Consider the following 57,671-nt stretch of genomic DNA (forward strand, 5'->3'; position numbering starts at 1 on the left):
CCGCCCCTCGCACCGGAGCACGACGTCGCCGGGCTTCCCGGCGGGAGCGGGGTCGCCGGGATCCGGATCACCGCCCATGATCATGCGGGCCAGCGACTCCACGGTGGCGGCCTGCCGCCGGATCACGGGTTCTGTGACCCCGGAACGGAGCACGGTGATCTCGTCGGCGACGCGCACTACCTCCGCGGGCGTGTGGCTGATGAAGATGACGGTCTTGCCGCGGCCCTCGGCCTGCAGGATCCGGCCGATCACCTCGTCCTTGTCGAGCGAGTGCGCGCGGTAGACGATGTGCTCGATGTTGGCCTGCATCTGGCCCTCGTCGGGATCCGTCGCGCGGATGTGGATCGGCTTCGACATGAAGCGGCGCGCGAGGGTGACGATGGTGCCGGGCATGGTGGCCGAGAACAGCATGGTGTGCCGCGTCGCCGGGGTCTTGGCGAAGAGCTTCTCGATGTCGGCGAGGAAGCCGAGGTCGAGCATCTTGTCGGCCTCGTCGAGCACCATCTCGCGCACGTTGCCGAGGTTCAGCAGGCGCTGGCTCGCGAGATCGAGCAGACGGCCCGGGGTGCCGACGACGATCTGGGCGCCGGCCTTCAGCTGCTCGATCTGGCCCTCGTAGGCCTTGCCGCCGTAGATCGGGACGACCGTGGCCCCGCGGTTCTTCGCGGCCAGCTCGAGATCCTCGTAGACCTGCACGCACAGCTCGCGAGTCGGGACGACGATCAGGGCCTGCACGCCGGGCTCCGGGTAGGTGCCGATGCGCTGCAGCAGCGGGAGGCCGAAGCCGAAGGTCTTGCCGGTGCCGGTCTTGGCCTGGCCGATGATGTCCTGGCCCGAGATCGCGAGCGGGATGGTCTGCTCCTGGATGGGGAAGGCGTCGACGATGCCTTCCCCTGCGAGCGCGTCGACCATGTCCTGGTCGACGCCGAGTTCGGTGAAAGTGGTCACGTGCGTCCTGTCTCGTGGGATGTCGGCTCCGCGCTGATTCGACTCTTCCGAGCGGAGCACGCTGCCGCTCCGCGGCGGCAGCAGTCTGATTTGCGTACGGCGACCAGTCTATGCCGGGGCCGGGCTCCGACGCCGGTACACTGACGGGGTGTTCGAGTGGATCCGTAACCTGCGCAAGTCGTCTGCGCCCGCACGCAAGATGCGTACGCGGAGCGAATCCGACGAGGCGGTGCGCGTCGAGCTCGCCGAGTTCGCCCCCGGGATCCTGCCGTTCCTCGGCCTGACCGCGTACCTCCAGCTGGAGCTGTACGAGGCGGCGACGCGCGGTGTCTCGGGCGCTGCGACGCTCGAGGCGAAGGAGGTGCTCGCCCGGGTCGCGGGCCAGACCCTCGCCAAGCACCAGCGCTTCACCGATGAGATCCGGCGCCGCGGCAAGGAGGCGCACACCGCGATGCAGCCGTACAGCTCGGTGATCGACGCCTACATCGAGCGGATCGACGTCGCCGACTGGCATCAGCACGTGCTGTCGCTGTACCTCGTCGGCGGTCTGTTCGACGGATTCTTCGCGAGCCTCGCGCACGGGCTGACCGATCCCTATCGCGGCGAAGCCATCGAGATCCTGGAGGACGACCCGGGCCGGGTCGCCCTGCGCGAACTGCTGGCCGCCGAGATCGCCGCGGACCCGAAGCTCGCCAACCGGCTCGCGCTCTGGGGCCGCCGCCTCGTGGGCGACACGCTGCTGGTCTCCCGGGCGGTGCTCGGGCTGAGCGAGCACCGCGAGTTCATCGCGAGCGAGGTCGAGCCGGTGTTCACCGAGCTGATCGCCGATCACATTCGACGGATGGACCGGCTTGGGCTCACGGCCTGAGCGCACCGGGATCCCGCTCGTCGCGGCCGGCTCGCCGCACGAGGGGCAGCTGCGGTGCCGGTACTTCGTCGCGGGCGAATGCCGGTCCTGCGCGCTGATCGAGACCCCCTACGACACGCAGCTCGCCGACAAGCAGGCGCGCTGCGCCGAACTGCTGCCCGGCGTGCCGCATGACGCCTGGCTGCCCGCGTTCACCGCGGGCGATCGCGGCTTCCGCAATCGGGCGAAGCTCGTGGTCGGCGGACGGCGCGGCCGGGTCACGCTCGGGATCCTCGGGCCCGACGGGCGCGGCGTCGACCTGCGCGAGTGCGCGATCCAGTCGCCCGGCATCGCCGCGGTGATCCCGCGGCTCGCCTCCCTGCTCGACGGGACCGGGCTGCCGCCCTACTCGGTACCCGAGCGGCGGGGCGAACTCAAGTTCGTGCACGTGACCGAGGCGCCGTCCGGCGAACTGATGCTCCGCTTCGTGGTGCGCAGCGAGCGCGCGCTGCGTACGCTGCGCGACGCCCGTGACGCGATCCGCGCCGCCGTGCCGAACGCCGCGGTCATCTCGGTCAACCTGCTGCCCGAGCACAAGGCGGTGCTCGAGGGCGAGCACGAGGAGCTGCTGCTGGGATCCTCGCTGCGCATGGGGCTCGGCCCGATCGATCTGCACCTGCTGCCGCAGAGCTTCTTCCAGACCAACACCGCCGTGGCGCGCGAGCTCTACGCCCAGGTCGCCGACTGGGTCGCCGAGGCCCGGCCCCGGTCGCTCTGGGACCTCTACTGCGGGGTCGGCGGGTTCGCGCTGCACTGCGCCGAGGCCGAAGCCGCCGAGGGCGCACCCGCGGCGCGCGAGGTCGTCGGGGTCGAGCTGACCGAGGCGGCCGTGCGCTCCGCCCGCAGGAGCGCACGCGATGCGGGACTGCACGCGCGGTTCATCGCCGCGGATGCCACGGCGTTCGCGCTCGACGGCGGGGTCCCCGCCGGCTCCGAGCCGATGCCGGAGCTCGTCGTCGTGAACCCGCCCCGGCGCGGCATCGGGCCGGAGCTCTCCGACTGGCTCGAGCGCTCCGGCATCGCGAACGTCGTCTACTCGAGCTGCAACCCCGAGTCGCTGGCGCGCGACCTGGAGGCCATGCCGTCCTACGCGGTGCGCGAGGGCCGCCTGTTCGACATGTTCCCGCACACGAAGCACCTCGAGGTCGCCGTCCGCCTCGGGCGACGCTGACCGCCTCAGCGCAGGGCGAGCGGAGCACCGAACGCGGGTGAGCCCCAGCGGCCCGGGCGGCGCAGCACCGCGGAGACCAGATCGATGCCCGCGTCGCCGACCTCCGCCACGCACACGAGCAGCGACAGGGTGGGGTAACCGTGCGGGCGATTGTCGCGGATGATCGCCCGATCGTCCGTCGGCCCCAGCTCGGCGCTGCGGGCGAGCAGCGAGATCCAGCGCTCCCGCCACTCGGGGAACGGCTCGGATCCGGACCCGGAACCCTGCTCGCGCAGCGCGGAGAACTCCGGCAGCCAGTGGGCGATCCGCGCGGTCGCGCGGTCGTCCACGCCGTCGTGGGCGAGCATGTGGACCCCGGGGGAGAGCCGCGCCCGTCGGAGATCGGACCCGCCCCACTCGGTCACGCGCGCGCCGGCGGTCGACACCTCGACGAGGCTGAACGCAGCGGTCCCCGGCGGGTCGGCGGGCTCGATCCCCGCGACCGCATCGAGCACGATGCCGCCGCGGGAAGCGAGCGGCGCCGCTCCGCGCGGACGCACCGTCTCACCGCGGTTGAGGATCACCGCGAGCCGCGCCGCACCGTCGCCCGGTCCGGCGCTCGGCCCCACGGCCGCGAGCCACGCGCCGTTCGCGCGTCGATCCCGCACGCCGACGACGCCGGGCCGCTCCTCCGGCCACCACTCGCCGGGAGGATCCCACGCGCGCTCCGGATCCTCGTCGCGCACGGCCAGCAGACGGATCGGCGCGTCCGCGCGCGTCGGGACATCGAGGATCACCGTGCACATGGCGACGGAGTCTAGCGCGGGATGGAATGATGGCACTCATGAACATCGTTCTCGGAGTCACCGGCGGGATCGCGGCGTACAAGGCGGTCCTGCTCGCGAGGCTGCTCGTCGAGGCGGGCCACGAACTGCACGTCGTCCCCACCGAGGCCGCGCTCCGCTTCATCGGCCGGCCCACGTGGGAGGCCATCAGCCGCCACCCGGTGACCACCTCCGTGCACGAGGACGTCCCCGAGGTGCGTCACGTGGCGCTGGGCCAGCGGGCGGACCTCGTCATCGTCGCCCCCGCCACCGCGAACACCCTCGCGCGCATGACCGCGGGGCTCGCCGACGACCTGCTCGGCACCACCCTGCTCGCCACCCGCGCGCCCGTGCTCGTGGCACCCGCCATGCACACCGAGATGTGGGAGCACCCGGCCACGCAGGACAACATCGCGATCCTGCGCTCCCGGGGCGTGCACTTCGCCGGGCCCGAGCGCGGCCGGCTCACGGGCGACGACAGCGGGGTCGGACGCATGAGCGAGCCCGAGACGATCCTCGCCCAGGCGCTCGCCCTGCTGGAGGGCGCGCCCGCAGGAGCGCCCGCACCGCACGCCGAGGCGCCGGAGCCCGAGCGCAGCCCCGCACCGCCCGCGACCGTCGCGGCGACCGCGGTACCGAGCCCGGCCGAAACGGAACCCGAACCCGAACCCGAACCGCTGCAGGCGACGCCGTCCCGTCACGACCTCGACGACGTCCGCGTCCTCGTCACCGCCGGCGGAACCCGGGAACCCATCGACCCGGTCCGATTCATCGGCAACCGATCCAGCGGCAAGCAGGGCGTCGCGCTCGCCGCCGCGGCCGCGGACCGCGGCGCTAAGGTCGTGCTGCTCGCGGCGAACGTCGAGGCCGCGGTGCTGGCCGACGTCTCGGAGCGCGACGACGTCCGAGTGGTGCCGGTCGGCACCGCGGCCGAGCTCGAGGCCGCGGCCCAGGGCGCGGCCCCGGGCGCCGACGCGGTGATCATGGCCGCGGCCGTCGCCGACTACCGGGTCGCGGAGGTCTCGGACTCCAAGCTGCGCAAGGAGGACTCGGACGCCCCGCCCGTCCTCGAACTCGTCGAGAACCCCGACATCCTCGTCGGACTCGTGCGCGCCCGGCACGACGGCCAGGTGATCGTCGGCTTCGCCGCCGAGACCGCCGAGGACGCCGACGAACTGCTGGAGCGCGGGCGCCGCAAGCTGGCGCGCAAGGGCGTCGACCTGCTCGCCGTCAATGCGGTCGGCTGGGTGCAGGGATTCGAGTCGGCCGAGAACGCCGTGCAGGTGCTCGACGCGGACGGCCGGATGGTGCGCGAGATCGGCGGGAGCAAGCGCGAGGTCGCCGAGGCGATCCTCGACACGGTCGTGGACGAACTGGCGGCCGCGCGCCGGGAGTGAATCCCATGCGCGCGGCCGCCGGTCGATCGCGCTCGTGAGCGCCGGGTCAGGGGGTCAGCTGACGAAGCCGACCTTGCGCCCGGTGTCGCCGCCGATCTCGACGTAGGCGATCGCCGCCGCGGGCACCAGGTACTGGCGGGACTTCGCGTCGGTGAAGCTGACGACGGACTTGCCGCCCTCGAGCGCGGCCTCGACGGCGGCGTGCAGATCGGCCGCCGACGCGTCGGTCTCGAAGCTGATCTCGCGCGGGGACTGGATGATGCCGATGCGAACTTCCACGGGGGCCTCCTGAGTGAGTGGTCTGATGGCTCCGGACCGAGCGACGCGCCGACCGGGCCGCCGGTGCTCGGGCACCGGATCTGATCCGAGTCTATGGCGCGCCGCCGGGCCGGGACCCGGTTGGATGCCGCCGTTCGCTGTCGGCGCAGGACCCCGCGGACGCCGCTCACCGGGGTTCGAGCCGCAGCGTGTCGCGCGTCGTCGCCGACACCGCCGCGGCGCTGAACGCCCAGGGGCGCGAGCGGACCGCGGCCCAGTCCCCGGTCTGATCGGTGTAGTGCGGATGGAAGGCGTGCCCGCTGGCGCCCGTCAGGTGGATCCACTGCGACGCATCCCAATCGGACACGTCGACGACCATGCGCATCGAAGGCACCGTCGACGTCTCGTAGCCCTCGTCGAGCCCCCAGCCGGTCGCGTTCACGACCCCGGACCCGCCGCCGACCGGGAACGGCCCGCGGTTGAACAGCGCCTCGATGGGTGCGATACCGCTCTTGCCGAAGGTCCCGCTGCGCAGGGTCAGCGCGTGCAGCTCGCCCCAGTTCCAGTGCGACGCGTCCGAGCCCTGCGCCCGCACCAGCTCGGCGTACGCCTCGTTCGCAGCGCGCTCCAGCAGCGCCTCGCGCGAGGTGATCCCGGCCTTCGCGTTCCGCCACCACCGGGATCCCGGATCCCGCAGCTGCTCGGCGAAGAACACGGCGAATCGCGACTGATCGTCCCGGGGGATCGCGGTGGACCCGCCGCCCACCATCAGCGCCGTCACCCGGTTCCAGAGCACGTTCGCGAACGCGGCGACGGGGGAATCCGCGCGGTTCTGCTCGTCCCAATCGCGGAGCCCGTCGAGCGCGGCCTGCACCTTCGGATCCTCCACCGAGATCCCCGCGTAGGCGCGCCGCAGCGAGGCGGCGGCGGGCATCCGGTCGTCGGCCTGGATCTCCCGCAGATCGTCGGCGGTGATCGGCCCCTCCGCGATCTTCCGGTCGAGCAGGGCCGTGATCCGCGCCGCGCGGTACCCGTAGTCCCAATCCCTGCTGAGGAAGTAGGGGTACGAGTCGGGGACGATCGCGTTGTTCGCCGTCACGATGTACCCGGCGGGCGGGTTGTAGCTCCGCGGCAGCTCCTCGAACGGGATGAAGCCGGTCCAGTCGTACGCGCTGTCCCAGCCGGGCTGCGGGAGCCAGCCGTCCCCGGCCCCGCGGATCGGCAGCCGGCCCGGCGCCTGATACCCGATGTTGCCGTCCACATCCGCGTAGATCAGGTTCTGCGCGGGCACATCGAACTTCTCGGCCGCCGCACGGAAGTCGTCGTAGTCCTCCGCCCGATCGAGCCGGAAGATCGCCTCCGCGGTCGTCCCCGGATCGAGCGCCGTCCACCGCAGGCTCACGGCGTACTCGCCGGAGAGCCGATCCGTCCCGGCGCCCGGCGCCTCCGCCCGCTCCGTCGATCCGGTGCCCCGCCCGATCCGCGGCGTTCCCGCGATCGCGGTGAAGTCATCGGTCAGACCCGATACGACGGGGCCGTGCCCCGTCGCACGCACCTCGAACTCGACGTCCGGACCGCCCGCGACCTTCAGCGTCTCCCGCCGCGTCTCGAGCGGGTGCAGCTTCCCGTCCTTCCAGTACCGATCGCCGTCGATGCGCTCCACGTACAGGTCGGCGACATCGGTCGTGAGATTGGTGAAACCCCACGCGACGCGCTCGTTGTGCCCGATCACGATCCCCGGCAGCCCCGAGAAACTGAACCCGGCGACCGCGAACGGGCAGTCCGGACCCACCGTCGAGCAGCGCAACTGCATCTGGGTCCAGACCGACGGCAGTGCCGCGCCCAGGTGCGGATCGTTCGCGAGCAGCGGTTCGCCGGTCGCCGTGTGCGCGCCCGACACCACCCAGGAGTTCGAGCCGATGCCCTCGCCCTGGGCGCCGATCAGCGCATCCACCGTCGCGATCGCCCGCGCGGTGTCCTCCGACAGGCCCGCGGTACCGATCGGTCCGGTGGCGGACGCGGGGGACCCGGCGGATGTGGGGGACCCGGCGGATGCGGGGGACCCGGCGTTCGCGGGGGACCCGGCGTTCGCGGGCGATGATCCGCTTCCGGTCCTGTTCTCGATTCCGCTCCCGTTCCCGACGATCGTCGGGTGCTCCGAGAACGGGTACGGCGGGTAGAGCTCGGCCAGGCTCTCGGGATCGAGCGTCCGCGCGAGCAGCGCGCGCGTCGACTCCTCGTCCACGTTGGTGCGCAGATCCCACGCCATCGCCTTGAACCAGGCGACCGAATCGGCCGGGGTCCACTTCTCGGGTGCGTAGCCGGGGCTCTGGAGGTCGAGCACCGCGTACTCCAGCGACAGGTCCGCACCGGATCGCTGCGCGAGGTAGGCGTTGACGCCGTCCGCGTAGGCCTCGTAGTAGGCGCGGACCTCCTTCGGCAGGTCGCGGACCTCCTGCTCGGCGATGCGGTGCCAACCGAGCGTGCGGAGGAACCTGTCGGTCCCGACCTGAGATTCGCCGAACAGCTCCGCGAGTCGGCCGCTGGTCAGGTGGCGGCGGAAATCCATCTCCCAGAACCGATCCTGCGCGTGCACGAAACCCTGCGCGAAGAACAGGTCGTGGCCGGTGTCCGCGGTGATCGTGGGGATCCCGCTCGCGTCCCGCTGCACCGTGACCGCGCGGTCGAGCCCCTCGGCGGGCAGCGTCCCGGTGGTCTGAGGGAAGGACCGGGCGACGGTCCAAGCGCCGAGGCCCGCCGCGACGAGCGCGATCACGACGAGGGCCGCGAGCACCCATCCGAGCGCCCGGAGCGCGCGGCGGGGCCTGCGACGCGCCCGACGCTCGGTGCGCGGTGCCGGTGCTGCTGCGGCGTGCGTCATTGCGAAGACCTCCGGTGGTTCGAGGGATCCGGTCCCCGTAGTCTGCCACGGGCTGGAACTCTGTCGGCCGCCGACTCGTGCTCGGAGCGTCGATGTCGGGGGCGCTCACTAGGCTTGCCGCATGCCCTCCTTCGACCCATCCCAGTCGCGCGTGCTCGCGCTCGACCGGGCTCGGCACGCACGCATCCTCGGGGCTCCGGGCAGCGGTAAGACCTCGGTGCTGATCGAGGTCGCGGTGGGCGAGATCCGCGCCGCGACCGACGCCGCCGATCGGGCGGGCGAGGGCGGATTCTCCCTCGACCGGGAACTGCTGGTGCTCACCGCCGACCGGCGCGCGGCGGGGCGGCTCCGCTCGGGCATCGAGGACCGCCTGGGCCGACCGATCGAGTCGACCCCCGCGCGCACCTTCACGGCCTTCGCCTTCGGACTGCTCGCCAAAGACGCAGCGTCCCGGGGCGCGCCGGCGCCCCGCCTGCTGACCGGAACGGCGCACGACGAGGCGATCTCCGCGACCATCGAAGACCCCGCGATCTCGGCGTCTGCCGAGGTGCGCGAGCTCATCGGCGTCGATGCGGTGCAGAGCCCGGCGTTCCGCGCGGAACTGCGTGAGCTGGCGCGCATCGTCGACGACTTCGGCTGGGACTCGGAGGCGCTGTCGCAGCGCATCGTCGACGCCGCGCGCGCGAGTGCCGGCGAACGGGTCTCGCGGGCGCCGGATGCGGCGCTCGCGTCCCGGTGGATCGCGGCGCTTCGCCTGCTCGTTCCGGTCGAACGGCGGCTCGCCGTCGAGCACCCCGGGGAGCGCTCCGCGAGCGGTCTGCTCTCGGCGGCCGCCCGCGCGGTGCGCGAGTCCGGCGTCGAGTTCCGGGCGCCCAAGATCGTGCTCGTCGACGACGCTCAAGACCTCGGCGAGGGGCAGCTGGCGCTGCTCGCAGCGCTGGCCGACCGCGGCGCGCGCATCTGGGTCTTCGGCGACCCCGACATCGCGACGGCCGCGTTCCACGGCGAGAGCACCGAGGTGCTCAGCGATCTCGCCGGGGCGCTCCGACGCGCGGGCGCCCGCGCCGAAGCCGCCCCCGAACCGCAGACGGTCGTGCTCGAGCTCGTGCACCGCCAGACGGCGCCGCTCCGCGCGTTCGTCGCGGGCCTCAGCGGGCGCATCGGCGCGGCCGGCGTCGGAGCGCAGCGTGCCGCGATCGCGGCTACCGATACCGCCGCATCGGACGGCGCCGAGGCGGGCGACGGCCGGATCGCCTTCGCTCGGGCTTCGACCACGGCCGAGCAGATCGGCGCGGTCGCGCACCGGCTCAGGCGCCGCAGACTCGGACTCGACGGCATCGCCGCGGTGCCCTGGGACCGCATGGCGGTGCTCTGCCGCAGCCGCGGCGAGGCGACCCGGGCGGCCCGGGCGCTCGCCGGACTCCAGGTCCCCACCGATGTCGGCGCGGGCGGCATCGTCCCGGGGGAGCACCGCATCGTGCGGGAGCTGCTCCGCCTCCTGCAGCATGCGCTCGGCATCTCGGATCTCCGACCGGCCGAGATCCTCGACATCGCCGGAGGCACCATCGGCGGGCTCGACCCGGTGGCTCTGCGCCGACTGCGCGCGGGCCTCTCGCTGCACGAGCGCCGTCGGGCGCGTGCCGACGACCGGCCGCCCGAAGCGATCGAGGGACTCGTCGCCGAGGCCTTCGCGTTCCCCGGCGATCAGCCGCTCATCGACAGCCGCGGCGGGCGCGTGCTGCGGCGCATCGGTCTCATCGCGGCCGCGGGGCGGGGGGTCGCCGAATCCGGCGGCACCGCACGCGAGACGCTGTGGGCGATCTGGGAGCGCACTCGGCTCTCCGAACGCTGGCAGGAGGACGCGCTGACCGGTCGCGGCATCGTCGCCGATGAGGCGAACCGATCGCTCGACGCCGTGCTGGGGCTCTTCTTCAGCCTGCAGCGCCACGAGGAGCAGGCGAGCAGCCAGCCCGTGGCCGAGCTCATCGAGGCGCTGCTCGACCGGGCGGTTCCCGAGGACTCGCTCGCTCGGCGCAGCGAACGCAGCACGGTCACCGTCACCACCCCGCAGGGCGCCGTCGGCCGCGAGTTCGACGTCGTCTGCGTGCTCGGTCCGCAGGACGGCGCCTGGCCGAATCTGCGCAGCCGGGGCGCGATGCTGGGCACCGCGGCGCTCGAACGCTGGTTGCGCGGGGGGCCCGCGGAACCTCCGTCACGGCGGGAAACCCTGCACGACGAGCTCCGACTGTTCCTGCAGGCCTGCTCCCGCGCTCGCACCGAGCTGCTCGTGCTCGGCGTCTCCGACGACGAGCAGCATCCGAGCCCCTTCTTCGGGTTCGGGGCCGCGCACGAGGTGCCGACCCCGCCGAGCTCCCGGCTCACGCTGCGCGGCTCCGTCGCGCAGATGCGGCGTCGTCTCGAGGACGATCCCGCGGACGCGGTGGCGCTCGCGTCCCTCGCCGCTCTGGCCGACGCCGAGGTCCCGGGCGCTCGCCCCGACGACTGGTACGGCGTGCTCCCGCCGAGCACGGACGCGCCGCTCGTCGATCTCGGCGGAGACCCCGACGCGGTCGTGCGGGTCAGCCCCTCGCAGCTCGAGCAGTCCGAGCAGTGCCCGCTCGACTGGGTGGTGTCGCGGCTCGCGGGCCCCGACGGCGGCGCGAGTTCCGGGCTCGGCACTCTGCTCCACCACGCGATGGAGACCGCCGAGACTCCCGACGTGGATGCGCTGATGGACGCGGTGCTCGCCGAGTGGGACCGGCTGCCGTTCGAGTCGCAATGGCAGTCCGAGCAGGGACGGCGCACGGCCCGGGCCATGGCGACCGGGCTCGCCGACTACCTGGCGCAGTTCACCCGCTCCGATCGCGAACTGATCGACAGCGAGGCCCGCTTCGAGGCGCGCATCGACCGCGCGCTGCTGGTCGGCTCGGCCGACCGGATCGAGCAGACCACCCGAACCGACGGCGGGGTCGAATGGTCCGTCGTCGACCTCAAGACGGGCCGATTCCGCCCGAGCGCCGCCGACCTCGCCGAGCACGCGCAGCTGCAGGCCTATCAGCTGGGAGTCATCATGGGCGCGTTCGCGCACGAGACCGACGCCGTACCCGCGGGTCTGCCCGGCAACGGAGGTGCACGGCTCCTGTTCGTGCACCCGAAGGCCGTGCGCGCCGGAACGACTTTCACCGAGGCCGGGCAGGAGCCGCTCGACGCGGACGCCCAGCGCGCGTTCCGCGAACGCGTTCGCGCAGCGGCAGGGGTCATGGCGGGCGACCGTTTCACCGCGCGGGTCGAGCATCACTGCAGCGATCCGCACCGTCCCGGATCCTGCGCGATCCACATTGTTCCGGCGGTGAGCCACTCGTGAGCCCGCAGCCGCACACGCATCCCGAGGGAGGCGAACCGGTCGTCCCCGTGTTCGCCCCCCTCCGCATCGCCGAACTCCTCGCCGGCCCCGACGGGCAGGTCCTCGCGCCGACCGCGGAGCAGCGCGGCGTGATCGAGCACCCGCTCGCGGGCAGCGCGCTCGTCATCGCCGGCGCGGGCAGCGGCAAGACCGAGACCATGGCGAACCGCGTGGTGTGGCTCGTCGCGAACGGCGTCGTCGCACCCGAGCAGATCCTCGGCCTCACCTTCACCCGCAAGGCCGCCGGCGAACTCGGCGAGCGCATCTCCCGCCGTCTCGCCGGATTCTCCGCTGCCCTCGACGACGCGGAGGAGCGCGGCCTGCTCGCGCCGCCCGAGTCCGCGCGTGCGGCCGCGCTCCGCGAACAGCTGTCCGACGGCTTGGACCTGCCCAGCGTGAGCACCTACCACTCCTTCGCGGCATCGGTGGTGCAGGAGTTCGGCGCCTCGGCGGGACTGGCATCGGACGCCGCGCTGATCGACGAGGCCTCGGCCTGGCGGATCGCCCGCGAGGTCGTGCTCGCGAGCGACGATCCCGACCTGCTCGACGACGATCGCTCGGTCGCGCAGCTCGTCTCGCAGGTGCTGCGCATGGATCACGAGGTCGCCGACCACCTGACCTCGCTCGAACGAGTGGACCTGGTGATCGACGAGTTCGCTCGGGTCGTCGAACTGCCCTACTCCGAGAAAGAGGTCGGCAAGCCGCCGAGCGGCAAGGTCTACGCGCCGGTGCGCGACGCCGTCGCCGATGTGCGTTCGACGGCGCTGATCACCCGCCTGGCGCGCGCCTACGCCGAAGAGAAACGCAGGCGCGGCCTCATGGAGTTCTCCGATCAGCTCGCACTGGCGGTACGGATCCTCGACGCCGCACCGGACGCGGTGACGGCCCTGCGCCGTCGGAGCCGCGCCGTGCTGCTCGACGAAGTGCAGGACACCTCGGTCGGACAGACCCGATTGCTGTCCCGGATCTTCGCGGGACTCCCGGTCATGGCCGTCGGCGACCCGCACCAGTCGATCTACGGCTGGCGCGGGGCCTCCGCCGAGGGCCTCGAATCCTTCCACCGCGATTTCCGCGGAGCGGGCCCCGAGCGCGCCGCGACCCTCACCCTGTCGACCAGCTGGCGCAACCCGGAGCTGGTGCTCCGCGCCGCCAACGTGCTCGCCGGCCCCCTGCGGTCGGAGGCCGCGATCGATGTCCCCGAGCTCGCGCCGAGGCCCGGCGCGCAGGAGGGGACTCTGGAGGTCGCCTACCCCGAGACGCTGCACGAGGAGCAGGCGGCGCTCGCCGATTGGATGCGGGATGCGCGGTCGGCGCACCGCGAGGCGACGGGCGAGTGGCCCACCGCAGCGATCGTCTGCCGCAACCGGCGGGTCATGCCCGCCCTCGCGAGCGCGCTCTCGGATCGCGGCGTGCCGAACCGCATCGTCGGCGTCGGCGGCCTGCTGACCACACCCGAGGTGACCGACCTCGTCTCCACGCTGCGCTGCCTCTGGTTCGCCGACGCGGGGAGCGAGCTGGTCCGCCTGCTCGGCGGCCCGCGATTCCGCGTGGGCGTGGCGGACCTCGGCGGGCTCGTCCGGGCCGCGCGCTGGTTCGCGGAGCGCGACGTGGCGCATCAGCGCATCGACGACGCCGACCGCAGCACGGGCGGCGTGCTGCCCGACCCCGATCAGGCGTTCACGACCATCGACGCGGTCGACGAGATCGCGGGGCTCGCCTCGCTCGACCACACCGCGCTGAAGGACATCAGTCCGACCGGACGGCAGCGGATCCGCGAGGCAGGCATCATGCTGCGGCAGCTGCGCCAGCTCGTCGGAGGCGCGATCCCCGAGCTGCTCCGCGCGGTCGAGCAGGCCCTGCGGCTCGACATCGAACTCGATGCCCACGCCGCCCGCGGTCACGACGGGGCCGCCTCCGCCCGCGCCAACCTCGACGCGTTCGCCGACGCGGTCGACGCCTTCCTCGCGGTCGATCGGGACGGCACGCTCCCCAGCCTGCTCGCCTGGCTCGAACTCGCGACCGAGGACGACGCGGCGGCGGAGCACGTTCCCGAGCCCGAACCGGGAACGGTGCAGCTCATCACCGTGCACGGGTCGAAGGGGCTCGAGTGGGACCTGGTGGCGATTCCCCGACTCGTGGACCAGGAGTTCCCGGGACGCGGACGCGACTCCAAGGGGTGGCTTCGCCCGGGCCAGCTGCCCGACGAGCTCCGCGGCGATGCGGCGGCGCGACCCGATCTCGCCTGGCGGATCGCGTCGACGCAGCAGGACGTGCGCGATGGGATCACCGGCTACCGGGAGGCACTGGCCGAGCGCTTCGCGGCCGAGGAGCGTCGCCTGGCGTACGTGGCCGTCACGCGCGCCGCGAAGCGCCTCTTCCTGAGTGGCTCGTTCTGGGGCGGGCAGACCCGCGCGCGCGGGGCGTCCACGTATCTGATCGAACTCGCCGATGCCGGGCTCATCCCCGCGATCGCCGCCGAGAGCGCCCACGAGAGCGATCCGAGCGCGTCCGAAGAGACGGTCCTCGAGTGGCCACTCGACCCGCTGGGCGCCCGCGCCGACGCGGTGCGTCGGGCGGCTAGGGCCGTCGAGGCACGCCTCTCCGAGGGCGGCGCGTCGGAGGGTGGCGGTGCGCCGGTCGACCCGATCGTCGAGCTCCTCCTCGCCGAACGCGAGCGGGCGCGCTCCGCGCTCAGCGCTCGGGCCGCCGGCACCGACGCGGCCGCTGGGACCGACTCGGCCGCCGGCACCGACGCGGCCGCCGATGCGGACGACCGCAGCGGGGACGACGCGGAGTTCGGCGCAGGTGTCGGCGCAGGCCGCGCCGCGACGGTCGAGCGGATCACCGCGTCGACGTTCCACGAGTTCGTCGACGAGCCGGAAGCCGCCGAGCGCGCGCGCCTCCGTCCGGTTCCGCAGCGCCCCTACCGGCGCACGCGCGTCGGCAACCGGTTCCACGAGTGGGTCGAGCGCCGCAGCTCCACGGCCGTGGGCACGCGGCTCACGCTGCCCGGCTTCGGCGACGGCGCGTTCGTCGTCGAGCCCGGGGAATCCGGGGTCATCGATGCCACGGGCTTCGAAGAGTCTGGCGAATTCTCCGACTCGTTCGGCGCGCCGGAGCTGCCCGACGCTGAGGTCGCGTTCGGCGCGTCCGGTGTGATCGGCGAGCCCGTCGAGTCCGCGGTCGTGCCCGTCGACGGGCACGACGATGAGGAGCGCGCGCTGCAGCAGCTCATCGCGAACTTCGAGCGTTCGGAGTGGGCCGAGTTGCAGCCCATCGCGGTCGAGCAGGAGATCTCCCTGCCGTTCGCGGGCAACCGGCTGGTCTGCAAGCTCGACGCCGTGTTCCGTCACGGGGACCGGGTCGAGATCGTCGACTGGAAGACGGGTCGGGCGCCGAGGGACGACGCGGAGCGGGAGACCCGGTTCTACCAGTTGGCGCTGTATCGGCACGCGTGGGCGAGCTGGACGGGCACTCCGCTCGACCGGATCGATGCCACTCTCTACTACGTCGCGGACGACGTGATCCTCCGCGACGAGCACCCGCTCGGTCTCGACGAACTGGAGCGGCGCTGGTTCACGGCTCGCCGCAGCCTCGAGGCGCGCCTGGACTGAGATCTGCGGCGCGAGATCGCCGGATTCTTGCGGCGGGGAAGGACCCGGCACCCGGCGGAGGTTCGCCTGGGCGGGTCACGCCGGGTCCGGTTCGGTCGAGTCGGGCCCCGCCCGGTCGGGCCCCGCCGAGTCAGGCGTCGGTCAGCGTTTGCGGGGCTCGTCGCCGAGGGGCTCGATGACGTCGGTGACCTGCTCGGAGGCGCCCTCGTCGGATGCTGCGGCCTCGCGGTCGGCGGCTTCCGACGGGTCGGCCGTTTCCGATGGGTCGGCGTGGTCGTGCTCGGACGGGTCCTGCGCGTCGGTGTGCGACTCGTCGGGGGTTTCGGTCGATGCTCCGGGTTCGGGATCGTTCGCGGTGCCGGGTTCGGTCGGGCGCTCGTCGAGCGGCTCGATGAAGTCGGTGTCGGCGTGGAACATGCGGTCTTCGTCGAGCGCTTCGAACGCGGCGGTTTCGGAGAGCCCGTCGGGTGCTTCGGGGGTCTCTTCGAGGAGCTGTGCGACTTCGGCGGTGCCGAGTCCGGTGCGGATGGGTACGGGGGAGGTCAGTTTGGTGAGTCGGTCGACCATTCGGTCGAGCATGGCGACGGCATCGCTGACGATCTCCTGGTCGTGCGCTTCGACTCCGTGCATGAGCCATTCGGCGACTTCGAGTTCTCGGTAGAGCTTGGCGCGTGCGCGGATCCAGCCGACGTGGCCGGTGTCGCTGATCGCGGCGTATCTGGCGAGGACGGATTCGAAGACTTCGTCGCCGGCGGCGAGGAGCCAGGCGAGGTCCGCGGCGGGGTCGCCGACGGCGAATTCGGACCAGTCGAGTACGCCGGTGATCCGGTCGTCAGCGACGAGGATCGCTTCCGCGGTGAAGGCGCCGTGCACCGGCGCGGGAGCGAAGTCCCAGAGCGCGGTGGATTCGAGTGCTTCCATCCACCGGTGGTGCACGGTCTCGGGCAGGAGGCGGGTGCGCTGGGCGCGGTCCACGAGCCGGGCGACTTGGGCGCGGACTTCGACGGCGTCCCGGACGGGGAGGCCGCCCTGCTGCACCAGTGCGGTCGGGAGCGCGTGGATCGCTGCGATGGTTTCTGCGATGGACTGCAGGAGGAGCGCGTCCGATTCGAGGTCCTCGACGTCGATGCGGGCTCCGTCGAGCAGCGTGGTGACGACCGCGCGGGAGTCTCCGGCACGGGTCAGGCCGAGCGTCTCGGGCACGGCGAAAGGCAGCGCGGCCCGCGCGCCTTCGGCGAGTGCGGCGAGGCTGAGCAGCTCGGCGGACTGGGCGACTTCTGCTGCGGGGGTGCGCGGCACGCGGACGAGCAGGTCGCGGCCGTCGCCGACGATTCTGGCCGACACGAACTCCCCGCTGCGATCCTCGTTCATGTCCAGTGCCGAGACGGTGAGTCCGGGCACCGCGGAGGTCGCGAGCGCGGCTAGGGTGAATGGGGAGCTGGCCATGCACTCAGCGTAGGCAGGCGGCGCATTTCGTGCCGTACGCCACGCGCATCTGCGGGGAGCTCACGGGGAAGAAAGGACGATCGGATGACCGCGACTCCGTTGCCGCCGCTCTCGAGCGGGACGCTCGACCGGGATGCTGCGACCCGCACCGATTCCGGGCTGCTCGCCGCGGCTTGGTCCGACCCCGCGGCGCGCCTGCTCGTGCTGCGCGGTTCCCGAGTGCCCGTGCTCGATGCTGCGGCGGACGGCGGCGCCCGGCTCGCGCTTTCGCCCGTCCGGGGCGCGTTCGGAGACGAGCACGCGTATCTGGGCCGCATCGATGGTGCACCGGTGTTCGTCGAGTTCGGCGCCGCCGATGACGGCGACACGCAGAGGGTCGGCGCCTCCGTCTCGTGGGTGAACCCGCTCGAACTGGAGGGCCTGCGCAGCGACTGCGAGCGAGAGCTCATGACCGCCGGCCTCGCTCTCGCGGCATGGCATCGATCGGCGGGCTTCTCGCCCGCGGACGGCCGGCCGACGCACCCGAGCTGGGGCGGATGGTCTCGAACCGATCCCGACGGAGCGCTGCTGTTCCCGCGCACCGATCCCGCCGTGATCGTGCTCGTCGAGCACGAAGGACGTGCCCTGCTCGGCTCGAACGCGCTGTGGGAGACCGGCAGGTTCTCCCTGCTCGCCGGCTTCGTCGATGCCGGCGAGTCCGCTGAGCAGGCCGTGGTGCGCGAAATCCGTGAGGAGGCCGGCGTTCCGGTCGATCGGATCCGATACATCGCCTCGCAACCGTGGCCGTTCCCGCGCTCGCTGATGCTCGGTTTCCACGCGAGCCTGCAGTCCGGCTTCGATCCGGAAGCCCTGGCTCCCGATCCCGAAGAGATCTCCGAGCTGCGCTGGTTCACGCGCGATGAACTGCGGACCCCTCCTCCCGGCGTCCGCCTTCCCGGCCCGCTCTCGATCGCCCGGTGGCTGATCGACCGCTGGGTGGACGAGGCATGATCCGAGAGGATCCGCTGGCCGGGCTCGATCCCGAGCAGCGCGAGGTCGCGGAGTGCCTCAGGGGACCCGTCGCCGTGCGCGCTGGAGCCGGCACCGGGAAGACCCGGACCATCACCCACCGGATCGCTCACGGAGTCCAGTCCGGTGCCTATGCGCCGGACCGGGTACTCGCCGTGACCTTCACGCGGAAGGCCGCGGGGGAGCTGCAGTCCCGGCTCAGAGCGCTCGGCGCCGAGGGCGTTCGAGCGCAGACCTTCCACGGGGCCGCGCTCGCCCAGCTGGGGCACTTCTGGCCGCAGCTCGTCGGAGGGACGGCGCCCCAGGTGCTGCCGGGCAAGGTCGCCGCGGTCTCGCAGGCGGTCGAGGCGATGGGTCTCCGTCTGCCGTCCGAGGCGCTGCGCGACATCGCGTCCGAGATCGAGTGGCGCAAAGTCTCGATGCTGAGTCTCGAACGATACGCCGCCAGGATCGACGAGCGCCCCGTGCCGCAGGGGCTCAGCGCGGAGCAGCTGATTCAGGTGCACGAGTCCTACACGGAACTGCTGGAGGCCCGGCGCCAGATCGACTTCGAGGATGTGCTTCTGCTGCTCACCGGCATGCTCGAGACCGAGCCGCGCGCCGCGGTGCACGTGCGCGAACGGTACCGCTTCTTCACCGTCGACGAGTATCAGGACGTTTCGCCGCTGCAGCACGCGCTGCTCAGGGTCTGGCTCGGAGATCGGAACGACGTCTGCGTGGTCGGTGACGCGAGCCAGACCATCTACGGCTTCGCCGGGGCGTCGAGCACGCCGCTGCTGCGCTTCGGCGCCGAGTATCCGGGGGCCCGCGAGTTCCGTCTCGAACGCAACTACCGTTCGACCCCGCCGATCGTGCAGACGGCGAACCGCCTGATGCGGGATCGACCCGGGGCGCTCACGCTGCGCGCGATGCGACCGGAGTCCGAGGGCGACGAACTGCCCCGCGTCGAGTGGTTCGCGTCCGAGCATGACGAGGCGGCTGCCGTCGCGGCTTCGATCAGAGCGAGCATCGAGGCGGGCACCCCGGCGTCCGAGATCGCGGTGCTCTCTCGCACGAACGCGCAGTCGGCCCGCGTGGAGACGGAGCTGGCGCACCAGGGCGTGGGCAGTCGCGTGCACGGCGGACAGCGCTTCTTCGACCGCGCGGACGTGCGTCAGGCGGTACTGCTCATGCGGGGTCAGGCGAAGGTCGCCGATCCGCGCCCGCTGTTCCAGGTGGTCAGCGATGTGCTGCGCTCGTGCGGATGGACCTCGCAGGAACCGGAGGGCGCGGCCCAGCGCGAACGCTGGGAGGCGCTCGGCGCGATTCTCTCCCTCGTCGACGAGATGCCGGCGGGAACCACCATGGACGCGTTCAGCGAAGAGCTGCTGGCCCGGCAGAAGGCTCATCATGAGCCCACCCTCGAAGCGGTGACCCTCAGCGCGATCCACGCCGCGAAGGGTCTCGAGTGGTCCCTGGTCCATGTGGTCGGTCTGAGCGAGGGGCTGCTGCCGATCGCCCACGCCGTAGACGAGGAGGACATCGATGAGGAGCGGCGTCTCTGCTACGTCGCCTTCACCCGAGCGCGGGACGAGCTCCGCCTGTCGGGTTCCGCCGCGGGCGCCAGAGCAGCGCGGATGCCGTCCCGGTTCCTTGCCGAAGCCGGCATCACGCTGACCGAGCACTGAGGTCCGTTCCGGTCGCGGCGAATCCGCGGCGCTGAGCGTTCCTTCGGGGCGTGTCCACGACGGTCTCGCTCAGCTCGCGGGATTCGAAGGAATGGCAGTCGCACGACGGGTGCGGGCGAGCCGGCCTCGGAGACGGGATCTCGAGAACCGCGCCGCGTCGGCAGGACAGGCGGAGTCCCTGAGCGCCTCCCGAGACCGGGGAGACCTCCCGTCGCGCGTCCGCGATGGCCCGGATCACCAGAGCGGCTGCGAGCTCGCTCGTCTCAGCCGTCTCGCTCGCCGGGACGGTCTCCCGAAGCTGGATCGCGAGGTCGACCTGATCCGGATCCCGATCCCGATCGTGCAGCGCGAGGCAGGTGATGCAGGGGGAGCCGTTCCCAGCGATCACCGGGCTGATCTCGACGCTCCGGTCTGAGAAGCGCACCGCCAGGTGCGGGATGCCCGTGGCGAGTGCGTGCTGCGAACCGGTGACCGGCCACCCGAAGCGCGAGAGGAAGACGACGAGGTCGGCCGGGGCCGCCGGCCCCCGTGCCGAGCGCTGCGGAAGCACGCGGCATCCGGACCGTTCCAGCATCGACCGGAGCGCTGCCGCGGGAAGGCCGTCGCCGATGAGCCTGACGCGCCTGGCGTTGAGCGGCATCTCTGACGGAGGCGGCACGGCGGAACCCGGACGCATTCGAGGCGCGGCAGGTACCAGGGCCTCTTCGAGCTCGGAGAGCAGCGCGGGGATCTGCTGCGTCGGAACCCCGCACCGCCGCGCCACCTGAGCGAGCCGGGAGCGGGGGACGGGCGCGCGGAGCGCGGCGATGAACCGCTCCACCCCGGCACCGAGGCCGTCGATGCGCGCGACCGGAGTGTCGAAACCTAGGCGGAGCGCTCCGCGGCGGTCGAAGCCGAGCGGCAGATCGGGGTCGAGCCGCACGTCTTCCGCGGGCTCGGTGTCGGGCGGGGAGGGGAGGTCGTACGCGGTGGAATGCATGCGGACCAGTGTGCGATCCGGGAGCGCGTGTCGCCCCGCTATCCACAGGAGCGTGAGCGCGGACGGTCGATCGCCGCTGAGCCCGACCGGTGTGCGGGGCGAAGTCCGACGGCTTCGGCCCCGCCGCACCGGCCACGGGGTTCAGACGGCAGGGGGCCGGGGCTCCTCATCGGGGTTCGCATCACCGTCGGAATCGTTCGCGGGAGACGCGGGGCCGTCGAGCCCCTCGAGTCCGCCCGCCAGCAGCTTCTGCAGTTCGCGATCGAACTCGTCGGCCTCCGGTTCCGGATCCCCGGCCAGACCGATGCGCTCGAGCAGGCGGGCCGGATGGTCGAGCTCCTCCGCGGTCGGCAGCAGGTCGGGGTGCGCCCAGAGCCCGTCGCGCGCGGAGATCCCACCGCGTTCGGCGACGAGACGCCATACGGCCGCGGCCTCGCGCATGCGTCGAGGACGCAGTTCGAGTCCGACCAGCGTTCCGAACGCGTGCTCCGCCGGGCCTCCGGTCGCCCTCCGGCGTCGGACCATCTCGGCGATGGCGTCGGCGCCGGGCAGGCGGGACACGGCATCGGCGGTGACCGCGTCCACCCATCCTTCGATGAGGGCGAGCGTGTTCTCGAGGCGCGCGTGCGCGGCCTCCTGCTCGGCGGTCTTCGGCGGGATGAGCGCGCCGCCGGCGAGCATCTCCTGGACCTGCTCGGGACGCTCGATGTCGAGCTCCGAGGCCAGCTCCTCGATGCGGTCGGTATCGATCCGGATCCCTCGCGCGTAGTCCGTGATGGCGCTCAGCAGGTGCTGCCGCAGCCAGCGCGCGTGGCGGAACAGCCGCGCGTGCGCGAGTTCGCGCACCGCGAGATAGAGCGTGACCGCCTCCGCATCCTGGTCGAGTCCTTCGGCGAACGCCGCGACCCCGCTGGGAAGGAGGGCACCGCCCTCTCGTCCGGGGCCGGTGAGGAGCGGGATGCCGATGTCGCCGCCCGCGCTGATCTCGCGCGAGAGCTTGCCCACGACGGTTCCGAGTTGCGTGGCGAACAGCGCGCCTCCGACGCTGCGCAGCATGGGTCCTGCGCCGGCGAGCGACTCGCCGAGCTCCTCGGGGAGCTGGGAGGTGAGCGCCTCCATGAGCGCCCGGGTGATGGATTCCGCGACCGGCTCAGCGAATCCCACCCAGGTATCGATGGTGGCCTGGACCCACTCGATACGGGTGATCGCCCGCGGAGCGTCCGGAGCCGCACCCACCTCGGTCACCTCGTCGAGCCAGAGTCCGGCGACGGGGAATGCGCGCTCCACCTGCGCGCGATCGCCCCCTTCGCCGCCCTCCGCGGCGACATCGATCGCGGTGCGGCGCGTGACGGACCAGTCGATCCCGTCGGAGGGCTGTCGCATCGCGTTCTGCAGCGTGTTCATGAGCCCCTGCAGGGCCTGCTGGTCGATGGGAAGCCCCGCCGCCGAAGCGAAGGCGGAAGGATCGATCCCGCCCGCGGGACCGTTCCCCGAGAGGAACTCGCGCAGCATGCGCTGCAGATCGTTCTGATCGTCAGGGGTGTTCTGCTCGTCTTCGGGCCCGCGGCCCTCGCCATCGTGCGAATCGGTGCTCATGTGCCGACCTCCTGGTGTTACCACAACGGTAGGGCAAGGCCCCCGGGATCGTCCGGGGAATCCGCGGTTTTCCCCGGGATTCCTTTGCGCCCACCGCGAACGTCCCCGGGCGGGCGGACCGTCATCCGTCGACGCTCAGTCCGCGCATGGGCTCGACGGGCTACTCTGGCGCAGTGCCCGCAGAAACCCCGTCCCACGCCGCAGAGCGAGCAGGCGCTCGCACCGGATCGCTCGCGTTCCATGACACCGATCTGCGCGGCCCCGAAGGCGGACGCCGTGGGCGCGCGCTCTTTTACGCGGTCGCGGTTGCGGTGATCCTCGTCCTCCTCGCCTCGGTGATCCCGTCGCCCTATGCGATCGAGCGTCCGGGGCCCGTCGTCGACACGCTCGGTACTGTCGAAGGCGGCGGAAAGGGCACGCCGCTGATCACGATCTCGGGGGAGAAGACCTACCCGACCTCCGGGACGCTCAACCTGTTGACGGTGACCCTGGTCGGCACGCCGCAGAAGCCGAACTCCTGGCTCTCCCTGCTGCCGGCGCTGCTCGACCCGAATCAGGAGCTGGTGCCACTGGAGCAGATCTACCCGAAGGGCACCACCGCGGAACAGCGGGACGAGGCCAACGCCGCCCTCATGACCTCATCGCAGGATCTCGCCACGGTGGCGGCGCTGAACGCCCTCGGCCGGAAGGTACCCGTCGAACTCGTGGTCGGTCGAGTCGTCGACGGCGGGCCGTCCGTGGGGATTCTCAAGGACGGCGATGTGATCCGCTCGATCGACGGGCGACCGGTGACGAGCCTCACCGAGCTCCGGGACGGACTGCAGCGGGCCGACGGCGAGGTCGAGCTCGTGATCGATCGGGACGGGACATCGCAGACGGTGCGCGTGACGCCGCGGGCGACGGACTCGGGATCCTCGCCGCAGCTCGGGATCCTGGCGGGATCCCGATTCGACATCCCGGTGAAGGTCCGGGTCGAGGTCGAGGGGATCGGCGGGCCGAGCGCCGGAACGATCTTCGCTCTCGCGGTCTACGACAAGCTGACGCCCGGCGACCTGACCGGAGGGCTGCGGGTGAGCGGCACGGGGACCATCGACGAGTCGGGCGCGGTCGGCGCGATCGGAGGGCTGCCGCAGAAGCTCGCGGGCGCGGAGCGCGCGGGGACCGACCTCTTCTTCTTCCCGGTGGCGAACTGCGCCGATCTGCCGAGCTCGCTCCCGAAGGGCCTGCGGGTGGTTCCGGTCTCGACCTTCTCGGAGGCGCTCGAGGCCGTGCAGGACGCCGCCGCGGGCAAGCCGACCCCGACCGTATCGGAGCGCTGCGCGGTATCCGGAGGCTGAGTGTCAGGGGCGACCGGTAGGCTGTCCGGAATTCAAGCATCTGCCCGATTTCGACCGGAAGATCACACGTGACCGATCAGACAGCCCCGAACACGACCGGGCGCCGCCGTATTTCTCCGATCGCGATCACCATCGCGCTCGTCGTCATCCTCATCCTGGCGTTCCTCGCAGTCGCCTCCGTCACCACCGAGGTGCTCTGGTACCAGCAGCTCGGTTTCCTCTCGGTGTTCACTACTCAGTGGATCGCCACCGCCGCGATGTTCCTCGTCGGGTTCCTCGGCATGGCCGTCCCGGTGTTCTTCGCGATCGACATCGCTTACCGGAAGCGCCCGGTCTACGCGCGCCTCACCGCGCAGCTCGACCGCTATCAGGAACTCGTCGAGCCCCTGCGCCGGGTGATCAAGTGGGTGCTTCCGGCAGTCATCGGCCTCTTCGCCGGTGCCACCGCCGCAGCATCGTGGGAGCGCGTCCTGCTCTGGCTGAACTCATCATCGGTGGGCACCAAGGATCCCGAGTTCGGGATCGACATCTCCTTCTTCATGTTCGATCTGCCGGTCTGGCAGGGAGTCGTCGGTTTCGCCTCGGCGGTCGTGCTGATCTGCCTCATCGCGGGTGCGGTCACGAGCTACCTCTACGGCGGCATCGCGTTCTCCGGGCGCGACACCCGTATCTCGAAGGCCACCCGCGTGCAGTCCGCGATCCTGGCGGGTCTGTACCTCCTGCTCCAGGGCCTCAGCCTCTGGCTCGACCAGTACCGCACGCTGACCGACGACAGCGGCCGATTCACGGGCGCGACTTACTCAGGTGTGTTCGCGGTCATCCCGGGCAAGCAGATCCTCGCCGGCATCGCGATCATCATCGCGATCCTCTTCCTCATCACCGCGTTCACCGGTCGCTGGCGTCTGCCCGTGATCGGCACCGCGCTGTTCGTCGTCACCGCTCTGGTGGTCGGCGTCGGCTACCCCTGGGGCGTGCAGACGCTGCAGGTCAAGCCCGACGAGAAGCGTCTGGAGGCCGAGTACCTCGGCCGGAACATCGAAGCGACCCGTGCCGCCTACGGCATCGACAAGGTGCAGACCGAGTACTACGACGCGAAGACCACCGCCGAAGCCGGCGCGCTCCGCAACGACGCCGTCGCGACCTCGAACATCCGCATCATCGATCCGGCCATCGTGTCGCCGACCTTCGCGCAGCTCGAGCAGAGCAAGCAGTACTACAAGTTCCCGAACCCGCTGAGCGTCGACCGATACACGATCGACGGCAAGGTGGAGGACACGGTCTCGGCCGTGCGCGACATCGACGTGTCGGATCAGCAGGGCTGGTACAACCAACGCCTCGTGTACACCCACGGCTACGGCCTCGTCGCGGCCTACGGCAACCAGCGCTCCCCGAGCGGTGAGCCGGTGTTCCTCGAGAGCGGCATCCCCACCAGCGGCAAGCTCGGCACCTTCGAGCCCCGCGTGTACTTCGGGCAGAACTCGCCGACCTACTCGATCGTCGGCGGCAAGCACGACAAGCCGATCGAGGTCGACTACCCGGCTGACGCCGAGAGCAACGCCGAGTCGGCCGAGAGCGGCAAGACCGGTGATCCGAAGGCGGCCGACGCGAAGGAGCAGAAGGGCGGCCAGAACCTGACGACCTTCTCGGGCGATGGCGGCCCGAAGCTCGACGGACTCTTCACGCGGCTCATCTACGCGCTGAAGTTCCAGGACATGGAGATCCTGCTCTCCGGCTCCGTGGTCGATGGGTCGCAGATCATGTACGACCGCAACCCCGTGACCCGAGTCCAGAAGGTCGCGCCCTATCTGACCCTGGACACCGCGCCCTATGCGTCCGTAGTGGACGGACGCGTCGTCTGGATCGTCGACGGGTACACGACCTCGGCGGACTACCCGTACTCGCAGATGTCCGACATGACCAACCTCAAGTCCGACGTCCACTCGCAGAACGCGAATGAGGTAGGAAAGCGGATCAACTACATCCGCAACTCGGTCAAGGCGACGGTCGACGCCTACGACGGCTCGGTCAAGCTCTACGCGTGGGACGACAAGGATCCCGTGCTGCAGGCATGGGGCAAGGTCTACCCGGGTACCCTCACCAGTGTGTCGAAGATGAGCGGCGACCTGCTCAGCCACGTGCGCTACCCGAGCGACATGTTCAAGGTGCAGCGCGAGATGCTCGCGACGTACCACGTGACCGACCCCGGCGCGTTCTACTCGGCGGAGGACGCCTGGCGTACCCCCGACGACCCGGTGGCAAAGACGGCTCAGCAGCAGCGCACCGCGACGACCGCGACCTCGGGCGCGGCCGCGGCGGTGCCCGAGACCGATTCGGTGACGAGGCAGCCTCCGTACTACCTCACGCTGTCCGCGGGCGCGAAGGCGGCACCGACATACTCGATCTACTCGACGTACATTCCGAAGTCGCGCAAGGAGAACTCGCGAGAGATCCTCACCGGATACCTCGCGGCCGACGCCAACGCGGGATCGACCTCGGGCAAGATCGCCGAGGGGTACGGAACGCTCAAGCTGCTCACGCTGCCCAAGGGCGACACCATCCCCGGGCCCGGCCAGGTGCAGAACAGCTTCACCACCAACTCCGGGGTGTCGAGTCAGCTCAACCTGCTGCGGCAGGGCGAGAGCCAGGTCCTGAGCGGCAACCTGCTGACGTTGCCGATGGGCGGGGGACTCCTCTACGTGCAGCCGGTCTATGTGAAGGCCTCGTCGGGAACGAGCTTCCCGACGCTGCAGAAGGTCCTGGTCTCCTTCGGCGACCGTATCGCCTTCGAGGACACGCTCGATGCCGCGCTCGACAGCCTCTTCGGCGGCAACTCGGGCGCGAGCGCAGGCGACGGCGATACCCCCGTGGACAACGGGGGTGGGAGCTCGTCCGGCGGTTCCTCGGGCGGAACCGATTCGGGCGGGTCCGGTTCGACCGGCGGGAGCGACTCCGCTCTGCAGTCCGCGCTGGCGCAGATGAAGCAGGCGATCGCGGACCGCGATGCAGCGATGAAGGCCGGTGACTGGACGGCCTACGGCAAGGCCGACGCGCAGCTCAAGGCGGCGCTCGAGGCTGCGTTGAAAGCAGAACCCAAGAAGTAGTTCTGCTGCGCTGACAGGCGAAGAGCGGTCGGCCCCGGTTCTCCGGGGCCGACCGCTCTTCGCATGTGCGGCGCTGTCTCAGGACGGCTCGGTCCTGCACACTGATCCCGCACACCGTGCGTAAACGCACAGCCCGATCGCTGCTGAGGCGGCGAGCCGCGGGTGCGCTCTTCAGCGACCCGCTCGTGCCGCGTTCAGCGAACCGTGTGCGCGGCTGCGTGAGTAGGAGGGCTCGTCCGGGGGAGAACGCAGATTGCGCGACGTGATCCGACGTGCGAGAAGAAGCTCAGGAAAAGGCGGAAGGCCCTGATCTGGTGTAAACACCTGATCAGGGCCTTCCTCATGGTTGCGGGGGCAGGATTTGAACCTACGACCTCCGGGTTATGAGCCCGGCGAGCTACCGAACTGCTCCACCCCGCGGCACAAGAATTAACTTTAACCCCGGACTGCACGAAGGGCAAGTCGGGGCACGAAAAGTCGCATCCCGGGCGTGTCGGAGCTGGTGTGGATAGCGCCCTCGCGGAGCGGATCGTTGCGCATCCTGGTCGCCCGGCGGATCCTCCGCCGCGAAAGGAGACCCATGCAATTGCCTCCCCGAATACGCGCGGTGCCGCCACCGAGCATCTGTGCTCCCGTTCTCGGCCGGATTCTTCCGGGAAAGGCCGCCACCGTGCTGGCGGTGGGGACGCTCGTGCTCGCGCTGCTCCTGACGCTCCTGACGATCGACCGAGCTCCCGCGGCGAGGGCGGCGGAAACCGCCGATGTCGTGTCCATCGCGGGTTGGGAGCTCGGAAACTTCCGGTCGTCGAACGGCGAGATCGTGTACTGCTTGGAGCCCGGGGGCAGGATGCCGGCCGGGGCTCAACGAGAACCGGCGATCGTCACCGAGCTTCCTGGCTTCTGGACGACTTCGTTCGATCCGACCGGGTGGTCCGGCGCGGTGTCGAGCGCTGCCGCCGGAGGAGAGGTCATCCGCCGGATGAACTACCTGCTGTCGGTGCACGGAGGGACCCGGGAGCCTCGTGCCGCTGCCGCTGTGCAGCTCGCGGTGTGGTTGGTCCGACCGGACCCGGGAACCGACGCTTGGATGCAGCACCACATCTCCTGGGCCGAAGCGCACGGTGCGGCGGATATCGTCCAACGAGCTCGTGCGCTGGCGAGCGAGGCCGTCGCCAATGCGGTTCCGGTGCGAGTCGAGGCACCTGGCGCCCTGACTCTTCGCGCGGACGACGGATTCCGCAGCGGCGAGCTCGCGTATCCGAGCGGGACCACCTCGGTCACCATTGCCGGCGCCCGATTCGGCGACGGCTCGACGACGAAGGCGATTGCCGGTGGTGCTGCCGGTACGGTCGCCTGGCGAGTGGACCTGCATGCCGAGGAGTGGGAGCGCAAGCGGGTCGTCACCGCAGAGGGCACGTGGACGCGATCGAGCAGGCAGTGGCCGGATTCGCTGCGCCTGCACCCGCCGACGGTCGATGCTCAGCAGCGGCTCGGCGCCGGGATCGGGCCCGGTGAAGCCCGAACCGACGGGCGCTTCGAGCCGGCGTCGCTGGAGCACGATGAACGCTTCGAACCGGTGCTGACGACACGTGTGCAGCAGATCGACCTGACCCGGGACCGGGATCGCTTCGCGGACACCGTGACGCTCGGGGTCGCCGAAGGGAGCAATCCCTGGCCCTGGCGCATGCGGAAGGGGGAGATCGAGCACGCTCCGATTCGTGCGGAGGGCACGGTCTACGGGCCCTTCGCGCAGGCCCCCGCCGAAACGGAACGGGTTCCCGATGGCGCGCCCGTCGCGGCGCGAGCGGAACTGCTCGCCTCGCGAGGCCCGGGGGAGTACGAGGCCTCTGCGGACTCCGCGCCCGACGAGTCCGGCTACTACGTCTGGGTCTGGCGAATTCGAGGGGAGCGGCAGCCGGAGAACGTCAGGGCGGTGGGGCTGATCGACCCCGACTACCGGTTCCAGGATCGGTTCGGAATGCCCGAAGAACAGCATCGCGTGGCCACGGCCCTGCGCTGGGGGACCCGGATCTCGGCGGACGGGCTGAGCTGGGACCGGCGAACGTTCAGCGATCGGGTAACCGTCGAGCTGCAGCACGGTGTCTGGTTGCGGGACGATGCCGGACAGCGGATTCCCGCGAGGATCCGCCTGACCGCGTACGGGAGCGAGCAGCGCCCAGAGCGGCGGGCGGAGCCGCCGACGGCCGCCCCGGAACTCGCCACTGCCCTCGTCGAGGTCGGCGGGCCGGGCACGGTCGAGAGCGGACCCATGGAACTCCCGCACGGGACCCGCGGCTGGGTGACCGTGCAGGCGTGCCTGCGGCAGGAGGATCAGGACCCTCGCGCGGTCGGCGCGTTCGAAGACTGGTGCGACGACTACGGGGTCCCCGACGAGACCGCGGAGATCGCACTCCCGAGCATCCGCACCGAGGCGCAGGCGCGAGCGCTCGTCGGCGACGGAATCCGGGATCGGGCGATCGTCGAAGGGACCGTGCCGGCGGGGACCGAGATCGACTTCACGTTCTACCTGGAACCGAAGGCAGGCGAACCGAAGTTCGATGAGAGCTGGCGACCGAAGCGCGATGCGAACGGGACGCTCCTGCGCTGGACTGCCTCCGAACTCGAAACGCTGAGCGCCGAGGCGCGCTGCCTCGCCCAGCCGGTCGGCCGTACTGCCGCGATCTCGATCTCCGAAGCCGGACGGTTCGACTCTCCGGAGCTCAGCGCCCGCAGCGCTGGCACGGGGTACTGGGTCGAGACGGCCACTGCTCCCGGCGATGAACCGGGCGCCCCGCGCGTCGAACTGCACCGCGGCGAATGCGGATTGGAAGCCGAACGGACGATCATCGGGACGGAAGCCGAGGAGCCGCCGGCGGTCGTCCAACCGGATGCGCTGCCGCGTACGGGCGCCGCTCCCAGTTGGACCGCTGCCGGTGCCGGATCCGCGCTCATCCTGGGAGCGGCGACCCTGATCCTGCGATCCGTGCGCCGGCGCGGCGGTGTTCGGCGGAGGAGCGATGCGCGTCCGACAGCGCCCTGAGTGGCTCCGGAGTCGAGCCCCGCGGGCCGGAATCGGTCCGGATCCCGAGACCCGATGAGCGAGGCCAGCGAGGCCAGTGCGGACGGGCGCCGGTGCGAGCGGAAGCTCCGCCCGGCGCCCGTCAGGGCCGGATTTCCGGTCCTGGAATCCGGTCCTGGAATCCGGCCCGAGCCCGGTGCCGAGCCGTTCGGGGCGGTTATGGAGCATGCACAAGTCAATTTCATAGGATTGGTGGGCAGTCTGGGTGCATCGAGAAGGGAACCCCCAAATGAGTACGACTCCTGAACACGAGCCCGCACAGACTCCGTCCGGGCAAACACCGCAGGGCAGCGTGCCGCAGGTGCCCGCACCGGGCGCACCGAACGAGGCGACGGCAGCGCAGCCGACCGCACCCGAGCAGCAGGCGCAGCCCGTCGAGCAGGTGCCCGCGGCCGAGCCGCAGCAGGCGCTCCCGCAGGCCACCCAGCCGACCGTGCAGCTCCCCGAGACCCTGCCTCAGCAGCCCGTCGCCCAGCACTACGGCGTCCCCGCGGCGCAGACGTACCCGCAGGGTGCGCCGGCCGCCGCTCCGTACCCGGGCGCAGCCGGCGCGTACGCCGCGCAGCCCGAAGGGCAGCACGAGTTCGCTCAGCAGCCCGGCGCAGCCTTCGGCCAGGCGCCCGAGTACGCATCCGGGCAGCATGCCGCGCCTCAGGCCGTCGCCGCTCCCCAGCAGGGCCGCGGACGCAGCGGTGCACTGCTCGCCGGGCTCGCGATTGGAGCGCTCGTGGGCGGTCTCGTCGGCGGCGGAGCCGCAGCGGTCGTGGCAGCGAATTCGAACGACTCGGCCAGCACGAGCAGCCACGGTGGAACCCTCACCCTCAAGAATGGGAGCACCGCGACCAACGTCTCCGGCGTCGCCGCGGTGGCGACCCCGAGCGTCGTGACGCTGGAAGTCTCCGGCAGTTCCTCGCAGGGATCCGGTTCCGGTGTCGTCTACCGCGCCGACGGCTACATCATCACGAACGCGCACGTCGTCACGCTCGACGGCGCGGCCGGCAAGAACCCCACGATCCGCGTCATGACCAGCGATGGTCGGATCCTCGCGGGCAAGACCGTCGGCGTCGATCCCTACGCGGACCTCGCGGTCGTGAAGGTCGAAGCCACCGACCTGACCCCGATCAAGGTGGCCGACTCCGACAAGCTCAACGTCGGCGACATGACGGTCGCGATCGGCGCCCCGCTGAACCTCGCGAGCACCGTGACCAGCGGCGTGATCAGCGCGCTCAACCGAGGCATCTCCGTCGGCAGCCCGCTCATCCCCGACAACACGCAGTCCCCGGATCAGGGCGGCGGATCCGATAGCAACGGCGGATCCGGCAGCAACGGCGGATCGAACGACGGGAACGGTTTCCCCTGGGACTTCCGATTCCAGGATCCGGGCCAGGGCGGCAGCAACGGCGGGTCCGGCAGCAACGGCGGATCGAACGGCGGGCAGCAGAGCCAGCAGCAGTCCTCCGGCGGGACGGTGACCCTCCCGGTCATCCAGACCGACGCCTCGATCAACCCCGGCAACTCCGGCGGCGCGCTCCTGAACGGAGACGGACAGCTGATCGGCATCAACGTGGCCATCGCCTCGAACGGCAGCGACCAGCAGACCGCCGGCAGCGTGGGCCTCGGCTTCGCCATCCCGTCGAACCTGGTCACCCGCGTCGCCGACGCGCTCATCGACGGCAAGCAGCCGAGCCACGGCCTGCTCGGAGCGTCGGTGTCCGACCCCTCTGGCGACGCGAGCCACGCCGGCGGGCTGGTCCGCTCCGTCGAAAGCGGCAGCGCGGCCGACAAGGCCGGCCTCAAGGCCGGGGACATCATCACCTCCGTCGGCGGCGTCCCCGCCTCGTCCGGAACCTCCGTGTCCGGCCTGATCCGCATGCACGAGGGCGGAAGCAAGGTCAAGCTCGAGTACATCCGCAACGGGAAGACCGAGGAGACCACCGCGACGCTCGGCACGCTCAAGTACTGAGCCCGCCACCGTGCACGCGGAACCCGACTCGAACGAGGGGGCGGTCGCACCGAGCGACCGCCCCTTCGGTGTGCACCGGGCGCACGGAAGGATCGCGGGTGCAGCGGACGGCTAGAGTGGAGCAGATGAGCAGCGGTGGATTCGGCTTCGCGAGGGGCAACCTCGAGAAGATGCTCGCGATACCCAAGTACGCGAGCTCGCTCCTGCTCTCCTGGTTCATCCCGCGCATCGCCTCCCTCTGGGTGTTCGGCAGCGGTATCGGCGTCGGCGAGGGCGCACTCGCGCTCGCCCGCGAACTCCGACGCACCGACCCGACCGCGCGGATCGTCTGGCTCGTCGCCGACGACACCGAAGCCGCGCTCGCCGAAGCCGAGGGCTTCCAGCCCGTGCCTCGACGAGGACGCCGGGGATTCTGGGCCACGCTCCGTGCCGGCCGCATCGTCGTGACCCACGGGCTCGGCGACGCCAACCGATTCGGCGTGTTCGGTGGACGCATCATCCAGCTCTGGCACGGCGCCCCGCTGAAGCGACTCCACCTCGACTCGCCGGTGACGACCAGGATCGGAGGACCCGCGCCGGTCCGGATCCTGCTCCGCCGCATGTACGAGGCGGGAGCGAAACAGGTGGCGATCTACGTCGCGGGCTCGATCGAATCCGCCGAACGGCTCCGCTCGGCGTTCCGCGTCGATCCCGGCCGCGTGCAGGTGCTCGGCGATCCCCGGGACGACGCGCTCGCCGAGCAGCGCAGGAACCCCGCGGCAGCGGCCGACGCACGAGCACGGGTGCTCGCCCTGCTGCGGGACGTGCGCGCAGAGAACGACGCCGACGGCGCTGTCGACGCCGACCTCTCCGGCCAGTTGGTGCTCTACGCGCCGACCTGGCGGGACGGCGAACCGGATCCCGCGATCCCCGACGATTCGGAACTCGCCGCGATCCGGCAGACGCTCGAACGTCTCGGCGCGCGCCTCGTGATCCGCTCACACCCCCTCGGCGCCGGTGCCTACGCCGATGCGCTGGGCGGGCGGATACACGAGCTCGGAGCGGATCGCGTCCGCGACATCACGCCGCTCCTCGGCGCCTTCGACGCGGTCATCACCGACTACTCCTCGATCGCGATCGACTTCTCGTTGCTCTCGCGCCCCATCGTCTGGTTCGCGCCGGACCTGGAGGCGTACGCCGCGACCCGCGGACTCTACGAGCCGCTCGAGGTCACCTCGAGCGGCCGCGTCGAACGGAGCTGGAGCGAGGCGCTCGAGCGGCTCGCCGAAGTGCTTCCCGAGAACGCCCCGGCGCGGCGCGGCGCGGTCGCCGCGAGCCGCGCGCTCGCCGAACGATTCCACGCGCACCCCGAGGGCGGCGCGGCAGCGCGGGTGCTCGCCGCCGCACTCCGGCTCTCGGCGAGCGACGCCGAGCGGATCCCCGACGGCGCGGTGTTCTTCGAGAGCTTCTACGGCCGTCAGGTCACCTGCAATCCGCTCGCTCTGGACCGCGAGATCGCGATCCGCTTCCCGGAGGCGCCGCGCTACTGGAGCGTCACGAGCGAACGGCAGGCGGTCCCCGCGGGAGCGACGCCGCTCCTCGTCGGATCCGCCGACTGGTTCGCCGCCCGCCGTCGCTCGCGCCTGCTCGTGGTCAACGACTGGCTGCGCTTCCGGTTCCGGCGCGGACGCCATCAGACCGTGCTCCAGACCTGGCACGGCACCATGCTGAAGCATCTCGCGCTCGGGCGCCCGAACGTCTCCCTCCGTACCCGCATCGCGATCCGGCGCGAAAGCCGCCGGTGGAGCATGATGCTGTCGCAGAACCCGCACTCGACCGAGCAGTTCCGCGAAAGCTACGCCTTCCGCGGCGAGATCCTCGAATCGGGCTATCCGCGCGACGACCGGCTCGCCGCGTCCGTCGCGGGTGGCGCGAGGATCCCGGTGGCGGTGGATCGGGCCCGCCGCGAGCTCGGCATCGACGCGGGCGTACGCGTGCTGGTCTACGCGCCGACCTGGCGCGACTCGGGCTCCGCGCTCGTCGACGAGCTGGACGTGCGCGCGCTGGCCGACGACCTCGGCACGGGGTGGATCGTGGCCGCCCGGGGGCACACCCGGACGCACGGCTTCGGCCGCTACGGGGTCGAGCATCCCCGCGTGCTCGACGTCTCGCGGCACCCCGACGTCAACGATGTGCTGCTGGCCGCCGACCTGCTGGTCACCGACTACTCGTCGCTCATGTTCGACGCGGCCGTCGCACGGGTTCCGATGGCGTTCTTCGTGCCGGACCTCGCGTCCTACCGGGACCGGGAGCGCGGCTTCACCTTCGACTTCGAGGCGCAGGCCCCGGGGCCGCTGCTCACGCGGAGGGACGAGGTCGCAGAATGCGCCCGCGAGATCGAGGCCGAAGGCCCCGACACCGACTGGGTGCGGGGCGTGGACGAACGCTACGAGAACTGGTGCGCGACCTTCGTACCGCACGACGACGGAGCGGCGGCGGCGCGGGTCGTCGACGCCCTCGTCCAGCGGGCTGCGCTGGGCTGATCCGGCCGGACACGTCGGCGGAACGACCCGCCGCGGCTATTCGGTGCGCGACCGGTCAACCGTTCGGCCGCCGCCGAACAGGATCCCCTTGAGGAACCCGGCACCCCAGCTGAAGTGCATCGTCACCAGGGTGCGGAACGAGAGCATGCGATCGCGGATCCCGCGCTGCTCGGGCATGCGCGCGATGCCGAGCAGCACTCCCGCGAGGTAGCCCAGGGTGCCGAGGTGCAGCGCCGACCAGAGCGACCACCAGGGGAGCACCCCGCAGCACTGGAGCACGAGGACGGCGAGATCCACCGTCACTCCCAGCACCAGGGCCCCGGGAACGAAGAAGCGCCACGGGTTGGCCCTGCCGTACCTGCGGACGAGCACCGCGCGCCAGGCGCCGGTCGCGAAGAACTGCCGCGCGAGCGCGTCGAAGCTCGCTCGCGGCCAGTAGGTCACCTGCAGGCGCGGATCGAACCAGATGCGACCGCCGGTCCGGCGGATCCGCAGGTTCAGCTCCCAGTCCTCGCCGCGGCGGATCCCCGGATCGAAGCCTCCCGCTCGTTCGATGGCGTCGCGCCGGAACACGCCGAGGTAGGCGGACTCGGCGGGTCCGGGCACCCCGTCGCCGTGGTAGGCGCCTCCGCCGAGACCGAATGGGCTGTTGTAGCCGCGGGCGATCGCGCTCTGCACCGCGCCGCGGCCGGCTGCGCGCATGATGCCGCCGACGTTGTCGGCGTCCTGCTCGCGGAGGGACTCGATGCCCCGTGCGGCGTAGTCGGGCGTGAGCTCGGAGTGCGCGTCCACGCGGATCACGACCGGATGGCGGCTCGCAGCGATGGCGAGGTTCAGCGCGACGGGGATGTCCCGATCGGGGTTGTCGACGAGCCGCACGCGAGGATCCTCGGCCGCGAGTCGACGGGCGATCTCCGTCGTCCCGTCCGTCGACGGGCCCAGAGCGAGGATGATCTCCTTCTCGCCCGGATACTCCTGCGCCAGCACGGTGCGCACCGCGGGCTCGAGGTACTCGGCCTCGTTGAGCACGGGCATGATGAAGCTCACCGCGGGCAGGGCGGGAAGCTCGAGTCGGGGAGAAGTCACCCGTCGATCCTCGCACGCGCCGTGCGCGCTTCGCTGGTGGATCGCTCGTCGCCTCCGCTCGGAATCATGCCGGATGATCCTCGTTGTAGCGCTTCAGGACCTCGTCGATCGGGCCGTCGAGCCGGAGCGCGCCGCGGTCGAGATAGAGCCCGCGCGAGCAGAAGCGGCGCAGATCCCGTTCGCTGTGCGAGACGAGGAAGAGCGTCTTCCCCTCGGCGAGCAGCGCGTCGATGCGTCGGTAGCACTTCTCGCGGAATGCGCGGTCGCCGACGGCGAGCACCTCGTCGACGAGCAGCACTGGTTCGTCGAGCTGCGAGATGAGCGAGAACGCAACGCGCACCTGCATGCCGCTGGACAGATGCTTGTAGGGCGTATCGAGCACGTCCGCGGCGCCGGCGAAATCGATGATGTCGTCGAAGCGGTCCGCGATCTCGCTGCGGCTGAGCCCGTGCAGGCCGGCGGTCAGGTGCAGGTTGTCGCGGACGGTGAGGTCCCCGACGAACCCTCCGGTGATCTCGATGAGGGGTGCGACTCCGCCGTTCACGGTGACGCGTCCCTCGTCGGGCAGGAGAACGCCCGCGACGAGCTTGAGCAGGGTCGATTTCCCCTGGCCGTTGCGGCCGACGACGCCGATCGCCTCGCCCGCGCGCACGGTGAAGGAGACATCGCGCAGCGCCCAGAACTCGCTCGGGGCGCTCCGGCGGGAACCGCCGGAGAGGAGGTCCTTGAAGCTGCGCCGGGCACCGCGATTGCGTCGGAAGCGGACGCCGAGATTCGACGCGACGATGATGGGGGAGTCCGTGGCGGTCACGTCAGAGCTCCTTCAGGACGCCGCCGATGGTGCGGCGGAAGACGAGGATTCCGGCGATCAGGGCGACCGCGGTGAGGGCGACGGAGACTCCGACGAGCGCCCAATCGAGCTGGTCGGGGAAGAATCCGGCGCGGAACAGGGAGAAGATTCCCGAGAGCGGGTTGATCCAGGCGAGGGGGCTTACCGCCTCGGGGAGATCGCTCGCGCCGTAGATGATCGGGGACGCGTAGAAGAGGAGCCTCAGGACCAGCTTGGTCGCGCGCTCGAGGTCGCGGAAGAAGACGGTCAGCGGCGCGATGAGCAGTCCGAGTCCGAGGATCAGCGCTCCGAGCAGCAGCAGACCGACCGGGAAGAGGACGATCTGCCACCCCACGTGCGCCCCCGAGAACACCGCGAACACGATCAATACGGGCAGGCTGAGCAGGAACTCGACGCCCTTGGAGCAGACGATGCGCCCCACCCAGATCCATCGCGGGAGCGCCACCGAACGGACGAGCTTGATGTCGCGCAGGAACGCCCGGGTGGAATCCGAGATGGCCCCGTTGAACCAGACCCACGGGAGCATGGCGCACAGGAGGAAGACGATGTAGGGATCCTCGCCGAGACCCCGCTTGAGCATCTGGGTGAAGATGAACCAGTAGATGAGGCTCATGAGCAGGGGATCGAGGATCGACCACAGGTAGCCGAGCAGCGAGGTCGCGTAGCGGACCTTCAGGTCGCGCTGCGTGAGTAGGCGAAGGGATCGCCAGGCGACGGCGCGTGGTTTCGGTGGATTCGCTGCGGAGGGCACACGAACATTCTGCCGGGTGATGGCGCGAACCGGGGACTCGGCTGTGAGCCGGAGCATGACGAGGTTTGGTAGGTTAGGCAGGTGCCGTCGAACTCCCCGTCCTCCATGCCAGAAGCGCCGGTCGAGGCTGCCCGCGTCGACACCGGCTCCGCCCAGGCCGCAGCCGCAGATCCATCGGTGAACGATGCCGCTCCGCGCACCGGTCGCATCCAGGTCCCGGTCCCGTCGATCGTCCGCGCTCGCGAGCGCGGACGTCTGGCCGCGCAGAACCCGGTGGTTCTCCGAACCGAGGTGCTGACCAAGAACTACGGGCAGGTCGCCGCGGCGAGCGACGTCTCGATCCAGGTGCACGCGGGATCCTTCACCGGCATCGTCGGCCCCAACGGCGCGGGCAAGACGACCACGCTCTCGATGATCAGCGGACTGAACCGTCCGACGTCCGGTCGCATCACGGTGCACGACATCGACGTCTGGGCCGACGGTCCCGCCGCGAAGCGCCTGATCGGCACCCTGCCGGATCGACTGCGTCTGTTCGACCGCCTGACCGGGGCGCAGCTGCTCTACTACATCGGCATCCTCAACGGCGTCCGCGAGGACGCGGTCGCCACGCGCGCCGCCGAACTGGCCGAGGCCTTCGGACTGGGGTCGGCTATGGACCGGCTCGTCTCCGACTACTCGGCGGGCATGCAGAAGAAGATCGGTCTCGCCTGCGCGATGATCCACGCTCCCGAGGTGCTGGTGCTCGACGAGCCGTTCGAGGCGATCGACCCGGTCTCCGCCTCGAACGTGACCGACATCCTCGAGAAGTTCGTGGCCGGTGGCGGCAGTGTCATCATGTCGAGCCACAGCCTCGACCTGATCCAGCGCGTCTGCGACCACGTCTCGGTCATCGTCGACGGCAGCGTGATCGCTCAGGGTACGGTCGACGCGGTCCGCGACGGCATGAGTCTCGAAGAGCGATTCGCGCACCTCACCGGCGAATCCGGCGCAGAGAAGGGACTGCAGTGGCTGCACGGCTCCTCCGACTCCGTCTGACGCTGCTCGGGTCCGCGTTCCGCGGGTCCGCGGCCCAGGGATTCCGGGCGGTGCTGGTCGGTCTGCTCGCCGTCGCGGTCGCCGTCGCGCTCGCCTGGCTGCCGACGCTGATCCTGCCCGAGGCGGCCGCACGCGCCGACCTGGACGTATTCATCGGCTCGGCGCTGCTCGGTGCGGCGCTGCTCGTTCCGTTCTTCGCGAACCGCGGGCACCTCGAGCCGCGGCAGTTCGCCTCGGTTCCGGCGCGTCCGGGGTCCATCGCGTCCGCGCTGCTGTTCAGCACCGTGCTGACCTGGCCCGCGATCCTGCTCCTGGTCTGGCTCGTGGCGCTCGCCGTCCTGCGACCGGAGTGGCAGCAGCCGGTCTGGGCCCTGGCGCTCGGGCTGGTGCTCGCGTACCTGTTCGCGGTCACCGCGACCCGGGTCTCCTCTGCGCTCTCGAAGCTCTGGTTCGGACACGACCGCGGCGGTGTGCTGCGGGTCGTCGGAACGGTCCTGCTGATCGCGCTGCTCCCGCTCGCGTTCTTCGGCATCACCGCGATCTCGGGTGCGCCGGAAGGCAGCACCACCGCAGCCGCACGGGCGCTCGGCTGGTCGCCGTTCGGCGCGGCGTTCGCGGGCGCGCAGCAGGCCGCGAACGGGGACCTCGGTGCCGCGCTCCTGCACTTCGGCGTCCTCATCGCCGCAGTGATCCTGCTGCTCGCGATCTGGTTCCCGATCGTGCGCGCATCCCTCCAGTCGGTCGAACGACCGGCCGACCCGGCGATCGCGCGGCGCGGCCTGGGCTGGTTCGAGCGCTTCTCGGCCAAGCCCGCTTCCGTCATCGCCGCGCGCGTGCTCACCTACTGGAGCCGCGACCCCCGCTACCGGGTGGGGCTCTCCGCGATCCCCTTCGTCCCGATCCTGATGATCCTCGCGTTCTGGGTCGCGGGTGCGGATCTGCGCACGCTGGCGGCGGTTCCGCTGCCCGTGATCCTCCTGCTGCTGGCGTGGTCCCTGCACAACGACGTCGCCATGGATTCGACCGCGATCTGGAGCCATGTCGCCAGCGGTATCGCCGGCCGCGACGATCGCCGCGGACGTCTCGCTCCCGTGCTGCTGATCGGCCTGCCGGTCGCGCTGATCGGCTCGACCGTGACCGTTACGGTCATGGGAGAGTGGCGGGTGCTCCCCGCGGTGATCGGCATGAACCTCGCCGTGCTGTTCGTCACCTGCGGCGTCTCGAGCGTGTTCTCCGTGCTCATCCCGTATCCGACCACGCGCCCGGGCGACAGCCCGTTCGCTCAGCCCCAGTGGTCCGGCTCGGGTTCCGGGCTGTCCCAGACGCTGTCGATGATCGCCGCGCTCGTGTTCTCGGTGCCGGCGGTGTGGATCGCGGTCATCGCCCTGGTCGACGTGACTCCCGCGTGGAACCTCGGCGCTCTGGCCTTCGGCGTCGTCTACGGCGCTGCGGTCCTCGGGCTCGGGATCCTGCTCGGCGGGAAGATCTTCGACCGCCGCGGCCCCGAGCTCATCGCCGCGACGCAGGTCTTCGACTGAGCACGACGGCGGTGCGGAACTCGCAGCGGCGTTTCGGCGTCGCCGCGTAGAATCGTCGCATGGGTATCTTCACGCGCGGCGACTCCTCTCCGGCCGGTGGCACCGATGTGCTGGACCGCGAGCTCGAGGAGCTGCTGAACCAGGACCAGGTCGAGGACGGCGATCACGAGCGCTTCTCGCATTACGTTCCGAAGGACAAGATCCTCGAGTCCGCGATGACCGGTAAGCCGGTGCGCGCGCTCTGCGGGAAGAAGTGGACGCCGTCGCGCGATCCCGAGAAGTTCCCGGTGTGCCCGGACTGCAAGCGCGTGTACGAGCGTATGCGCAAGGACTGATCGGAGAGCGCGGGGTCTTCTCGGATCCGCGGGGCTTCCGGTCTCCGACGCACGAGGGCCGTTCATCCGGATCGGATGAACGGCCCTTCGTACGTTTTCTCGTGCGTTCGCGCGGTGCGTCCGGCTCAGCGGTATTCGGTCGCGATCGCGGGGTCTCCGCGGGTGAGGCGCATCGCGATCGGGGGCAGTTCGGCGACGCAGCGGGTGTGACGCTCGCGTGCCGCAGCGATCCCGTCGGAGCCGGTGAAACCGTCCTGCACGGTCCCGTCGATGACGAGGGGGACCAGCACTTCGCGGTTCGGCGAGGTGAGGTCGGCGCCTTCGGGCTCGCCCCCGGGGCCGTCTCCGAGAAGGATCAGTTCGGTCCGGGCGCGACCGCTCGCGTCGAACACCCGGCGGACGCTCTTGCGCCCGCCGACGGAGGCCTTGTCGGTGGACTTCTTCGCGACGGAGACCCAGCCGCCCGCGTCGTCGGTGCGTGCCACGAGCTTGTAGACCATGCCGAGCGTCGGGGTTCCCGATCCGACGACGACGGAGGTGCCGACTCCGAAGCTGTCGACGGGGGAGAACGCGAGCGAGGCGACGGTGTATTCGTCGAGGTCGTTGGTGACCGTGATCTTCGTCCGGGTCGCGCCGAGGCTGTCGAGCAGGTCGCGGACCTGCGCGACGACCACGGGGAGGTCGCCGGAGTCGATGCGGACGGCGCCGAGGTCGGTTCCGGCGACCTCGATCGCGGTGCGCACGCCCTGCTCGATGTCGTAGGTGTCGACGAGGAGGGTGGTGCCGGTGCCGAGCGCGGCGATCTGGGCCTCGAACGCGGCCTGTTCGCTGTCGTGGAGCAGGGTGAAGGCGTGCGCCGCGGTGCCCATGGTGGGGATCCCGTAGCTGCGTCCCGCCTCCAGGTTCGAGGTGGCTGTGAACCCGGCGATGTAGGCGGCGCGCGCTGCGGCGACGGCGCTGCGCTCGCTCGTGCGGCGCGACCCCATCTCGGCGAGGGGCTTGCCGTTCGCGGCGTGGCTCATGCGGGATGCCGCGGTCGCGACGGCGGAGTCGGCGTTCAGGATGCTGAGCGCGAGCGTCTCGAGCAGGACTCCCTCGGCGAAGGTGGACTCGACGATGAGGATGGGGGAGCCCGGGAAGAAGACTTCGCCCTCGGGGTATCCCCAGATGTTGCCGGTGAATCGGTAGTCGGCCAGCCAATCGAGGGTTTCGGGTCGGAGGAAGTCCTCCTCGCGGAGCCAGTCGAGCTCGGCGTCGGTGAATCGGAACTGCTCGATCGCTTCGAGGAGGCGGCCGGTGCCTGCGACCACGCCGTATCGTCGACCGCCCGAGAGCCTGCGGGCGAAGAGTTCGAACATGCTCCGCCGATGCGCGGTGCCCGATGCGAGGGCCGCGTCGACCATGGTGAGTTCGTAGCGATCGGTGAGGAGAGCCGTTGAAGGAGTCACGTCGCCAGCATATCGCCGGGGCTGCCGCGTCATCGGAAGTCCCGTGACGACACCGCCTGCGGGGCCGGGAGCGGTTCGAACTCGGCGGCGACGACGTTCACGACGCCCTCGGGCGAGCGTTCGAGCGCTCCGGAGACGATGAGGGCGGGTGAGGCGCGCGCGATGGTCCGGAACCGCTGCCAGACGTCCGCCCACGTGATGATGTTGACGGTGCCGGATTCGTCCTCGAGGGTGAGGAAGACCACGCCGCCGCCGGTCGGCGGCTGCTGCCGATGCGTGACGATACCGGCGACCGTGATGAACCTGCCGGGCGGGAGCTGCTTGACCCGGTCGGAGCGGACGACGCCGCGCCGGTCGAGGCGATCGCGGAGCAGTGCGAGCGGGTGCCGGGATTCGCCGATCACGCCGGTGGTCCAGAGGTCGAGCGCGGTCTGTTCTTCCGGTGTGAGGAGCGGGAGGAGCGGCGGCTGCACGTGCACGGCGACCCCGGGCAGGTAGCGATCCCGGTTGTCCGCGGCGGGGCCGGCGCTCCAGAGCGCTTCCCTGCGGTCCACGCCGAGGCCGGCGCAGGCCCCGGCGGAGGCCAGGGCCTCGAGCTGCCTGCGATCGAGGTCGGCACGCCGGGCGAGATCCGCGAGATCGAGGAACGGGCCTGCCGTGCGCGCGGCTGCGATCCGTTCGGCGACCGCGGTCTCGATGCCCTGGATGCCGGAAAGCCCGAGGCGGACGGCGAACGGACGGTCTCGGCGATGCCGGCCCGAGTCGTCGGCGGACCCTCGGACGAACGGCGGAATCGGCGGCTGATCCGCGCTGACGCACGACGCGGGGCCGCTGGAAGCGGCCGGGCGTGCCGGGGCGTGCTGCGTGTCCTGCGGGTGCGTGTTCTTCGAAGGCGTCTCCTTCCGGGCTGTCTCCTGCGGTTCGAGCGATGCGTGGGCCTCGGACCGCTGCACGTCGGCCGGGTGGACCTGGACGCCGTGGCGGCGCGCGTCTTCGACGAGGGTGCGCGGCGCGTAGAAGCCCATGGGCTGCGCCCGGAGGAGACCGACGAGGAACGCGGCCGGATAGTGGAGCTTGAGCCACGCGCTGACGTAGACGAGCAGCGCGAAGCTGATGGAGTGGCTCTCGGCGAACCCGAAGTTGGCGAATGCCTCGATCTGCTCGTATATGCGCGTGGACTCCTCGGGACCGAGCCCGTTGCGCTTCATACCCGCCAGGAGCTTGTCCTTGAGCGTGTTCATCTGCTCGGTGCCGCGTTTCGACCCCATGGAACGCCGCAGCAGATCGGCGTCCTCGGCATCGCAGCCTCCGATCGCCATGGCCATCTGCATCAGCTGCTCCTGGAAGAGGGGGACGCCGAGCGTGCGCTCGAGGACCGGCTTCAGTTCGGGGTGCGGGTATTCGGGTTCTTCCGTGCCGGCCCGGCGTCGGAGATACGGGTGCACGGCGCCGCCCTGCAGCGGACCCGGCCTGATCAGGGCGATCTCGATGACGAGGTCGTAGAAGCTGCGGGGGAGCAGTCGAGGGAGCGTGTTGATCTGGGCGCGGCTCTCGAGCTGGAAGACGCCGACGGCATCGCCTCGGCAGAGCATGTCGTAGACGCCGGCTTCCTCTTTGGGGATCGTCTCGAGCGTCCAGCGTTCTCCGAGTGCTTCGGCCACGAGGTCCATCGAGATGCGGATCGCGCCGAGCATGCCGAGCCCGAGGAGGTCGAACTTGACGAGTCCCATGGCGGCGCAATCGTCCTTGTCCCACTGGAGCACGGTGCGCCCCGGCATGCGGGCGTGCTCGATCGGGCAGACTTCGCCGACGGGCTGCTCGGTGAGCACCATGCCTCCCGAATGGATGCCGAGGTGCCGCGGAGCCTTCATGAGTTGCTCCGCGAGGCCGGCGACGTCCGGTGGGAGCGCGTCGAGGTCCTGCTTGCCCGGTGTGTAGCCGAGCGCTTTCGCGGCGTCCCGCGCGGCGCTCTTGGGTCGATAGCTGATCACGTTCGCGACCTGGGCGGCGTTGCGTCGGCCGTAGCGTTCGTAGACGTACTGGATCACTTCTTCCCGACGTTCGGAATCGAAGTCGACGTCGATATCGGGTTCTTCCTCGCGCATGCTGGAGAGGAACCGTTCGAACGGGAGGTCGTAGAGCACCGAGTCGACGGCGGTGATGCCCAGCACGAAGCAGATCGCCGAGTTCGCCGCGGAGCCGCGTCCTTGGCAGAGGATGCCGCGTCCTTTGGCGAACTGAACGATGTCGTGCACGATGAGGAAGTATCCGGGGAAATCGAGCCGTTCGATGACGGCGAGCTCGCGCTCGAGCCGGTCCTCGACCTCGGGGTTGGGCAGCCGGTACCGTTCGGCAGCACCTCGCCAGGCGAGTTCGCGGAGCCAGCTGATCTGCGTATGGCCTTCGGGCACGTCGAGCTTGGGGAGCTTCGGCCGGGCGGTGCGGAGCGGGAATCCGATCTGGCGGGCGATGCTCGCCGTCCGCGTCACCGCGTCCGTGTGCCCGGCGAATCGGCGGAGCATCGAGGCGCCGGAACGGATCCGAGCGGCACCGGTCGCGGGCAGGTACGCGTCGATCTCGTCGAGGCTGCGCCGTGCGCGGATCGCGGCCATGGCGTCCGCGAGCTGGGCATGATCGGAGTGCGCGTAGTGGACGGCCCCGGTCGCGACGGTCGCGACTCCTGCCGCGGAGGCGAGCGCGGCCAGGCGGTCGACTCGGACGTCGTCGCCGGGGAGCCCGTGGTCGGTGAGTTCGACGAGGACGTGGTCGCGGCCGAATCTGGCGATCAGGTCGTTGAGAGCCCGAGCGGCTGCGGTGTCGCCGGCCTCCCGTGTGCCGGCGGAGTCCATCGCCTGACGGACCGCGCCCTTTCTGCACCCGGTGAGGATGGTCCATTCGCCGTTCGCGGTACCCGAGAGTGCATCGAGATCGTAGCGTGGGCGCCCCTTTTCTCCACCGGCGAGCTGGGCTTCGGTGATCGCCCCGGCGAGGCGATGGTACCCGTCGACGCCGTTCGCGAGGACGAGCAGGTGCGTGCCTCCCGGGTCGGCGATTCCCAGCTGGGGTGCGTCGAGACCGATGGTGAGCTCCGCGCCGTACACCGTGTCGAGCGGTGCGGCTGCGAATCGCGCGGCCTCGGCGAATCGCGCGGCGCCGTAGAACCCGTCGTGATCGGTGATCGCGATGCCGGTGAGGCCGAGCCGGGCGGCTTCCGCGATGAGCGCCTCCGGCGAGCTCGCCCCGTCGAGGAAGCTGTAGTGGGAGTGCGCGTGCAGTTCCGCGTACGGCACGGACGCCGGAGGCGCTGCCGGATCGCCGATGCGTTCGTTCGTAGCCGTTCGCGGTGGAGCCGATCCATCGGCCGGTTCTGGCCCTCGCAGCGGGGCGAGCATGGCGTCGTGCGCGCGAGCGTGCGTTGGCGGACGGGCCGAGAGGATGCGTTCGAGCTCACTCCACTCCCGTCGAGAACTGTCCCATTTCATGTGCGCTCGCCTCCTGGCCGCTCAGTCGTACTGTCCTTCCGCGAACCAGGCCGGAGGGTCTGCGGAGACACCGTCGGAGTCGGCCGCATCGGCGGTGCCGGTCCCCGGACGCTCTCCCGGAGCGGCTCCGCCCGCAGCGCCCTGGATCTGCGGGCCGTGCTGGATTCGGCCGGTGCGATGCAGCAGCCAGGCACTGCCGTCGTCGAGGACCAGTTGCACGCGGAAACGCTCCACGGAGGTGTTCCACCACCGTTCTCGGACGGGCCACGGCGCGGACCAGGCGATGACGCGGTGAGCGGCTCCGTGCCCGTCGACCCTGAGCGATACCGGATCACTGCTCAGCAGGTCGTCGTCGAGCAGCACCGGGTTGCCCGAAGCGTCCAGCAGATCCGCGGGGAGCGGGTCCGGGAATACGCGACTCGGCGCATCGGCCGCGGCGAGTCCATTGGGCCAGGGACCCGCCCCCAGACTTCGGTGCGCGGTACGAGGTGCGCGCGTGCCCCAGGGGGAGAACCTCTGACGTTCCGCGCTGAGTCTGCCTCCGGTCAGCGACCCGATGACGGCGCCGTCGTGCCCGACGAGGTTCTGCAGGCGGGTGATGTGGTGGTGCACGCGTTCGTCGGGCTCGCTGCTCCACAGGCCGGGCTCATGGGCTGCGGTGCGTTCGACGCGTTCGGGAGCCACGCGCAGCGCCGCGATTCCCGCACCGGTGCGCTCGGTACTGCTGTGCAGCCCGCTCGCCTGCCAGCGAATCCGGTTGATGAGGTCCGAAGCGGTGAACCGTCCCGGGTGCGCCCAGGTGCGTTCGTAACGGACTCCGACGTCATCGATGAGTTCGATGCGAACCTCCGTGCAGACGAGAGTTTCCGCGAGGAGCTCCGTGATGAAGCGTTCCGCCGCCGCGCTGGATGCGAAGGCCAGCTGGTCGGTGCTGCTCAGCGGCGGCTCGAAGTCGAGGGACAGAGCGATCTCGCGGGGAGCGGTGGGAAGCGGTGCATGATCGAGGGCGGTGGGTCGCGCCCCGGCGAGCCGATGCGCGTCGACGCCGGACGGTCCGAAACGCTGCCTGACGGACTCTTCGGGGAGCGCGGCGAAGTCCCCGAGCGTGCGGATGCCGAGTCCGAGGAGCACCTCTGCGAGGTCCGGGGGAGCCGCGCGGGAAATGGGCAGCGCGCTCAGGAATCGAGCCGATGCTGAGCGTGGAACGATCCGAACGCCATCTGAGGGCGCGCTGACCATGGGTACGGCGCTCCCGGCTCGTGCGGCTTGGGCGGCTGCGAACCGGCCATCGGCGATTCCGACCCGAGCTTCGGAGAAACCGAGCTCATGGACGAGTCCGAGCAATGCTTCTGCTGCCGCCCGTTCGGTGCCGTAGTAGCGGGCGGGCCCACGAGCTCGAAGCGCGCAGATGCCGGGACGGATCTGCCGGGCGCCCGGAACGAGTCGTTCGATTGCGGCGAGCACGGGGGCGAAGCGGCGGTCGTCGGTCTCCGGGTGGTGAGGATGGAGCTCGATCCCGGGGCAGAGGCGGCTGGCCTCTCGCTCTCGGATGCCGACGCGGACCCCGGAAACTCGAGCTGCAGCCGAGCAGGCGACGACGCGGTGCCCGGAGATGAGCGCGATGGGTGCTGCGAGAGTCCCCGATCCCACCACGTCCTCCGCACGCGGAGCGCTGTGACCGAGCGTTCGCGGTGTGCTCGTGTCCTGCGGCGCGAGGCGTTGTTCGGCTTCGCGCTCCAGCCGGTGAGCGTGGATCGGCCAGTCGGGTACCCAGACGACGATCGTACGATCGGGGTCATCCGATGCACGCCCGGTGTGAACGGTCATCGCAGCGCCTCCAGGATCCGTTCCCTGGGCGCGGACGGTCTCCCGCCGTCGAAGCTGATGGTGCGCGTGCTCGGTCCGCGCCGATCCATGGTCTGCACGGTGAGCGTGTGCTGAGCGAGGATGCCGCGCCCGGTTCCGAGACCCTGCCACCTCGAATCAGTGACCCGAAGGGTGCTGGTCGGATGCGGCCAATCGCCGACGCAGATGAGGACGGCGCCGCGTTCGCGCAAGCGTGCGGCTACGCGGTCGGCATCGGCTTGACGGACGGGTCCCGATGTCCGGGTCAGGACGACGGAAAGTACCTCTGAGAGCGTGGCGACGGCACCCAGCGTTCGGTCTCCGGGGCGCGGTACCAGGACGAAGCGCTCGAGGGCGATGCCGAGCGCGGCTGCGGCTTCGAGCCCGAGATCGGGGAACCCCACGGCCCCGCACCACATGCCGGACGCCGAAGCGCCAGCGATCAGTGCCAGCGCGAGAGCGAGCGAGCCGTGCACGGAGTAGCTGCAGCCGCGCATCAGGGCTCCTCCGGGGAGGAGCGACGCCAGCTCCGAGCGGGTCGGCACGCTGCGATCGCCGAGCTGCGGAACCTGCATCTCGGTGATGCGCTGCTGCAGAGCGCGGACTGCGGAGGGGGCTGACATGGAGCAATATTCGAACATGTGTTCGAATAAGTCAATCTGATTGCGCAGATGCGCTCCGCCTCGCGTGTCGGCGCGGAGCGAGACACCGGTGCTGTTGACTGCTCCGGGGAATCGCTAGGATGGGTGCGATGAACGAAGACGACCTGGACGACTACGAACGCGATGCAGAGCTTGCTCTGTTCCGCGAGTACCGCGACATCGTCGGGCAGTTCCGATACGTCGTCGAGACCGAGCGGCGGTTCTACCTCGCGAACGAGGTCGATCTGCAGCGGCGCGACGCCGGGAGCGACTTCTACTTCGAGCTCGCGATGAACGACGTCTGGGTTTGGGACGTCTACCGTGCCGATCGGTTCGTGAAGTCGGTCCGAGTGCTCACCTTCAAGGACGTCAACGTCGAGGAGCTCTCCGCGCGGGAGTTCTCCTTGCCGCAGGACCTCTCGCTCGACAAGTAGTCGCGCACCGCGGGAACGTTCTGCGTCCCTCCCCAAGGCGCGTCGACGCGCGCATGAGCTCTGTGACGCGCTGAGGCCTGTGCACAGCGCACCGGGCGGGTGCGCCACCTTCGAGACTGTGCTCGGAGGTGCAAATGACCAGCACGAATACCCGGACGCTCGATACCATCCCCGACCGCCAGACTCTGGGGCGATGGGGCGAGAAGACCGCGGCGGACTACCTCGAATCCCGCGGATACCGCATTCTCGCTCGCAACTGGCGTACGCGGGAAGGCGAGCTCGACCTCGTCGCCTGCCAGACTGATTGCCTCGTCGCGGTCGAAGTGAAGACTCGGAGCGGTCAGGGGTACGGCAGCCCGCTCGAAGCGATCACGCGACGTAAGGCCCGCCGACTGAGACGACTGCTGCTCGAATGGGTCAGGGAGCATCGGCCGGGAGCTGAACGACTCCGGATCGACGCGATCGGCATCACGGTGAGGCCCGGAGAACTCCCCGGGATCGACCATCTCCGGGGGATCGTATGAGCGAGACCGCAGTCTGCCGTGCCGCTGCGATCGCACTGTCTGGACTCGACGGGGCACCCGTGTTCGTCGAGGCGGCGCTCTCCCAGCAACTCCCCGGGATCGGAATCGTGGGTCTCCCCGACACCGCGCTCGCCGAAGCGAAGTCTCGTGTCCGGGTGGCCACTGAGAAGGTCGGACTCAAACTGGCCGACCGATTCATCCTGATCAACCTCGCGCCCGCTGCGCTTCCCAAACACGGGTCGGGGTTCGACCTCGCGATCGCGCTTGCCGCCCTCGCCGCTTCCGGAAGAGCTCCGGCCGCACGGATGAGCAGCGTCGTGCATCTGGGTGAGCTCGCACTGGATGGTGAGCTCCGGCGTCCTCCGGGCCTGCTCAGCGCGGTTCTCGCTGCGCGTCGCCTCGGGTTCGAACGGGTCATGGTTCCGGAATCCGCCGCGGTCGAATCCTCGCTGGTGCCCGGCATTGAGACGATCGCGGTCCGCGATCTCGCGGACGCCGTCGCCTGGCACTCCGGAGAAGACCGCGCCTGGCGAATCGTGGCCCCGGAGACCTCCGCGCGGCGGAACGAGCCTGCTCGCGCACGTGACCTCCAAGATGACGATCGTGCGCACCCGGCACCCGACGGGGCTCCGGACACGGTCGACATCATCGGACAGGACGAAGCGGTGGACGCGCTCGTCGTCGCAGCGGCGGGCAGGCACCATCTCTCACTGACCGGTCCTCCGGGCGCAGGGAAGACCCTGCTGGCGGCTTGCCTCCCGACGATCCTCCCCGATCTGAGCCCGGAAGAATCCCTCGTCGCGAGCAGCATCGCCTCGCTCGGCAGCGACACGCTGAGGCACCTGGTCGTGCGCCCTCCCTTCGAACAACCTCATCACACTGCATCGGCGATCGCGATCATCGGCGGGGGCGATGGCAGAGGAGTGCGTCCCGGAGCAGTGACGCGGGCTTGCCACGGAGTGCTGTTCCTCGACGAGGCCGCGGAGTACCCGAGGCACGTCCTCGACGCGCTCAGGCAGCCGCTCGAATCAGGAACCGTCGACATCCACCGTGCTCGTTTCCGCGCGACGCTCCCGGCGAAAACGCAGTTGCTGCTGGCATCGAACCCCTGTCCCTGCGGGAATGCAGGATCTCTCGACGCCGCGGCGGAATGCACGTGCACGCCCATCGCCAGGATGCGGTACCGGTCGCGTATCTCCGGCCCGCTGTCCGACCGGATCGATCTCAAGATCGAGGTGCGTCGAGTGTCCAGCGTGCAGGAGCGCCCCGCAGGCGCCGAGGGACGGACGAGCGCAGAACTCCGTGCGCGTGTCACACGCGCACGAGAACGGGCGGCCGTGCGGCTGCGAGAAACCCCCTGGACCGTCAACTCCGACCTCCCAGGGCAGTGGCTTCGCGGACCCGCGGCGAAACTGCCCCGCTCCGAGACGGTGGTGCTCGACCGGGCCCTCGCTCTCGGGGCGGTGACGCTTCGAGGCTACGACCGGACGCTCCGCGTCGCATGGACCCTGGCTGACCTCTCTGAGGTCGACCGTCCCGGACGCCGGGAGATCGCCCAAGCGCTCATCCTTCGTGAGGGGAATCTGGCATGACAACCGCTGACGCCCGAACACACGGGCAGAGCGCCGATGCCTCGAAGCCGACGCTCGCGGACCGTGAGCTTCGCAGAGCACTACGCAGGCTCTATCCGAGTTCTTCCGAGACCGTCTCCGCGCCGGAAGACGACTCGGGCGCCGACGAGGCGAGGATCGCCCGAGTGGCATGGTCGCGCATCCTCGAACCCGGAGACGGAACCGCAGGGGCCCTCATCGCAGCAGTGGGCGCGTCGACCGCGCTGAAACTGCTTCTTGCCGGAGCCTCACCCGAGCAGGTCGCCCGGGCATGGACGGAAGCGGACCCGCATGCCGCGCCCCAGAATCGATCGCTCCACGCCGCACTCGAACGCTGGAAACCGCGTCTGGACCGCAACGCGACGCTCGCCGACCTCGAACGAGCGGCTCAGGCCGGCCTGCAACCCGTATTCCCCGGAGACGGAACCTGGCCGGAACAGCTCCACGACCTCGGGCCACACGCGCCGGTCATGCTGTGGGTGCGCGGAGACCCGCGCGCACTCGGACTGCATTCGCTGGCGATCGTCGGGGCGCGAGCCGCAACTCCGTACGGAACGCACACCACCGCGGAACTCACCTCAGGAGTGTGCGTCGCGGGCGCATCCATCGTCTCCGGAGCAGCCTACGGAATCGACGCAGCGGCTCACCGCGCCGCGCTCGCCGCAGGCGCTCCGACGGTGGCGGTGCTTGCCGGCGGAGCCGAGCGTCCGTACCCCATGGGCAACTCGGATCTCATCGATCGAATCGCGGAGCACGGGGCAGTCTGCTCGGAGGTCGTCCCGGGCACTGCGCCGACACGATGGCGGTTCCTACAGCGCAACCGTCTCGTGGCAGCGCTCTCCGCTGCGACGCTGGTCACCGAAGCGGGCATCAGGTCCGGCTCGTTGAACACGGCAGGGCACGCGGCGCAGCTCGGACGTGCGCTGGGCGCCGTGCCCGGTCCGATCACATCGGCGGCCTCCGCCGGGTGCCACCGGCTGATTCGCGAGTACTTCGCATCGCTCGTCACGTCTCCGAGCGATGCCTGCGAGCTCGTCGGCCTGGACCTGGCCGTCGAAGCCCCGGGGACGCAGGTGAACTCGCGGGGCAATCGCAATGGTCCGATCGACGCGGATTCCTCCCCGGGTGGAACCGCAGGTGGGCCCCAGCGTTCTCCGATCATGCACCGACGCATCCTCGATGCGCTCCCGCTTCGAGGAGCACGCGGGCTGGACGCGATCGTGCAACTCGCGGGTGTCGCGCCCAGGGACGCCCGTGAAGCGCTCGCGGAGCTGGAACTGCTCGGTCTGATCGAGAAGCGCGAACGGCCGGATAGCTATGAACACCAGTGGGCGTTCTGCCGAGCCGGACGGGAGCGGCGCGGGTGAAGGGACGGGGCGCTCGGATCAGAAACGTTCGTCGAGAATCGCCGGGAGCACGAGCTCTCGCACGAAGGACGCGGGGGAGAGGCGCATCATCGTGCGCACGACCTCGACGACGTCATGCACCGGAATGAGCGTGCCTGCACCGCGAGCCGCTGCTTCTTCCACCGGGACCGACAGGGGGTCCTCGGTGTTCAAGAACCCCAATTGCAGCACGCTCACCGAGAGGCGGTGCTGACGGTAGCCCTCACGCAGAGCGTCGGCGATGCCGGTGAGAGCGAACTTGGAAGCACCGAACGCGACTTCCGGCCGGCCGCTGCGCGGCACCCCGGAGGTCGAGCCGGTGAGAATCACCCGCGGATGCGAACTCGCCAAGAGCGACGGCAGCAGACGGTGCAGCAAGAGCAGCGGGCCGGTGACGTTCGCGGTCACCAGCGCCTCGACCTCCTCCGCGCCGGACCCGAGGAAGTCGTACTCCTCGGAAAAGGCGGTCTCCTCCCAGATCCCGAGGTTGTAGAAGATCACGTCGAGCGTCGGCGGAAGGGCCTCGGCGATCGACGCTGCGGCTCCGCGCGGATCGGAGAAGTCGGCGCCGATCCAGGACAGAGAGCCGCTGCGTGCGTCTGCGGCGAGTTCCTCCGGCGGGTTCGCGCCGCGGGAAACACCGAAGACACGATGTCCGTCCTCGAGCATCGCGGAGGCGCGAGCGAGCCCTAGGCCGCGACTCGCTCCGACGATCAAGACGTTCAGAGAGGGCATTGCACTATTCATCGGAGGGCCTCCGGGTTGCCGTCACAAGAACCACCGCAGCAGAAGCGCCCAGGCCGGAGTGCGTCGAACGTCTCGTGAACCGCGCGGAATCGGTCTCCGAACGGCCTCGCCTCCGCGCCGAAGCAACGGCAACAGGAAGGCGTGCGCCCCGGGAGTCCCGCAGTTCGAGCGGTGGCATCGACCGCGATCTCGTCTCGCCCGCGTTCCGTGAGCAGTTCGACCGTCAGCCCTGAGCCCCGTTCGCGAACAGTCCGTCGAGACGGCATGCGGGTCGATCTGGTCGGCATTTCCACAGGCTAGCAGCGCGTGTGCGGCGTAGCCCGCGAGAAACCGCAGTCACCGACACGGGCAGCAGCGCGCACGATTTCGCCGGCAGCGCCAGAATGGGAGCATGAACCTCGGCACGGCGATCGACGGCTTCCTCACGGCAGTCGAGTTCGAGTACGGCTACTCGCCGCAGACCGTTCGCGCCTACCGTCGAGACCTCCTCTCCTTCTCGGAGTACCTCGAAGCGTCGGACCCCGACTCGGGGCCGGACTCGGACGTATCCGGACTCGGGCTCGAAGCGCTCCGGGATTGGCTCTGGTCCCGCCAGGAACAGGGACTCGCGCAGAGCACCCTCGCACGCAACGTCGCGACGCTCAAATCGTTCGGGAAATGGCTCGAACAGCATCGGCTCGTCGCGGGAAACCCGGCATCCCGACTCCGGACGCCGAAAGCCCCGCGCGCCCTCCCGAGAGTGCTCTCCGATGATCAGATCTCGCGCATCCTCGACCGTGCCGACGGCCTGGCGCAGACCGGAGACCCGATCGCGGTACGGGATCGAGCCCTTCTCGAACTGCTCTACGCGACGGCGCTTCGCGTCTCCGAAGTGTGCGGCCTCGACCTCTCGGGACTGGATCGCACCCAGCGCACCGTGCGCGTCGTCGGTAAAGGCGCGAAAGAACGGGTCGTCCCGTTCGGCGCCCCCGCCGCGCTCGCGCTCGAACAGTATCTGACGAGCGCCAGGCCGGATCTGCTGAGCGCTGCCACGGACACCGCGAACGCCTCGAAGGCCGAACGTGAGCGAGCAGGGGCGGCGGTGTTCCTCTCGGCATCCGGAAGCCGGATCCAGACGCACCAGATCTACCGCCTGGTCGCACGTTCGCTCGAGCAGGAACCCGGGAGCGGGCCCCGAGGCCCGCACACGCTCCGGCACACGGCCGCGACGCACCTGCTGAACGGAGGCGCGGACCTGCGCGTCGTCCAGGAGATGCTCGGCCACTCGAGCCTCGCGAGCACCCAGGTATACACCCACGTCTCGACCGAGCGCCTCGCGCAGAGCTATCGGCAGGCGCACCCACGCGCGTAACCCGTGTCACGGCCGCCGGCGGGTCGGCGTGCCCGCGACGCGGCTCTTCGCAGCGCGAGGCGACCCCATCGCCCCGATGCGGCCTCCGTCCGCGCCCCGGATCGCGACCGCGCACCGGACTCGGCATCGAAACGGTCGAACTCGACCAGGGGAGGAGCCTCGGCTTCGACACGAAGAACCTCACCGGATTCGCGTACTCGCCGTCGACGCGCACCCCGATATGGATGCACTCGTCCGTGCAATGGCCGCCCTGAGCGACGACGCCGACGGTGTCGCCTGCGGCCAGCGGCGTGCCTGCGACGAGCGTCGATTCGACCGGCTCGATCGAGAGCACCGTACGCTCATCGATCCTGATGGAGAGCACCGGCCGATCCACCACGGTTCCCGCGAAGGCGACCGTTCCGCGGGCGGGCGCGCGCACCGGTCCGCCGGGAAACGCGGGTACATCGATTCCTCGGTGCCCCGACGCGTAAGGCGAGGGCGGCGCCCGATACGGACCGATGACCCGGAAGGGCCCGGGAACGGGCGAAGACCAAGCCACCCGCTCGCTCGGCTGGACCGGCGGCGTCGCTGCAGACGGCCCGGCGGTCGACGCGGTCGACCAGGAGAGGAGCAGTGCGGCGACGGGCGCGAGCAGCGGCCGTGCACGGAATCGGAGAGGGAGGGGCATGCGTGAAGTCTGCGGTCGGGTGGGTGTGCGCGGTGCCGACTCCACAGGAGATCGGGCGAGAAGGCATGACCGGATGCGCCGACGCTGCTTGGGGAAGCAGAAGCGGCTCTCGGAGGCGCGCCGGAGCGCGTTCGACGGTGCCGCGTATCGGCAATCCGTGTATGCTTGTGGGGCACCTCTTATGGGGTGACTTCGCGTGCCCGCTCATCGGCGCGCCGCCACCGGTCTTCACCGAGCACTTCCCTCGCGGTTCTTCGTGAGGTGTGCATGGGGAAGCGGCGGATCCCGAGGGCACCAGGAATCGGTCGCATCGCGACCGGCACTCAACCGCAAGCGCGCACCGTTCGGTGCGCTGACACCAAGGAGAACGACCATGGCCGTCGTCACCATCCGCCAGCTGCTCGACAGCGGCGTCCACTTCGGACACCAGACCCGTCGCTGGAACCCCAAGATGAAGCGCTTCATCTTCACCGAGCGCTCGGGCATCTACATCATCGACCTCCAGCAGTCGCTCGGCTACATCGACGACGCGTACGAGTTCGTCAAGAACACCGTCGCCCGCGGCGGCAACATCCTCTTCGTCGGCACGAAGAAGCAGGCCCAGGAGGCCATCGCCGAGCAGGCCGCTCGCGTGAACCAGCCCTACGTGAACCAGCGCTGGCTCGGCGGTCTCCTCACCAACTTCCAGACCGTCACCAAGCGCCTCGAGCGCATGAAGGAGCTCGAGCAGCTCGACTTCGAGGGCGGCACCAGCGGCTTCACCAAGAAGGAGCTCCTGCTCAAGAAGCGCGAGCTCGAGAAGCTGCAGAAGTCGCTCGGCGGCATCCGTCACATGACCAAGACGCCGTCGGCGCTCTGGGTCGTCGACACCAAGAAGGAGCACCTCGCGATCGACGAGGCGAAGAAGCTCGGGATCCCCGTGATCGCGATCCTCGACACCAACTGCGATCCCGACGAGGTCACCTTCCCGATCCCCGGCAACGACGACGCCATCCGCTCGGTGTCGCTGCTCACCCGCGTGATCGCCGACGCCGCCGCTGAGGGCCTCATGGAGCGCCACCAGAAGCCGGCCGAGGGCGAGACCGCCGCCGAGCCGCTCGCCGAGTGGGAGGTCGAGCTGCTGAACGCCGACCAGGCCGCCGAGGCGCCCGCAGTCGAGGCACCCGCAGCCGAGGCCGCCGCGGCGACCGAGGCTCCCGCCGAGTCTGCCGAGTAATCGGTTTCCGAACCACCGACAGAACCGACACACCACAATCCTGAAGGAGTCACACATGGCTGCAGTGAGCATGGCCGCTGTGAAGGAACTGCGCGATCGTCTCGGCGCAGGAATGGTCGACAGCAAGAACGCTCTGGTCGAGGCTGAGGGCGACATCGAGAAGGCCATCGAGATCCTGCGTCTCAAGGGCCTGAAGGGCGTCGCGAAGCGCGGCGACCGCGAGGCGAGCGAGGGTCTCGTCGCGGTCAAGCAGACCGAGGGCGCTGCCACGATGATCGAGCTCGTCTGCGAGACCGACTTCGTCGCGAAGAACGAGAAGTTCATCGCCCTGGCGGATCGCGTCCTCGAGGCGATCGCCACCGCCGGTGCGGGCACCGCCGAGGAGGCCCTCGCGGCACCCCTCGACGGCAAGACCGTGGGCGACGTCATCAACGACGAGGCCGCGATCATCGGCGAGCGCATCGTGCTCCGCAAGGTGACCCGCATCGAGGCTCCCGCCACCGCCGTCTACCTGCACCAGACCTCGAAGGATCTGCCCCCGCAGATCGGCGTGGTCGTGGGCTACGAGGGTGCCGACGCCGATGCTGCGCTCAGCATCGCCCGTCACATCTCGTTCGCCGATCCGGTGTACCTGAACCGCGAGGACGTTCCCGAGGCCGAGGTCGAGAAGGAGCGCGCGCTCGTCACCGAGATCTCGAAGAACGAGGGCAAGCCCGAGGCTGCACTGCCGAAGATCGTCGAGGGTCGCCTCACCGCGTTCTTCAAGCAGATCGCGCTCAACGAGCAGGTGCACGCGCTCGACGCCGACAAGCGCGAGGTCAAGAAGGTCGCCGATGCCGCAGGCATCACCGTGACCGGCTTCGCACGCGGCAAGGTCGGCGCCTAACCGCTGATGCAGAGAGACCCGGGTCCTGGTGACCCGGGTCTCTCTCCATGTCCAGACACTAGAATTCACTCAGCCCAACCCGAAGGAGACCTCCGATGACCTCGACCGCCACCCGCAAGCGCCGCGTTCTGCTGAAGCTGTCGGGGGAGGCGTTCGGCGGAGGGACGCTCGGGGTCAACCCCGACGTCGTGAGTCAGATCGCGCGCGAGATCGCGGCCGCGATGGAGACCGCGGAGGTCGCGGTGGTCGTCGGCGGCGGTAACTTCTTCCGCGGCGCCGAGCTCTCGCAGCGCGGCATGGACCGTGCTCGAGCCGACTACATGGGCATGCTCGGAACGGTCATGAACGCGCTCGCGCTGCAGGACTTCCTGGAGCAGGCCGGCGTCTCGAGCCGCGTGCAGTCCGCGATCACCATGACCCAGGTCGCCGAGACCTACATCCCGCTGCGCGCCGTCCGGCACCTCGAGAAGGGGCGCGTGGTCATCTTCGGTGCCGGCGCCGGCCTGCCCTACTTCTCGACCGACACGGTCGCGGCGCAGCGCGCCCTCGAGATCCAGGCCGACGAGGTGCTCGTCGCCAAGAACGGCGTCGACGGCGTCTACACCGCCGACCCGCGCCAGGATCCGGACGCCCAGCTGCTCGACGAGATCAGCTACAACGACGCGCTCGTGCGCGGCCTCAAGGTCGTCGACTCGACCGCGTTCAGCCTCTGCATGGACAACGGCATGCCGATGCGCGTGTTCGGCATGGAGCCCGCTGGCAATGTCACCCTGGCCATCCGTGGAGAGCGTCTGGGAACGCTCGTCCACCGCTAAGCTTGAAACATTCACTTCAGAAAGGGGCGCACCGTGATCGATGAGGTCTTCGCCGACGTCAAGGACCGCATGAACAAGGCGGTCGAATCCGCGAAGGAGAGCTTCGCCACGGTGCGCACCGGCCGTGCCAACCCCGCACTGCTCCAGGGCGTGCTGGTCGACTACTACGGCACCCCGACGCCGCTCCCGCAGCTGGCCGCGGTCGCCAACCAGGACGCGCGCAGCCTGATCATCACCCCCTACGACAAGGGTGCGATGAAGGACATCGAGCAGGCGATCCGCGACATGCCGAACCTCGGGGCCAACCCCTCGAACGACGGTTCCGTGATCCGCGTGAACCTGCCCGAGCTCACCGAGGAGCGCCGCAAGGAGTTCGTCAAGATCGTCAAGGCCAAGGCCGAGGACGCCCGAGTCGCCGTGCGCAACCTGCGCCGCCGCGCCAAGGACGATCTCGACGCGCTCAAGAGCGAGGTCGGCGAAGACGACGTCGTGCGTGCCGAGAAGGAGCTCGAGGCGCTCACCAAGCAGATCATCGACCAGGTCGATGATGCGATGAAGCGCAAAGAGACCGAGCTGCTGGAGGTCTAATCCAGATGTCGGGCGCCGAGCGGCGCGAGGAGCTTCGCGCACAGCTCGAAGCCACCAACGCCAAGATCGAAGCCCGTGCGGGACGCAACCTGTTCCTCGCGGTCGGTTCGGGCGTCGCCTTCGGCGCGCTCTTCCTGGTGAGCCTGTTCATCTGGAAGGATCTCTTCGCGCTGCTCGTCGCCGCGATCGTCTCGGTCGCGCTCGTTGAACTCGCGGCCGCGTTCCGCACCGCGGGACGCCGGGTCCCGAGAGTCGGGGTCGTGCTCGGCGGACTCATCGTGGTGGGCGGCGCCTACTTCTACGGTGCGGCGGGCATGGTGCTCGGCCTCTTCGCGGGCTCGATCCTGCTCACCG

Annotated in this window: 40 protein-coding genes, 1 tRNA gene and 2 pseudogenes (1 of these 43 running past the window's edge); 25 read left to right on the top strand and 18 right to left on the bottom strand. The window is 70.4% G+C overall.

The genetic code is table 11. The annotated features are described in order from the left end of the window. Positions 1 to 948: DEAD/DEAH box helicase (locus tag XM48_RS09775; protein ID WP_231580862.1), on the bottom strand; the 948-nt coding region annotated here is incomplete at its 3' end. A 148-nt stretch (positions 949 to 1,096) separates the two neighbouring features. Here XM48_RS09775 and XM48_RS09780 point away from each other — a divergent pair. Together XM48_RS09780 and XM48_RS09785 are read left to right on the top strand one after the other, a co-directional pair. Further along, complete coding sequence (locus tag XM48_RS09780) at positions 1,097 to 1,816, top strand: ferritin-like fold-containing protein (RefSeq protein WP_052961426.1); 720 nt, start codon at positions 1,097 to 1,099, stop codon at positions 1,814 to 1,816. 49 nt (positions 1,817 to 1,865) lie between these two features. Beyond that, positions 1,866 to 3,026 carry a methyltransferase domain-containing protein gene (locus XM48_RS09785; RefSeq protein ID WP_046455672.1) on the top strand — a complete coding sequence of 387 codons (1,161 nt, stop codon included), beginning with the start codon at positions 1,866 to 1,868 and terminating at the stop codon, positions 3,024 to 3,026. Positions 3,027 to 3,031: 5 nt separating this feature from the next. On the opposite strand, the gene XM48_RS09790 is transcribed toward XM48_RS09785, so the two are convergent. Continuing rightward, positions 3,032 to 3,811 (bottom strand): NRDE family protein, encoded by a 780-nt coding sequence (locus XM48_RS09790; protein WP_046455631.1) that lies wholly within the window; start codon positions 3,809 to 3,811, stop codon positions 3,032 to 3,034. Between the two features lie 38 nt (positions 3,812 to 3,849). On the opposite strand from XM48_RS09790, the gene XM48_RS09795 reads away from it, so the two are divergent. Beyond that, entirely contained in the window at positions 3,850 to 5,226 is a 1,377-nt protein-coding gene (locus tag XM48_RS09795) for a phosphopantothenate--cysteine ligase family flavoprotein (protein WP_046455632.1), read from the top strand. Between the two features lie 54 nt (positions 5,227 to 5,280). On the opposite strand, the gene XM48_RS09800 is transcribed toward XM48_RS09795, so the two are convergent. After that, a complete protein-coding gene (locus XM48_RS09800) occupies positions 5,281 to 5,505 on the bottom strand; it encodes a DUF3107 domain-containing protein (RefSeq protein WP_046455633.1) in 225 nt (74 codons plus the stop codon). A gap of 166 nt (positions 5,506 to 5,671) precedes the next feature. Continuing rightward, positions 5,672 to 8,365 (bottom strand): penicillin acylase family protein, encoded by a 2,694-nt coding sequence (locus tag XM48_RS09805; RefSeq protein ID WP_046455634.1) that lies wholly within the window; start codon positions 8,363 to 8,365, stop codon positions 5,672 to 5,674. A gap of 121 nt (positions 8,366 to 8,486) precedes the next feature. On the opposite strand from XM48_RS09805, the gene XM48_RS09810 reads away from it, so the two are divergent. Next, positions 8,487 to 11,729, top strand: coding sequence for a UrvD/REP family ATP-dependent DNA helicase (locus XM48_RS09810; protein ID WP_046455635.1), 3,243 nt, complete (start codon positions 8,487 to 8,489; stop codon positions 11,727 to 11,729). Next, positions 11,726 to 15,382: an ATP-dependent helicase gene (locus XM48_RS09815; RefSeq protein ID WP_052961427.1), complete on the top strand. Its 3,657-nt coding sequence runs from the start codon at positions 11,726 to 11,728 to the stop codon at positions 15,380 to 15,382. The genes XM48_RS09810 and XM48_RS09815 overlap by 4 nt, the downstream gene beginning before the upstream one ends. Positions 15,383 to 15,523: 141 nt before the next feature. On the opposite strand, the gene XM48_RS09820 is transcribed toward XM48_RS09815, so the two are convergent. Next, positions 15,524 to 16,828: a phosphotransferase gene (locus tag XM48_RS09820; protein ID WP_046455636.1), complete on the bottom strand. Its 1,305-nt coding sequence runs from the start codon at positions 16,826 to 16,828 to the stop codon at positions 15,524 to 15,526. A gap of 84 nt (positions 16,829 to 16,912) precedes the next feature. Between XM48_RS09820 and nudC the strand changes: the two genes are divergently transcribed. Then, the gene (gene nudC / locus XM48_RS09825; protein ID WP_046455637.1) at positions 16,913 to 17,818 is read left to right on the top strand and encodes an NAD(+) diphosphatase; all 906 of its coding nucleotides are present in this window, start codon (positions 16,913 to 16,915) and stop codon (positions 17,816 to 17,818) included. Then, complete coding sequence (locus XM48_RS09830) at positions 17,815 to 19,503, top strand: ATP-dependent helicase (RefSeq protein WP_046455638.1); 1,689 nt, start codon at positions 17,815 to 17,817, stop codon at positions 19,501 to 19,503. The genes nudC and XM48_RS09830 overlap by 4 nt, the downstream gene beginning before the upstream one ends. On the opposite strand, the gene XM48_RS09835 is transcribed toward XM48_RS09830, so the two are convergent. Together XM48_RS09835 and XM48_RS09840 are read right to left on the bottom strand one after the other, a co-directional pair. Next, a complete protein-coding gene (locus XM48_RS09835) occupies positions 19,484 to 20,482 on the bottom strand; it encodes a hypothetical protein (protein WP_046455639.1) in 999 nt (332 codons plus the stop codon). The genes XM48_RS09830 and XM48_RS09835 overlap by 20 nt on opposite strands. Positions 20,483 to 20,623: 141 nt before the next feature. After that, a complete protein-coding gene (locus XM48_RS09840) occupies positions 20,624 to 22,078 on the bottom strand; it encodes a zinc-dependent metalloprotease (protein WP_046455640.1) in 1,455 nt (484 codons plus the stop codon). A gap of 173 nt (positions 22,079 to 22,251) precedes the next feature. On the opposite strand from XM48_RS09840, the gene XM48_RS09845 reads away from it, so the two are divergent. Together XM48_RS09845 and XM48_RS09850 are read left to right on the top strand one after the other, a co-directional pair. Further along, positions 22,252 to 23,415, top strand: a complete 1,164-nt coding sequence (locus tag XM48_RS09845) for a PDZ domain-containing protein (protein ID WP_197074187.1) — start codon at positions 22,252 to 22,254, stop codon at positions 23,413 to 23,415. A 68-nt stretch (positions 23,416 to 23,483) separates the two neighbouring features. Continuing rightward, positions 23,484 to 26,516, top strand: coding sequence for a UPF0182 family protein (locus XM48_RS09850; RefSeq protein WP_084821104.1), 3,033 nt, complete (start codon positions 23,484 to 23,486; stop codon positions 26,514 to 26,516). Between the two features lie 343 nt (positions 26,517 to 26,859). Here XM48_RS09850 and XM48_RS09855 read toward each other — a convergent pair. Beyond that, positions 26,860 to 26,936: transfer RNA gene (locus tag XM48_RS09855), tRNA-Met, on the bottom strand. Positions 26,937 to 27,186: 250 nt separating this feature from the next. Between XM48_RS09855 and XM48_RS09860 the strand changes: the two genes are divergently transcribed. The 3 genes from XM48_RS09860 to XM48_RS09870 all read left to right on the top strand — a co-directional run bounded on the left by XM48_RS09860 (position 27,187) and on the right by XM48_RS09870 (position 34,080). Then, a complete protein-coding gene (locus tag XM48_RS09860) occupies positions 27,187 to 29,556 on the top strand; it encodes a hypothetical protein (protein WP_156175008.1) in 2,370 nt (789 codons plus the stop codon). Positions 29,557 to 29,824: 268 nt separating this feature from the next. Next, positions 29,825 to 31,558, top strand: a complete 1,734-nt coding sequence (locus tag XM48_RS09865) for a S1C family serine protease (protein ID WP_046455642.1) — start codon at positions 29,825 to 29,827, stop codon at positions 31,556 to 31,558. A gap of 125 nt (positions 31,559 to 31,683) precedes the next feature. Then, positions 31,684 to 34,080, top strand: a complete 2,397-nt coding sequence (locus XM48_RS09870; protein ID WP_046455676.1) for a CDP-glycerol glycerophosphotransferase family protein — start codon at positions 31,684 to 31,686, stop codon at positions 34,078 to 34,080. A 36-nt stretch (positions 34,081 to 34,116) separates the two neighbouring features. Here the strand turns inward: XM48_RS09870 and XM48_RS09875 are convergent, their stop codons facing one another. The 3 genes from XM48_RS09875 to XM48_RS09885 form a co-directional block, all read right to left on the bottom strand. Next, on the bottom strand, positions 34,117 to 35,166 hold the full coding sequence (locus tag XM48_RS09875) for a glycosyltransferase family 2 protein (RefSeq protein WP_255350856.1): 1,050 nt from the start codon (positions 35,164 to 35,166) through the stop codon (positions 34,117 to 34,119). A 64-nt stretch (positions 35,167 to 35,230) separates the two neighbouring features. Further along, on the bottom strand, positions 35,231 to 35,977 hold the full coding sequence (locus XM48_RS09880; protein WP_046455643.1) for an ABC transporter ATP-binding protein: 747 nt from the start codon (positions 35,975 to 35,977) through the stop codon (positions 35,231 to 35,233). 1 nt (position 35,978) lies between these two features. Next, positions 35,979 to 36,767 carry an ABC transporter permease gene (locus XM48_RS09885; RefSeq protein ID WP_046455644.1) on the bottom strand — a complete coding sequence of 263 codons (789 nt, stop codon included), beginning with the start codon at positions 36,765 to 36,767 and terminating at the stop codon, positions 35,979 to 35,981. 81 nt (positions 36,768 to 36,848) lie between these two features. Here XM48_RS09885 and XM48_RS09890 point away from each other — a divergent pair, with 81 nt between their 5' ends. Genes XM48_RS09890 through XM48_RS09900 form a run of 3 tightly spaced genes read left to right on the top strand, consistent with a single transcriptional unit; the run spans position 36,849 to position 39,675 of the window. After that, a complete protein-coding gene (locus tag XM48_RS09890) occupies positions 36,849 to 37,802 on the top strand; it encodes an ABC transporter ATP-binding protein (RefSeq protein WP_231580863.1) in 954 nt (317 codons plus the stop codon). Beyond that, on the top strand, positions 37,772 to 39,340 hold the full coding sequence (locus XM48_RS09895) for a hypothetical protein (protein ID WP_046455646.1): 1,569 nt from the start codon (positions 37,772 to 37,774) through the stop codon (positions 39,338 to 39,340). The genes XM48_RS09890 and XM48_RS09895 overlap by 31 nt, the downstream gene beginning before the upstream one ends. A gap of 59 nt (positions 39,341 to 39,399) precedes the next feature. Further along, a complete protein-coding gene (locus tag XM48_RS09900; RefSeq protein WP_046455647.1) occupies positions 39,400 to 39,675 on the top strand; it encodes a DUF3039 domain-containing protein in 276 nt (91 codons plus the stop codon). Positions 39,676 to 39,800: 125 nt separating this feature from the next. Here XM48_RS09900 and XM48_RS09905 read toward each other — a convergent pair whose 3' ends face one another. The 5 genes and pseudogenes from XM48_RS09905 to XM48_RS09920 form a co-directional block, all read right to left on the bottom strand. Then, complete coding sequence (locus XM48_RS09905) at positions 39,801 to 41,123, bottom strand: nicotinate phosphoribosyltransferase (protein ID WP_156175009.1); 1,323 nt, start codon at positions 41,121 to 41,123, stop codon at positions 39,801 to 39,803. Between the two features lie 29 nt (positions 41,124 to 41,152). After that, positions 41,153 to 44,605, bottom strand: coding sequence for a PHP domain-containing protein (locus tag XM48_RS09910; protein WP_046455649.1), 3,453 nt, complete (start codon positions 44,603 to 44,605; stop codon positions 41,153 to 41,155). A gap of 21 nt (positions 44,606 to 44,626) precedes the next feature. After that, positions 44,627 to 45,736, bottom strand: a complete 1,110-nt coding sequence (locus XM48_RS18285; protein ID WP_197074188.1) for a hypothetical protein — start codon at positions 45,734 to 45,736, stop codon at positions 44,627 to 44,629. A gap of 147 nt (positions 45,737 to 45,883) precedes the next feature. Then, positions 45,884 to 46,432: pseudogene (locus XM48_RS18680) on the bottom strand (hypothetical protein); the annotation flags it as partial. Continuing rightward, a complete protein-coding gene (locus XM48_RS09920; protein WP_046455650.1) occupies positions 46,429 to 47,073 on the bottom strand; it encodes a hypothetical protein in 645 nt (214 codons plus the stop codon). The pseudogene XM48_RS18680 and the gene XM48_RS09920, both read right to left, overlap by 4 nt. A 128-nt stretch (positions 47,074 to 47,201) precedes the next feature. Between XM48_RS09920 and XM48_RS09925 the strand changes: the two genes are divergently transcribed. From XM48_RS09925 to dprA, 4 genes are all read left to right on the top strand, one after another. Next, a complete protein-coding gene (locus XM48_RS09925) occupies positions 47,202 to 47,525 on the top strand; it encodes a DUF2469 domain-containing protein (RefSeq protein ID WP_046455651.1) in 324 nt (107 codons plus the stop codon). Positions 47,526 to 47,659: 134 nt separating this feature from the next. Continuing rightward, positions 47,660 to 48,049, top strand: coding sequence for a YraN family protein (locus tag XM48_RS09930; RefSeq protein ID WP_046455652.1), 390 nt, complete (start codon positions 47,660 to 47,662; stop codon positions 48,047 to 48,049). Continuing rightward, positions 48,046 to 49,641, top strand: a complete 1,596-nt coding sequence (locus XM48_RS09935) for a YifB family Mg chelatase-like AAA ATPase (protein WP_046455653.1) — start codon at positions 48,046 to 48,048, stop codon at positions 49,639 to 49,641. The genes XM48_RS09930 and XM48_RS09935 overlap by 4 nt, the downstream gene beginning before the upstream one ends. 164 nt (positions 49,642 to 49,805) lie before the next feature. Beyond that, positions 49,806 to 51,026 carry a DNA-processing protein DprA gene (dprA, locus tag XM48_RS09940; RefSeq protein WP_052961430.1) on the top strand — a complete coding sequence of 407 codons (1,221 nt, stop codon included), beginning with the start codon at positions 49,806 to 49,808 and terminating at the stop codon, positions 51,024 to 51,026. Positions 51,027 to 51,044: 18 nt separating this feature from the next. Here dprA and XM48_RS09945 read toward each other — a convergent pair whose 3' ends face one another. Beyond that, positions 51,045 to 51,791 (bottom strand): SDR family NAD(P)-dependent oxidoreductase, encoded by a 747-nt coding sequence (locus XM48_RS09945; protein ID WP_336653279.1) that lies wholly within the window; start codon positions 51,789 to 51,791, stop codon positions 51,045 to 51,047. Between the two features lie 391 nt (positions 51,792 to 52,182). Here XM48_RS09945 and XM48_RS09950 point away from each other — a divergent pair, with 391 nt between their 5' ends. After that, a complete protein-coding gene (locus tag XM48_RS09950) occupies positions 52,183 to 53,142 on the top strand; it encodes a tyrosine recombinase (protein ID WP_046455654.1) in 960 nt (319 codons plus the stop codon). Positions 53,143 to 53,338: 196 nt separating this feature from the next. On the opposite strand, the pseudogene XM48_RS18685 reads toward XM48_RS09950, so the two are convergent. Then, positions 53,339 to 53,812 (bottom strand): annotated as a pseudogene (locus tag XM48_RS18685) (peptidoglycan DD-metalloendopeptidase family protein); the annotation flags it as partial. 373 nt (positions 53,813 to 54,185) lie between these two features. On the opposite strand from XM48_RS18685, the gene rpsB reads away from it, so the two are divergent. The 5 genes from rpsB to XM48_RS09975 all read left to right on the top strand — a co-directional run. Continuing rightward, a complete protein-coding gene (rpsB, locus tag XM48_RS09955) occupies positions 54,186 to 55,028 on the top strand; it encodes a 30S ribosomal protein S2 (protein ID WP_046455655.1) in 843 nt (280 codons plus the stop codon). Positions 55,029 to 55,083: 55 nt separating this feature from the next. Then, positions 55,084 to 55,914 (top strand): translation elongation factor Ts, encoded by an 831-nt coding sequence (gene tsf / locus XM48_RS09960; protein WP_046455656.1) that lies wholly within the window; start codon positions 55,084 to 55,086, stop codon positions 55,912 to 55,914. Between the two features lie 95 nt (positions 55,915 to 56,009). Beyond that, positions 56,010 to 56,729 carry a UMP kinase gene (gene pyrH / locus XM48_RS09965; protein ID WP_046455657.1) on the top strand — a complete coding sequence of 240 codons (720 nt, stop codon included), beginning with the start codon at positions 56,010 to 56,012 and terminating at the stop codon, positions 56,727 to 56,729. A 33-nt stretch (positions 56,730 to 56,762) separates the two neighbouring features. Further along, the gene (gene frr, locus XM48_RS09970) at positions 56,763 to 57,317 is read left to right on the top strand and encodes a ribosome recycling factor (RefSeq protein WP_046455658.1); all 555 of its coding nucleotides are present in this window, start codon (positions 56,763 to 56,765) and stop codon (positions 57,315 to 57,317) included. A 5-nt stretch (positions 57,318 to 57,322) separates the two neighbouring features. Further along, on the top strand, positions 57,323 to 57,671 hold the 5' end (the start) of the coding sequence (locus XM48_RS09975) for a phosphatidate cytidylyltransferase (RefSeq protein ID WP_046455659.1). 551 nt of this gene lie beyond the right edge of the window; 349 of the gene's 900 nt are visible here — the first part of the coding sequence; its start codon is at positions 57,323 to 57,325; its stop codon lies beyond the right edge, outside the window.

Source organism: Leucobacter sp. Ag1 (assembly GCF_000980875.1).
Taxonomy (GTDB): Bacteria; Actinomycetota; Actinomycetes; order Actinomycetales; family Microbacteriaceae; genus Leucobacter; species Leucobacter iarius.

Bases quoted from the DNA above. Each gene is read 5' to 3' on its own strand.
- XM48_RS09790 (WP_046455631.1), bottom strand. From the start codon at position 3,811: ATGTGCACGGTGATCCTCGATGTCCCGACGCGCGCGGACGCGCCGATC.
- XM48_RS09795 (WP_046455632.1), top strand. From the start codon at position 3,850: ATGAACATCGTTCTCGGAGTCACCGGCGGGATCGCGGCGTACAAGGCG.
- XM48_RS09805 (WP_046455634.1), bottom strand. From the start codon at position 8,365: ATGACGCACGCCGCAGCAGCACCGGCACCGCGCACCGAGCGTCGGGCG.
- XM48_RS09810 (WP_046455635.1), top strand. From the start codon at position 8,487: ATGCCCTCCTTCGACCCATCCCAGTCGCGCGTGCTCGCGCTCGACCGG.
- XM48_RS09820 (WP_046455636.1), bottom strand. From the start codon at position 16,828: ATGGCCAGCTCCCCATTCACCCTAGCCGCGCTCGCGACCTCCGCGGTG.
- nudC (WP_046455637.1), top strand. From the start codon at position 16,913: ATGACCGCGACTCCGTTGCCGCCGCTCTCGAGCGGGACGCTCGACCGG.
- XM48_RS09830 (WP_046455638.1), top strand. From the start codon at position 17,815: ATGATCCGAGAGGATCCGCTGGCCGGGCTCGATCCCGAGCAGCGCGAG.
- XM48_RS09835 (WP_046455639.1), bottom strand. From the start codon at position 20,482: ATGCATTCCACCGCGTACGACCTCCCCTCCCCGCCCGACACCGAGCCC.
- XM48_RS09840 (WP_046455640.1), bottom strand. From the start codon at position 22,078: ATGAGCACCGATTCGCACGATGGCGAGGGCCGCGGGCCCGAAGACGAG.
- XM48_RS09865 (WP_046455642.1), top strand. From the start codon at position 29,825: ATGAGTACGACTCCTGAACACGAGCCCGCACAGACTCCGTCCGGGCAA.
- XM48_RS09870 (WP_046455676.1), top strand. From the start codon at position 31,684: ATGAGCAGCGGTGGATTCGGCTTCGCGAGGGGCAACCTCGAGAAGATG.
- XM48_RS09900 (WP_046455647.1), top strand. From the start codon at position 39,400: ATGGGTATCTTCACGCGCGGCGACTCCTCTCCGGCCGGTGGCACCGAT.
- XM48_RS09910 (WP_046455649.1), bottom strand. From the start codon at position 44,605: ATGAAATGGGACAGTTCTCGACGGGAGTGGAGTGAGCTCGAACGCATC.
- XM48_RS09920 (WP_046455650.1), bottom strand. From the start codon at position 47,073: ATGTCAGCCCCCTCCGCAGTCCGCGCTCTGCAGCAGCGCATCACCGAG.
- XM48_RS09925 (WP_046455651.1), top strand. From the start codon at position 47,202: ATGAACGAAGACGACCTGGACGACTACGAACGCGATGCAGAGCTTGCT.
- XM48_RS09930 (WP_046455652.1), top strand. From the start codon at position 47,660: ATGACCAGCACGAATACCCGGACGCTCGATACCATCCCCGACCGCCAG.
- XM48_RS09935 (WP_046455653.1), top strand. From the start codon at position 48,046: ATGAGCGAGACCGCAGTCTGCCGTGCCGCTGCGATCGCACTGTCTGGA.
- XM48_RS09945 (WP_336653279.1), bottom strand. From the start codon at position 51,791: ATGAATAGTGCAATGCCCTCTCTGAACGTCTTGATCGTCGGAGCGAGT.
- XM48_RS09950 (WP_046455654.1), top strand. From the start codon at position 52,183: ATGAACCTCGGCACGGCGATCGACGGCTTCCTCACGGCAGTCGAGTTC.
- rpsB (WP_046455655.1), top strand. From the start codon at position 54,186: ATGGCCGTCGTCACCATCCGCCAGCTGCTCGACAGCGGCGTCCACTTC.
- tsf (WP_046455656.1), top strand. From the start codon at position 55,084: ATGGCTGCAGTGAGCATGGCCGCTGTGAAGGAACTGCGCGATCGTCTC.
- pyrH (WP_046455657.1), top strand. From the start codon at position 56,010: ATGACCTCGACCGCCACCCGCAAGCGCCGCGTTCTGCTGAAGCTGTCG.